Source organism: Butyrivibrio sp. AD3002, from assembly GCF_000420905.1.
Taxonomy (GTDB): Bacteria; Bacillota; Clostridia; order Lachnospirales; family Lachnospiraceae; genus Butyrivibrio.
Genome location: NZ_ATVV01000020.1, coordinates 1 through 57,671, shown reverse-complemented (window position 1 = coordinate 57,671; position 57,671 = coordinate 1). Strand labels below are relative to the sequence as shown.

General features: G+C 43.6%; 47 protein-coding genes, 1 tRNA gene and 2 pseudogenes (1 of these 50 running past the window's edge). 8 read left to right on the top strand and 42 right to left on the bottom strand.

The window, feature by feature from the left end:
• On the bottom strand, nucleotides 1-544 hold the beginning of the coding sequence (locus tag G596_RS0113975; RefSeq protein ID WP_022762458.1) for a sensor histidine kinase. The gene continues 1,019 nt to the left of window position 1, outside the view; the window shows 544 of its 1,563 coding nt (coding positions 1-544); it begins with the start codon at nucleotides 542-544; its stop codon lies off the left edge, out of view.
• Between the two features lie 178 nt (nucleotides 545-722).
• On the opposite strand from G596_RS0113975, the gene G596_RS0113970 reads away from it, so the two are divergent.
• On the top strand, nucleotides 723-3,203 hold the full coding sequence (locus tag G596_RS0113970) for a methyl-accepting chemotaxis protein (RefSeq protein ID WP_022762457.1): 2,481 nt from the start codon (nucleotides 723-725) through the stop codon (nucleotides 3,201-3,203).
• Between the two features lie 80 nt (nucleotides 3,204-3,283).
• Here G596_RS0113970 and G596_RS0113965 read toward each other — a convergent pair whose 3' ends face one another.
• The 11 genes from G596_RS0113965 to acpP form a co-directional block, all read right to left on the bottom strand.
• Nucleotides 3,284-4,345 (bottom strand): NAD(P)H-dependent flavin oxidoreductase, encoded by a 1,062-nt coding sequence (locus tag G596_RS0113965; RefSeq protein WP_022762456.1) that lies wholly within the window; start codon nucleotides 4,343-4,345, stop codon nucleotides 3,284-3,286.
• A 1-nt stretch (nucleotide 4,346) separates the two neighbouring features.
• The gene (locus G596_RS0113960; RefSeq protein WP_022762455.1) at nucleotides 4,347-4,811 is read right to left on the bottom strand and encodes a MarR family winged helix-turn-helix transcriptional regulator; all 465 of its coding nucleotides are present in this window, start codon (nucleotides 4,809-4,811) and stop codon (nucleotides 4,347-4,349) included.
• Between the two features lie 36 nt (nucleotides 4,812-4,847).
• Nucleotides 4,848-5,303 (bottom strand): 3-hydroxyacyl-ACP dehydratase FabZ, encoded by a 456-nt coding sequence (gene fabZ / locus G596_RS0113955; protein WP_044928720.1) that lies wholly within the window; start codon nucleotides 5,301-5,303, stop codon nucleotides 4,848-4,850.
• A gap of 83 nt (nucleotides 5,304-5,386) precedes the next feature.
• A complete protein-coding gene (gene fabF, locus G596_RS0113950; RefSeq protein WP_022762453.1) occupies nucleotides 5,387-6,661 on the bottom strand; it encodes a beta-ketoacyl-ACP synthase II in 1,275 nt (424 codons plus the stop codon).
• 29 nt (nucleotides 6,662-6,690) lie between these two features.
• Complete coding sequence (gene fabG / locus G596_RS0113945; RefSeq protein WP_022762452.1) at nucleotides 6,691-7,428, bottom strand: 3-oxoacyl-[acyl-carrier-protein] reductase; 738 nt, start codon at nucleotides 7,426-7,428, stop codon at nucleotides 6,691-6,693.
• A gap of 29 nt (nucleotides 7,429-7,457) precedes the next feature.
• Nucleotides 7,458-8,411 carry an ACP S-malonyltransferase gene (gene fabD, locus G596_RS0113940; protein WP_022762451.1) on the bottom strand — a complete coding sequence of 318 codons (954 nt, stop codon included), beginning with the start codon at nucleotides 8,409-8,411 and terminating at the stop codon, nucleotides 7,458-7,460.
• A complete protein-coding gene (locus G596_RS0113935; protein ID WP_022762450.1) occupies nucleotides 8,408-9,307 on the bottom strand; it encodes a DUF561 domain-containing protein in 900 nt (299 codons plus the stop codon). The genes fabD and G596_RS0113935 overlap by 4 nt, the downstream gene beginning before the upstream one ends.
• A gap of 26 nt (nucleotides 9,308-9,333) precedes the next feature.
• The gene (locus G596_RS0113930) at nucleotides 9,334-10,302 is read right to left on the bottom strand and encodes a beta-ketoacyl-ACP synthase III (protein WP_026671349.1); all 969 of its coding nucleotides are present in this window, start codon (nucleotides 10,300-10,302) and stop codon (nucleotides 9,334-9,336) included.
• Nucleotides 10,303-10,306: 4 nt separating this feature from the next.
• On the bottom strand, nucleotides 10,307-11,311 hold the full coding sequence (locus G596_RS0113925) for an acetyl-CoA carboxylase carboxyltransferase subunit alpha (RefSeq protein ID WP_022762448.1): 1,005 nt from the start codon (nucleotides 11,309-11,311) through the stop codon (nucleotides 10,307-10,309).
• 72 nt (nucleotides 11,312-11,383) lie between these two features.
• Complete coding sequence (accD, locus tag G596_RS0113920) at nucleotides 11,384-12,232, bottom strand: acetyl-CoA carboxylase, carboxyltransferase subunit beta (protein WP_022762447.1); 849 nt, start codon at nucleotides 12,230-12,232, stop codon at nucleotides 11,384-11,386.
• Between the two features lie 13 nt (nucleotides 12,233-12,245).
• Nucleotides 12,246-12,473, bottom strand: coding sequence for an acyl carrier protein (gene acpP / locus G596_RS0113915; RefSeq protein ID WP_026499145.1), 228 nt, complete (start codon nucleotides 12,471-12,473; stop codon nucleotides 12,246-12,248).
• 378 nt (nucleotides 12,474-12,851) lie between these two features.
• Here acpP and G596_RS24945 point away from each other — a divergent pair, with 378 nt between their 5' ends.
• Complete coding sequence (locus G596_RS24945) at nucleotides 12,852-13,016, top strand: hypothetical protein (protein ID WP_022762445.1); 165 nt, start codon at nucleotides 12,852-12,854, stop codon at nucleotides 13,014-13,016.
• 127 nt (nucleotides 13,017-13,143) lie between these two features.
• Here the strand turns inward: G596_RS24945 and G596_RS23945 are convergent, their stop codons facing one another.
• The 11 genes and pseudogenes from G596_RS23945 to G596_RS0113855 all read right to left on the bottom strand — a co-directional run bounded on the left by G596_RS23945 (nucleotide 13,144) and on the right by G596_RS0113855 (nucleotide 25,438).
• Nucleotides 13,144-14,427 carry a putative bifunctional diguanylate cyclase/phosphodiesterase gene (locus G596_RS23945; RefSeq protein WP_022762444.1) on the bottom strand — a complete coding sequence of 428 codons (1,284 nt, stop codon included), beginning with the start codon at nucleotides 14,425-14,427 and terminating at the stop codon, nucleotides 13,144-13,146.
• A 28-nt stretch (nucleotides 14,428-14,455) separates the two neighbouring features.
• Entirely contained in the window at nucleotides 14,456-15,772 is a 1,317-nt protein-coding gene (locus G596_RS0113900) for a GGDEF domain-containing response regulator (protein WP_022762443.1), read from the bottom strand.
• A 161-nt stretch (nucleotides 15,773-15,933) separates the two neighbouring features.
• Nucleotides 15,934-16,761: a hypothetical protein gene (locus tag G596_RS0113895; protein ID WP_022762442.1), complete on the bottom strand. Its 828-nt coding sequence runs from the start codon at nucleotides 16,759-16,761 to the stop codon at nucleotides 15,934-15,936.
• 28 nt (nucleotides 16,762-16,789) lie between these two features.
• Nucleotides 16,790-17,893 carry a hypothetical protein gene (locus G596_RS0113890; RefSeq protein WP_022762441.1) on the bottom strand — a complete coding sequence of 368 codons (1,104 nt, stop codon included), beginning with the start codon at nucleotides 17,891-17,893 and terminating at the stop codon, nucleotides 16,790-16,792.
• Between the two features lie 218 nt (nucleotides 17,894-18,111).
• Complete coding sequence (locus G596_RS0113885; RefSeq protein WP_022762440.1) at nucleotides 18,112-18,486, bottom strand: YccF domain-containing protein; 375 nt, start codon at nucleotides 18,484-18,486, stop codon at nucleotides 18,112-18,114.
• 377 nt (nucleotides 18,487-18,863) lie between these two features.
• The gene (locus tag G596_RS0113880; protein ID WP_022762439.1) at nucleotides 18,864-20,126 is read right to left on the bottom strand and encodes a hypothetical protein; all 1,263 of its coding nucleotides are present in this window, start codon (nucleotides 20,124-20,126) and stop codon (nucleotides 18,864-18,866) included.
• Between the two features lie 160 nt (nucleotides 20,127-20,286).
• Nucleotides 20,287-20,427: pseudogene (locus G596_RS24485) on the bottom strand (hemolysin III family protein); the annotation flags it as partial.
• A 23-nt stretch (nucleotides 20,428-20,450) separates the two neighbouring features.
• The gene (locus G596_RS0113870) at nucleotides 20,451-21,947 is read right to left on the bottom strand and encodes an ATP-binding protein (protein ID WP_022762437.1); all 1,497 of its coding nucleotides are present in this window, start codon (nucleotides 21,945-21,947) and stop codon (nucleotides 20,451-20,453) included.
• A gap of 62 nt (nucleotides 21,948-22,009) precedes the next feature.
• Entirely contained in the window at nucleotides 22,010-23,386 is a 1,377-nt protein-coding gene (locus G596_RS0113865) for a vWA domain-containing protein (RefSeq protein ID WP_155829294.1), read from the bottom strand.
• 138 nt (nucleotides 23,387-23,524) lie between these two features.
• A complete protein-coding gene (locus G596_RS22265; RefSeq protein WP_022762435.1) occupies nucleotides 23,525-24,526 on the bottom strand; it encodes a leucine-rich repeat protein in 1,002 nt (333 codons plus the stop codon).
• Nucleotides 24,527-24,538: 12 nt separating this feature from the next.
• Complete coding sequence (locus tag G596_RS0113855; RefSeq protein ID WP_022762434.1) at nucleotides 24,539-25,438, bottom strand: Uma2 family endonuclease; 900 nt, start codon at nucleotides 25,436-25,438, stop codon at nucleotides 24,539-24,541.
• A gap of 328 nt (nucleotides 25,439-25,766) precedes the next feature.
• On the opposite strand from G596_RS0113855, the gene G596_RS0113850 reads away from it, so the two are divergent.
• Nucleotides 25,767-26,612, top strand: a complete 846-nt coding sequence (locus G596_RS0113850) for a hypothetical protein (protein ID WP_022762433.1) — start codon at nucleotides 25,767-25,769, stop codon at nucleotides 26,610-26,612.
• A gap of 111 nt (nucleotides 26,613-26,723) precedes the next feature.
• Here G596_RS0113850 and G596_RS0113845 read toward each other — a convergent pair whose 3' ends face one another.
• The 7 genes from G596_RS0113845 to G596_RS0113815 all read right to left on the bottom strand — a co-directional run bounded on the left by G596_RS0113845 (nucleotide 26,724) and on the right by G596_RS0113815 (nucleotide 34,875).
• Entirely contained in the window at nucleotides 26,724-27,515 is a 792-nt protein-coding gene (locus G596_RS0113845; protein ID WP_022762432.1) for an ABC transporter ATP-binding protein, read from the bottom strand.
• Nucleotides 27,516-27,548: 33 nt separating this feature from the next.
• Nucleotides 27,549-28,430 carry an ABC transporter permease gene (locus tag G596_RS0113840; RefSeq protein ID WP_022762431.1) on the bottom strand — a complete coding sequence of 294 codons (882 nt, stop codon included), beginning with the start codon at nucleotides 28,428-28,430 and terminating at the stop codon, nucleotides 27,549-27,551.
• A 217-nt stretch (nucleotides 28,431-28,647) separates the two neighbouring features.
• Nucleotides 28,648-29,781 carry an ABC transporter substrate-binding protein gene (locus tag G596_RS0113835; RefSeq protein ID WP_022762430.1) on the bottom strand — a complete coding sequence of 378 codons (1,134 nt, stop codon included), beginning with the start codon at nucleotides 29,779-29,781 and terminating at the stop codon, nucleotides 28,648-28,650.
• Nucleotides 29,782-29,970: 189 nt separating this feature from the next.
• Nucleotides 29,971-32,040 carry a glycogen debranching protein GlgX gene (glgX, locus tag G596_RS22260; protein ID WP_022762429.1) on the bottom strand — a complete coding sequence of 690 codons (2,070 nt, stop codon included), beginning with the start codon at nucleotides 32,038-32,040 and terminating at the stop codon, nucleotides 29,971-29,973.
• A 174-nt stretch (nucleotides 32,041-32,214) separates the two neighbouring features.
• Nucleotides 32,215-32,703 (bottom strand): dihydrofolate reductase, encoded by a 489-nt coding sequence (locus G596_RS0113825; protein WP_022762428.1) that lies wholly within the window; start codon nucleotides 32,701-32,703, stop codon nucleotides 32,215-32,217.
• Nucleotides 32,704-32,715: 12 nt separating this feature from the next.
• Complete coding sequence (thyA, locus tag G596_RS0113820; RefSeq protein WP_022762427.1) at nucleotides 32,716-33,567, bottom strand: thymidylate synthase; 852 nt, start codon at nucleotides 33,565-33,567, stop codon at nucleotides 32,716-32,718.
• A 24-nt stretch (nucleotides 33,568-33,591) separates the two neighbouring features.
• Entirely contained in the window at nucleotides 33,592-34,875 is a 1,284-nt protein-coding gene (locus G596_RS0113815; RefSeq protein WP_022762426.1) for a leucine-rich repeat protein, read from the bottom strand.
• A gap of 314 nt (nucleotides 34,876-35,189) precedes the next feature.
• Between G596_RS0113815 and G596_RS0113810 the strand changes: the two genes are divergently transcribed.
• The gene (locus G596_RS0113810; RefSeq protein ID WP_022762425.1) at nucleotides 35,190-36,278 is read left to right on the top strand and encodes a hypothetical protein; all 1,089 of its coding nucleotides are present in this window, start codon (nucleotides 35,190-35,192) and stop codon (nucleotides 36,276-36,278) included.
• A gap of 77 nt (nucleotides 36,279-36,355) precedes the next feature.
• Here G596_RS0113810 and G596_RS0113805 read toward each other — a convergent pair whose 3' ends face one another.
• The 5 genes from G596_RS0113805 to G596_RS0113785 all read right to left on the bottom strand — a co-directional run bounded on the left by G596_RS0113805 (nucleotide 36,356) and on the right by G596_RS0113785 (nucleotide 41,580).
• Nucleotides 36,356-37,957 carry an MBL fold metallo-hydrolase RNA specificity domain-containing protein gene (locus G596_RS0113805; protein ID WP_022762424.1) on the bottom strand — a complete coding sequence of 534 codons (1,602 nt, stop codon included), beginning with the start codon at nucleotides 37,955-37,957 and terminating at the stop codon, nucleotides 36,356-36,358.
• A 166-nt stretch (nucleotides 37,958-38,123) separates the two neighbouring features.
• Complete coding sequence (locus G596_RS0113800) at nucleotides 38,124-38,963, bottom strand: hypothetical protein (protein ID WP_022762423.1); 840 nt, start codon at nucleotides 38,961-38,963, stop codon at nucleotides 38,124-38,126.
• A 129-nt stretch (nucleotides 38,964-39,092) separates the two neighbouring features.
• The gene (locus G596_RS0113795; RefSeq protein WP_022762422.1) at nucleotides 39,093-40,466 is read right to left on the bottom strand and encodes a sodium-dependent transporter; all 1,374 of its coding nucleotides are present in this window, start codon (nucleotides 40,464-40,466) and stop codon (nucleotides 39,093-39,095) included.
• Between the two features lie 165 nt (nucleotides 40,467-40,631).
• Nucleotides 40,632-40,713: transfer RNA gene (locus G596_RS0113790), tRNA-Leu, on the bottom strand.
• Nucleotides 40,714-40,761: 48 nt separating this feature from the next.
• Complete coding sequence (locus G596_RS0113785) at nucleotides 40,762-41,580, bottom strand: hypothetical protein (protein ID WP_022762421.1); 819 nt, start codon at nucleotides 41,578-41,580, stop codon at nucleotides 40,762-40,764.
• A 196-nt stretch (nucleotides 41,581-41,776) separates the two neighbouring features.
• Between G596_RS0113785 and G596_RS0113780 the strand changes: the two genes are divergently transcribed.
• Entirely contained in the window at nucleotides 41,777-43,243 is a 1,467-nt protein-coding gene (locus tag G596_RS0113780) for a CAP domain-containing protein (RefSeq protein ID WP_022762420.1), read from the top strand.
• Nucleotides 43,244-43,455: 212 nt separating this feature from the next.
• Nucleotides 43,456-43,914, top strand: a complete 459-nt coding sequence (locus G596_RS0113775) for a hypothetical protein (protein ID WP_155829290.1) — start codon at nucleotides 43,456-43,458, stop codon at nucleotides 43,912-43,914.
• Between the two features lie 66 nt (nucleotides 43,915-43,980).
• Here G596_RS0113775 and G596_RS0113770 read toward each other — a convergent pair whose 3' ends face one another.
• The 4 genes from G596_RS0113770 to G596_RS0113755 form a co-directional block, all read right to left on the bottom strand.
• Entirely contained in the window at nucleotides 43,981-44,796 is an 816-nt protein-coding gene (locus tag G596_RS0113770) for a response regulator (RefSeq protein ID WP_026671347.1), read from the bottom strand.
• Entirely contained in the window at nucleotides 44,793-46,070 is a 1,278-nt protein-coding gene (locus G596_RS23940) for a sensor histidine kinase (protein ID WP_026498918.1), read from the bottom strand. Before G596_RS23940 ends, G596_RS0113770 begins: the two co-directional genes overlap by 4 nt.
• Nucleotides 46,071-46,780: 710 nt before the next feature.
• The gene (locus G596_RS23935) at nucleotides 46,781-48,829 is read right to left on the bottom strand and encodes a M56 family metallopeptidase (protein ID WP_022762417.1); all 2,049 of its coding nucleotides are present in this window, start codon (nucleotides 48,827-48,829) and stop codon (nucleotides 46,781-46,783) included.
• 57 nt (nucleotides 48,830-48,886) lie between these two features.
• The gene (locus G596_RS0113755; RefSeq protein WP_091822932.1) at nucleotides 48,887-49,246 is read right to left on the bottom strand and encodes a BlaI/MecI/CopY family transcriptional regulator; all 360 of its coding nucleotides are present in this window, start codon (nucleotides 49,244-49,246) and stop codon (nucleotides 48,887-48,889) included.
• 182 nt (nucleotides 49,247-49,428) lie between these two features.
• Between G596_RS0113755 and G596_RS23930 the strand changes: the two genes are divergently transcribed.
• Nucleotides 49,429-52,371, top strand: coding sequence for an amino acid permease (locus G596_RS23930; RefSeq protein ID WP_081646752.1), 2,943 nt, complete (start codon nucleotides 49,429-49,431; stop codon nucleotides 52,369-52,371).
• A gap of 660 nt (nucleotides 52,372-53,031) precedes the next feature.
• Here the strand turns inward: G596_RS23930 and G596_RS23925 are convergent.
• Nucleotides 53,032-55,917 carry a response regulator gene (locus G596_RS23925; protein WP_022762412.1) on the bottom strand — a complete coding sequence of 962 codons (2,886 nt, stop codon included), beginning with the start codon at nucleotides 55,915-55,917 and terminating at the stop codon, nucleotides 53,032-53,034.
• Between the two features lie 239 nt (nucleotides 55,918-56,156).
• Between G596_RS23925 and G596_RS0113730 the strand changes: the two genes are divergently transcribed.
• Nucleotides 56,157-56,366 (top strand): hypothetical protein, encoded by a 210-nt coding sequence (locus G596_RS0113730; RefSeq protein WP_170832591.1) that lies wholly within the window; start codon nucleotides 56,157-56,159, stop codon nucleotides 56,364-56,366.
• Between the two features lie 16 nt (nucleotides 56,367-56,382).
• On the opposite strand, the gene G596_RS0113725 is transcribed toward G596_RS0113730, so the two are convergent.
• A complete protein-coding gene (locus G596_RS0113725) occupies nucleotides 56,383-57,249 on the bottom strand; it encodes a TraX family protein (RefSeq protein WP_022762410.1) in 867 nt (288 codons plus the stop codon).
• Nucleotides 57,250-57,361: 112 nt separating this feature from the next.
• Nucleotides 57,362-57,671 (bottom strand): annotated as a pseudogene (locus tag G596_RS25270) (RNA-guided endonuclease InsQ/TnpB family protein); the annotation flags it as partial.

The window sequence follows — 57,671 nt, the reverse complement described above, 5'->3', positions numbered from 1 at the left end:
GGTTCCTGGATCTGTGATCGTACATATCCAGTATCTCATAGAAATAAACTCTTCTCTCATCCTCCCTGACGCTGGTGATCGCTCCGCCATAGTCAAACATGAGTCCGAGCTTTCTGCCGCTCGCCATTATATATTCATACCAGCTTTGCCCCTCGGCTGTCTCCAGTCTCTGGAACTGCGCTCCGTTAATAATACTGTCATTGTCCACATAGAATGTGTAGGATATATTGTTTGCCCCATCCACCATGTCGATAAGAGTATCCTCGAAAAATGAGTAATACGCTTCATAGTATTCAAGTCCCGACTGGTAATGGCGGTCGATGAAATCATAGATGTATTTATTTGTATAAACACTCTGAGTCAACTTATCCGCGCTATCCAGCTCATTCGCCAGCGTGTACTGGATTGCGCTTGCGGCATTTTCCATCTCATGAATTCTTTCTCTCTTTTCAGATCTCACGATGGCTCCGAGAGCCGCCACGTCCATGATCAGCAGCGGTATTATAGCCACGATTATGTATAAAAATAGAACTCTGTTTTTCATTGTATTCCCTGCAGATATTGATTTTTGATTTATTTTTTACAGTACTTCACTTAACAAATTCTTTAGAAAACTTTTAGCTTTCCATACGTTGTTAACTTTTATATTAATAGCATACAATTAATTATCAATTCTTTATTATATGCACTCACTTCTCAATATTATACGGGGGTATATTACTATGAGCAAGGTTCGAAACACAAACAAAAAAACGGGCAGTAAAGGAAATTTCTTTCAATCGGTAAAAGGTAAGATACTTTTCATGGGTGTCCTTGGAATAGCGGCAGCTCTTATAATCGGTGTTGTCGGTGCTACATCAATAAATAAGAACGCTCAGAATAGTGAAATTGTATCTCTTGTGGATGAAGTAAACGTACTTCAGGCGCAGAATCTGGCTAATGATGCGCTTTACCAATATTATGTTGATGAAAATTACCTGGATGCCACTCTCACCAATCTTGATGAAATGGGTCAAAAAAGCGGAAAACTGCAAACTATAGCAGGTCCCGGGTATCAGGAATCCATCTCAGCCATTATCAGCAATGTAGATAAGAGTAAATCTAACTATAACGAATTAAAGAAGATCCATTCCTCCCGCGGCTATGAATCTTCAGCGGGAAAATATCAGGAATATACAAAATCCAGCCAGGACCTTGCGGACAGTTTTACAAGTCTTGTCAACAACAACGACTGGATTGAAATACACTGGATTGATGCCACTTTCGGTGAAGGCGGAAGCTCTGTGTCAGTCGACGGTAAAAACTATACCAAAATGATTTACAAGTATGCTCTGCCTGAGGCAGGAAAGCGTAACAATCTGATTTTCCGTGTCGGTGGAACCTTTACATATAAAGGCGCTTACTATATCAAAAGCATCAAGCTTATGAACGGCTCCGAGGAGCTCCCTCTTGATCTGTCACAGATGGAGATTGCTGAGATGTCGGGGGATGGTCTTGAAAGCGCAGAACTCGCTGATTTCGGCGGTGAAACAGCAATTAAGGTAAACGCTAAATACGATGAAGCAAATGCTACCTGGGAAGAAGTTTCAACAGCTATTTCCGTCGTCGACTATGATATGGAAAACTACCCCGACCTTTATTATGAGCTTTACATCGATCCTTCCATAATTACTCCCGGTGTCGCCTACAAATACGGCGGCGCTATTTCAGGCGTCTATGGCTTTGCTTCCGAGCTTGAAAACCTCGACAGCATGGTGGCTACTTACAGTAAGCTTGTAGTTGAGGGAAAAGATGTTTCCGGAAATCTTTCGGATATCGAAGCTCTTATGGCAGAGATAGAGGAAAATATTCCGAAATATACGACAGATCCTTCTCTGGCGGAAATATCTCAAGGATTTCTTAATTCGAAAAAGGCTCTGTTCGAGGAGCTAAAGACAACCGACCAACAGACACTTGCCCTTAAGACCGACAATCTTGCGATAAACACTGCTCTTTCAGAATTATCGGAAAGTGTTCAGGGGCAAGCAGTAAATGATATGAATTCTGTCAGATCCAGTGTGACGGTCATTATTCTCGTCGTTTTGATAATAAGTGTGGTTGTGCTGCTGATCATACTTGGCCGCATCAGCCTTGGAATAAATAAGAGTGTTAAATCTTTCCAGTCCGCTATTGAAGAGATTGCCTCCGGAAAAATCTCCTCAAGAGCAAATGACTCAGGAAAAGACGAATTTGCCGATTTTGCCTCAAGTCTCAATAACTTCCTGGATACACTTGAGGGTACAATCGATAAAGTCAAGGAAGTAAGTGATATCCTCGCCGATACAGGACTCAACCTGGAGGAAAGTGCTTCAAAGACCAAACAGGTTGCAGGTGAAATCAGTGAGACAATAAGTGAAATCTCAAAGGGCGCAGGAGAACAGGCAAAGGATATCGAGACTTCATCTCAGAAGGTTGTTGATATCAGAAGCAATATCCAGCAGATTCTTGACAGTGTATCCAATCTCTCCGATAAATCTGAGAGCATGAGTACCAGCGGAAAAGAAGCCAATAGCAACATGACTAATCTGACACGTTCCAGTGATTCAACCACCGATGCCTTTACAAGGATTGTTTCACAGGTTCACAAGACCGATGAGTCCGTTGGAAAAATTCAGGAAGCTGTATCCCTTATTGCATCTGTTGCTGACCAGATTAACCTTTTGTCTTTAAATGCCAGCATAGAAGCAGCAAGAGCAGGTGATGCGGGACGCGGCTTTGCGGTAGTTGCAAGCGAAATCTCAAATCTGGCTGATCAGACCAATCAGTCTACTAAGATAATAGAAGATATAATTCATAACCTTTCCGAGGAGTCTAATAAGACCGTCGCTACTATCAATGAAGTGACAGAGCTTATTGACGAACAGAAAACCAGTATTGATGAAACCAGCAACATATTCGAAGACGTAAGTATCGGCATCGATTTCACCAAGGAATCTGTTGTGGATGTACTTGATCAGGCCAAATCCTGTGAGACCTCCGGAGAGACAGTCGTTGATCTTATGACGAATCTGTCCGCGATATCTCAGGAAAATGCCGCCTCCGCAGAAACAACCTCAAGCTCCATGGCAGAACTCAACAAAGAAACAGCAAGACTTGCGGATGCTTCCGTAGAACTTAAGCGGCTTGCAGATGAACTAAAAGAAGATCTTGAGTTCTTTAAATAATTATTGAACAGACAATTTTCATTATTATCTTCTCCATAAAACGTGCTGACAGCGCACGTAAAAGCAGCCACTGTAGTTTTTTACAGTGGCTGCACGCATGTCAGTTCATCAATCAATTCTTTTACAGTTACTATGTCCTTTACTCTGGGAGCGTTCTCCCCGCAGAAAAAGAGGCCTTCTTCCTTATTTCCGTGGGCAGCAGCGATGAGTGCTCTGCTTATGCAATAGGGGATGTTGTCGCCCTTGGGACAAGCTGTTAAGCAGCTGTTGCACTTCTTTGCAAGGAAGGATTTTCCCTCATCAAGTTTTTGTAAGAGAGGTGTGTAAATCGCTCTGGCAGGCATTCCCACAGGGCTTTTTATGATGCGGATATCTTCCTCTTTGGAATCGACAATCACCTGCTTGAAGGCTTCGTCCACATCACATTCCTTTGTGGCAATGAAGCGGGTTCCTATCTGAACTCCGTCGGCGCCTGCTTCAGTAGCTTCCTTTACATCTTTACTGTCAAAAATTCCACCGCCGAGAAAGACGTAAATCTTCTCTTTAAACTCCTCCTCAAAGGGTTTTATCGCTTCCTTAACCTCTTTTAATATCTGGAGATTGGGCTGACAGGTGCCACTTTTTAAATCGTCAGCGGAAAAACCGAGATGTCCGCCGGCCTGATGGCCTTCTATAACAAGAAAATCAGGGAGAATTCCGGCCTTTTTAACAAAACTTTTGCAAAGGAGCATTGCCGCTCTCTTGCTGGATACGATAGGTGCAAAGAGTGTATCGCTTCCCTTAACAAGTTCAGCCAGCTTAAGGGGAAGGCCTGCACCGGATATGATCGCATCAGCTCCGGCTTCTATGGCTGCCTTCACGGTCTCCTCATAGTGGCTTACCGCAACCATGATATTTACACCTATAAGGCCGTTGCCTTTGGATATCTCCTTAGCTTTTTTGATGTGCTCCTTAAGTGCACGAATATTTGCCTCAAACGGATTTTCCATAAAATCCGGCTCATTAAAGCCGATGTTCACAGAGCTTATCACTCCCATGCAGCCTTCCTTTGCGACACTACCCGCAAGTGATGACAGGGATACTCCAACCCCCATTCCGCCCTGAATGATTCCATGGGCGAGCTCTTTACCACGTATGTTCATTTTAATTTCCCCACTGTTTTTTAAACTCCTCTATGTCAAGCTCCGGCATCAGTTCATTGTTGATGATATCCAGCATCTCGTTGAGCTTCGCAAAGTCCTCCTTGGAAAAGCGCTTTTCGCATCTTTTCATGATGATCTTGAGATAGTCCTCATTGATTTTGCAGAAGTCCAAATACTTCTTAGTGGGACGAAGGTGGAATTCTCTTCCGTCCTCCGGGGACTGAACCTTCTCAACATAGCCTTTATTTACAAGACACTTGACTCTGTGCGCAGCATTCGGAGATGAGATATCAAGCATCTTAGCAAACTGAGCAACCGTAGGCTCCTCCATCGCCATGATGACCTCCATACTGAAGGTCTCAACTGCTGAGAGTGTCGCCTCGCGATTTTCAAAACGTGAATATATCTTCATGTACAAATGAAGACGGAGCTTGTCATAAATATGACTTATTGCATAATCAAACATGGGCAGAAATCCTTTGAATATTTTTTCTCAATTATATCACACAATCGAGAAGGTAATTTCTGCCTTCGTTACTGTAACACCGTCCACGAGTGCCTCGGCCTCCGCTACACCCACAGGGCCTTTGCATCTGACCATTTCACAGCGAAGTTCAAGCACATCTCCCGGGGTAACGGGCCTTTTAAAGCGCGCATTTTTTATGCCGCCGAAAAGTGCAAGCTTTCCTCTGTTCTCCGGAAGTGCAAGAGCTGCTACGGCTCCTGTCTGGGCAAGTGCCTCAATTATGAGGACTCCAGGCATGATGGGCTTTCCCGGGAAATGTCCCTGGAAGAAGGGCTCATCCATGCTTACGCACTTTCTGCCGATGGCCCACACTCCGGGCTCGTGATCTATGATTCTATCCACCAGGGCGAAGGGATAGCGGTGCGGTAATATCTGTGCTATCTCTTCGGCGGTGAGTGAATTTTTGGTTTCGCGTATTTCTAATTTTTCCATGGGCTTCCCCTCATCCGTCAGCTCCGCTGACACCTTCCCCCCTAGGGGAAGGCTCTTATTATCTCTTCCCCAAGGGGAAGGCTTCATTGTTCATACTTTTTAAAAATCAGGCAGGCGTTGTGGCCGCCAAATCCCAAGCTGTTGCTAAGTACGTAGTTAAGTTCTTTCTCGATTCCTTTGCCGGGAACGTAGTTGAGATCCATCTCGGGATCTGTCTCTTTGAGACTCGCTGTTGGCGGAACAAAACTGTCTTCAAGGGCTTTTACGCAAAATACCGCTTCAACTCCGCCGGCACCTCCGAGAAGGTGACCTGTCATTGACTTGGTACTAGATACGTAGAGGTCCTTAGCTTTTTCACCAAACACGGTCTTAATCGCAGCTGTCTCATATTTGTCGTTTAGGCTGGTGGAGGTACCGTGTGCATTGATGTAATCGATGTCGCTTTCTGTGATGCCAGCATCCTTTATTGCAAGCTTCATGCAGGCAGCGCCGCCCTCTCCGCCGGGTGCGGGAGATGTGATGTGATAAGCGTCGCAGTTACTACCGTAGCCAACGATTTCCGCATAGATATGAGCTCCGCGGCTCTTCGCATGCTCATATTCCTCGAGCACGAGAATTCCGCTTCCCTCACCCATTACAAATCCGTTTCTGTCCTTGTCGAAAGGAATGCTTGCACGGGCGGGATCTGTAGTCTCTGAAAGAGCCTTCATGTTCTGGAATCCTGCGATTCCAAGAGGCGTTATTGAACTCTCGGTACCTCCACAGATCATGGCATCCTCGTAGCCATCCCTGATTCTGAAGAAAGCATCTCCGATTGCGTTACTGCCACCTGCGCAGGCTGTTACGGGACAGGTACACATACCTTTAAAGCCGTGAGCAATCGCTATGCGGGCAGCTGCCATATTTGTAATGGACATGGGCACAAAGAAAGGACTTACAAATCCGTTGCCCTTATCGAGTGACTTGCTGTGATTCTTTTCAATCTCATCAAGACCGCCGATTCCGCTTGAAATGATGACTCCGCATCTGTCAGCTGCAATCTCCGATACCGGTGTATCGTAGCTGTAGTCGCCTTCCGCGCTTTTACAAAGTCCCGAATCTTTTATGGCTTCTTCAGCCGCACACTGTGCAAGGAGTGTAAATCTTGCGGTGTGGCGAAGTTCTCTCTTATCAACTTTTCCTGTCGGATCAAAATCCTTGACCTCTGCGGCCACCTTCACCTTATAGCCCTCGGTATCAAAGCAGGTAATCTCTCCGATTCCGATCTTTCCGTTTTTAATGCTGTCCCAGCTCTCCGCAACGCTGTTTCCCGTGGGATTAACGGTGCCGATGCCGGTTACTACAACTCGTCTTTTCATCTTTACCTCTTTCTAAGGAAGTTCTGCTCCTACGCACCCATTCCTCCGTCTACTCCGAGCACCTGCCCTGTGATGTAACTGCTGTTTTCATCAGCAAGGAAAACAACCGCATTTGCAATGTCCTTTGGCTCGCCCATTCTCTTCGCAGGAATCTGCGCGTTTATGTTCTCTTTCTGAGCATCGCTTAGTGCACCTGTCATGTCGGTCGCGATCATTCCCGGCGCCACTGCATTGACTGTGATATTTCTGGAAGCAAGCTCTTTTGCCACGCTCTTGGTCATTCCGATAAGTCCGGCCTTACTTGCGCAGTAGTTGGCCTGTCCGGGATTTCCGTGAACTCCGACTACGCTGGAGATGTTTATTATTCTTCCGTAACGATTTTTCATCATGGGCTTCGTAACAAATCTGCTCATCAAAAATGCACCGCGGAGGTTTGTGGAAATAACCTTGTCAAAATCCTCCGTGCTCATTCTTGCAATAAGTCCGTCTCTGGTTATTCCCGCATTGTTGACAAGAACGTCCACCTGTCCGTACTTTTCAAGCGTCTCCTTCACGAGATTCTCAGCCACATTTTCATCGGAGATATCCCCCTTGAAAAGGGTTACATCCAAAGCTCCGCATTCTCTGCAGAAGCTCTCGGCCTTTTTTGCGGCTTCGTCATTACCGGCATAGCTGATAACAACATTGTAATTTTTTTTTGAAAATTCCAGCGCAATCTCACGTCCTATTCCGCGACTCGCGCCGGTAACTATTACTGTTCTTGCCATATCCTGTCCTCTGTCTCTAAGCCTTCGCCTCACGCCATCTCAAGGAAATTCTTTATATCTTCGGAGGTTTCAAGTGTGATGCATTCGATATCATCTACCTGCATTTCCTTGGCTGTGCGCTTAACAAAGCCTGTGAGTGCCTTTCCGGGGCCGATCTCGACGAAGCGTCTTACGCCCTTATCCAAAAGGTACTTGATTGTCTGTGTCATCTTAACGCCGCTCTGAACCTGCTTTACAAGCAAGTCTTCGACGGTTTCCGCCTCTGATTTCTCACGTCCTGTAACGTTGAAAACCACAGGAATCTGCTCTTTTCCGAATTCAATATCACTGAAATATTTCTTTAGTGCATCGCCGGCGCTGCTCATATATTTTGTGTGAAAAGGTCCGCTGACATTAAGCGGAATGCATCTTTTGGCGCCGCATTCCTTTGCAAGCTCAGTTGCTCTCTCAACTGCCTTCTTCTCGCCGCCTATAACAATCTGTCCGGGGCAGTTGTCGTTGCAGATGGAAACAAGTCCGTCGTTGCCATTCGAGCTTTCCTCTGATGCCTTGTCGACACAGGCCTGCAGTTCCTCTTCGGAAAGTCCCATAACCGCTGTCATAGCTGACTCAACACCCTCTGCAGCCTTGGTCATGGCTTCGCCTCTGAAAGCAGCAAGGCTTATGGCTTTTCCTGAATCCCAGACGCCTGCTGCCTGAAGAGCTGAGTACTCACCGAGGGAGAGTCCCGCAAGATAGTCGGGCTTTTTGCCATATTTATTTAAAATTGCGGTAACTCCGGATGCAAAGGCAACCATGCAGGGCTGTGTGTAGCCTGTCTTTGAGAGGTTTCCGTCCGGATCTTCGAAACACATCTTTTTAAGATCAAAAGAGGTCTTTGCATTGTCATAAACTCCTCTGAATTCTTCGAAATCGCGGTAGAGATCCTCGCCCATTCCTTTGTGCTGGCTCCCCTGGCCCGCATATAAAAATGCAGTTTTCATTCTTCCATCAGCTCCTCTAAAATTTTCTTAACCGGTTTGATTTCCTTAACCTGTCCGCAGGTCTGACCCGCCATGAGACTTCCCGTATCGGTATCGCCTTCAAAAACGGCTCTGCGAAGGCTTCCAAGAGTGAATTTTTCCAGGGTGAGCATATCTGCTCCCGCCTTCTCCTGCTTGATGTATTCGCGAGTCATCTTGTTCTTGAGAACTCTGACCGGTGTCCCGCCGATTCTTCCTGTCACAACCGCATCTGTGCCCTTGGCTTTGATAACGGCATTCTTGTAGTTTTCATGTATAGGACATTCATCGCTTGCAAGAAGACATGTCCCCACCTGGATTCCGCTGGCTCCGAGTGCAAAGGCTGCCTTGACCTGTCTCTTGTCGGCGATTCCGCCGGCTGCGATAACAGGGATATTAACCGCGTCAACGGTCTGAGGGACCAGTGTCATTGTGGTCATCTCCCCCACGTGGCCGCCGCTCTCACAGCCCTCTGCGATGATCATGTCCGCACCTGCTTTTTCCAGGTGCTTTGCAAGGATAGGAGCCGCCACAACGGGGATAACCGTTATGCCCGCAGCCTTCCATTTTTCCATGTACTTGCTGGGATTGCCGGCGCCGGTAGTCACTACCTTGACGCCCTCCTCCACCACGATATCAGCAAATTCGTCCGCATCGGGATGCATCAGCATTATGTTCACGCCAAACGGCTTGTCTGTCTTACTCTTGCAAATTCTTATCTCTTCCCTGAGCATCTTGGGATTCATCCCACCGACGCCGATAAGTCCGAGGGCTCCGGCATTTGAGCAGGCTGCAGCAAAAGAGCCTGTTGCGATGTTCGCCATGCCGCCCTGGATTATGGGGAACTCCGTGCCCAGGATTTCATTGATTTTTTTCATAAAGGTTCTCCTCCCCTCATCCGGCGCTACGCGCCACCTTCCCCCCTAGGGGAAGGCATATATCGAATCACTGCTCCGGCCCAGGTGAGGCCTGCGCCAAAGCCAACCATCATCAGCATGTCTCCGGCCTTGATGTCTCCTTTTTCCACAAGCTCGTCGAGTGCGATCGGCACCGAAGCCGCGCTTGTATTGCCGAAGCGGTCCATGTTTTTGTAAAACTTGTCGGGATCTGCCTTCATCCTTCTGACAACAGAATCGATAATCCTTTCGTTAGCCTGATGGCAAACCACTCTGCTTACATCCTCCACCGAAAGGCCGCTCTTTTCCTGAAGCTGCCTGATGCAAACCGGTATGATCGATGTTGCGAACTTGAAAACTTCCTGTCCCTGCATGTGGATGTGGCTGGTACCGTGTCCCGCGCCTTCGACATTTATCTCAAAGCCGCCTCTTGCTCCAAGCGTCGATGCGTAAGTCGCATCCTCCGAGAGTCTTACGATCGCAGCCCCCGAGCCGTCTCCGAAGAGGACGCAGGTACTTCTGTCCGTCATATCAAGAAGCTTTGAGAGCTGTTCACAGCCGACAACAAGTGCATACTTTTCACCGCAGCCATTCAGCAGTCCCCTTGCAACCTCGATTCCGTATAAAAAGCCGCTGCAGGCAGCATTCACATCAAGTGTGGGTATAGGCTCCCTTAAGCCGAGCTCTCTTTGAACCAAACATGCCATGCTTGGAGTGGCATAGTCACCGGAAATTGTGGCGCAGATGCATGCCCCGATATCGGATGGTGCAAGCTGCGAAGCTTCAAGAGCTTTTCTTGCCGCCTCCACTGCGAGAGTGGTCGCACTTTCTTCCTCGCCGCAAAAGCGTCTCTCACGAATCCCGGTTCTGGTGCTTATCCACTCATCGTTGGTGTCCACGATTTTCGCAAGATCATCGTTGGTAACGACCTTCGAGGGCACAGCCCTTCCGGTAGATATTATTTCAATATTTTTCATAACCTCATCCGATCTTCCTGTATTTCTCAAGTCTTTGTCTCTTGCAGCCGGATGGCGACAGTGTCATCAGCTCCTTCAGGGTTGAATAGAGGACGCGGTCCAGATTTTTGAAAACTTCACCATAATTTCTCTGCGCTCCCCCCACAGGTTCCTTTACAATCTCATCGGCAACTCCTGCCTCATAGAGGTCGTCTGCCGTGAGCTTCATGAGCTTGCAGGCTTCCTTGTGTCTCTCAGCATCCTTCCACAGAATGCTGGCAAACCCTTCGGGACTCAAAATGGAATAAACCGCATTTTCAAGCATCAAAACCTTGTTTGCAACGCCTATTGCAAGGGCTCCGCCTGAATTGCCCTCACCTGTAACGACTGAAATTACCGGAACATGGTACTGGCTCATCTTCGCAAGATTCATTGCGATGGCTTCGCCCTGTCCGTGCTCCTCAGCCTCAAGTCCGGGATAAGCTCCGGGCGTATCAATAAAAGTAATGATCGGTCTTCCGAATTTTTCAGCCTGGTTCATTATTCTAAGAGCCTTGCGATATCCTTCGGGGCAAGGCATTCCGAAGTTGTACTCCATGTTTTCCTCCATGGTGTGTCCCTTCATATGCCCCACTACCGTCACGGGTATTCCGTGGAATCTGGCAATTCCTCCGTAAATACTCTTGTCCTCATCAAAGAGATGATCGCCCTTTTGCTCGAAGAAATCCGTAAAAAGTCCGCCGATGAAATCATCAATATGCGGTCTCTTAGGATGTCTTGCAAGAAAGACCTTTTCATCAGGTGTGAGATTCTCACATTCGCTAAGGAAGTGATCGCGCATGTCCTTGAGCTTATCAAGCTCATCTTCACTCTCGGACCAGGCTTCGTAATCTTCCCTGGTGTCTCTAAGGACATCGGGCGCTTTTAAGGACTCCTTTACAAGCGCTTTTGTCGCGCCGATTGCCCTCTGTTCAAGGGAAGAGATTTTTGCGTCGAGTTTGTCTATTTTGGTTAGAACTTTTTGTATCATGGGTTACCCCCTCATCCGTCGCTTCGCGCCACCTTTCCCCCCCCAGGGGGAAGGCATTTATTGTTGCTGTCTTTAGGCATGCAGTTCGATCAGCTGCAGGAGCGTATCTCTCATCTCGCTTCTGGGAACGATTCTGTCCACAAAACCGTGTGCCTCAAGGTATTCGCTTCGCTGGAAGCCCTTGGGCAGCTTTTTGTGGATAGTCTGCTCAATTACTCTTGGCCCCGCAAATCCGATGAGTGCGCCGGGCTCGGCCAGGGTGATATCACCGAGGGATGCAAAGCTCGCCGTAACGCCGCCGGTTGTGGGATGTGTAAGAAAGCTTATGTAAAGTCCTCCCGCTGCGTTAAACTCCTCAATTGCCGCTGCGGTCTTTGCCATCTGCATAAGGCTATAGATACCCTCCTGCATTCTGGCACCGCCGCTGGCTGAAAAGATGATTAGCGGAAGCTTTTTTTCAGTGGCATACTCAATTGCCCTTGTCACCTTCTCACCCACAGTACTGCTCATACTTCCCATAAAGAAGCGGCTGTCCAAAACTGCGCACACTACCTTATGGCCACCGATTTTCCCTGTCGCTGTAACAGCTGCTTCGGGAAGTCCGGTCTTCTGCATCTGACCCTTAAGCTTATCCTTGTACTCCGGAAAGCCCATCGGATCCTTCGCCGTCATGTCCTCGTTGAGTTCCCTGAAGGTTCCCTTGTCGAGGATGAGTGAGAGTCTGTAGTAAGCCCCTATCGGTCTGTAATTGCCACACACAGGGCATACATAGAAGTTCTCCTGCCAGTCCCTCTTAAGGGCACGTCTGTTGCAGGATTTGCAGGTTATGAAAACCGGCTCCTTATCTTTTTTCAGGAAAACCTCTCCAATATCCTTCCTGACTCTTGCAGGAAAAGATAACGTATCAAGAAAAGTCCCCATCGCAGACCTCCTATTATTTGTGTGCTTCGATTGCAGTCAGCACGTCCTGAACAGTCTTAAGATTTGCAACTTCCTCATCGGGAATCTTCACGCCAAGTCTCTCCTCGATTTCCATGTGAAGTTCCACAACGCTGAGTGAATCAGCTCCAAGATCGTCGATGAGCTTTGAGTCCTTTGTGATCTTGTCCTCATCTACTGCAAGAATTTCTGCTATAAGTTCCTTGATTTCCTCGAATGTCATTTTTGTTTTCTCCATTTTAACTAAATTCTTTTTAACTAAATTACTTTGAAATAATAGCGTGCAAGTTTCCGTTTGTCAATATGTTTTCGGTGTCATTTTTTCAAAATCCCAAAAACGTTTCTCATTGCATCAAAAAAGAACCTGTACTTCTTTATTGCATGAAGTACAGGTTCTTTTGCATTTCTCGACCTATCAAGACACCCTCCTCCGAATATAATTTTCAACTGAAATCGCCCTAAAATGAAAGTTAAAAACATTTGTTCTAGCTATAAACTTTTCATATTCCCATATCGATAATATTAGTGAACAACAAAAAACATGCACAAACGGCCGAACGCATGAAACAAATCACAAGAGTTTTACGGAGGTAAATGACTTATGTATATGTACGAATTGTTTCTTGCAAAAGATGTAAATGGAAAAAGTATTCACTTCATAGAGACAGCACACAAGGTAGACGACCTGGAGAAATGGCTTAAGAAACTCGTAAAAGACAACACAATCACAGAAGACGTAGCAGAAGCAGTTACTTTCGTTTGGTAATTAAAAAGAATATAACAAATCCGGAGCTCGGCAGTCAGAGAACAATAAGATCAGTCCACAGAGCGCAGGGAAATTTAAAATAAACAAGAACCTGTACCCCCGCGAAGTACAGGTTCTTTTATTATGTTCATTCCTTCTTGGGATAAACCTTATTCTTCAGTCTCTCCTCAAATTCCTCCACCGGCAGTGGTCTGTCGTAGAAGAATCCCTGAATAACAAAGCATCCAACCTTGTTTATAAATTCGAGCTGATCAGATCTCTCGACACCCTCGGTGACGACGTTCATTCCCAGCCCCAAAGCCATGTGGATGATATCCTTTAGAATTACCTCATCCTTCCATGAAAATTCATCGGTATTGATAAATGAACGGTCGATTTTCAGAGTGTGCACCTGGAATTCACGAAGTGTTGCAAGAGAAGAATATCCTGCTCCAAAGTCGTCAATTGCGGTCATAATTCCGCGGTCATACAGATCTTTGATGAACTTGGATAGTTCACCGTGCTCCTGTTCGTCCACAGTCTCTGTAACCTCAACCTCGATGAACTTCTTATCAATTCCGGAGTTTGTAATGATCCTGTCTATATTCTCTGCCAGATCAACGTCCAGCAGGTCTTTTCTTGAAAAATTGACCGAGATAGGTACGGGTGTGAGCCCCTCTTCTACCCATCTTTTAATATCCTCGCAGGCGCGGCGAAGCACATAGTAATCAAGCAGCACTATCTCGCCGTTCTCTTCAAGCGGTGGGATGAAAACACCGGGTGAAACCATCTCTCCGCCATGCTTCCATCTGACAAGTCCCTCTGCACCAACAAGCGTGTTGGTCCTGGAATCCACCTTCGGCTGATAGAAAACAAGAAACTCTCTGTTTTCAAGCGCACTCTGGTATTTTTCCAAAACCTCCTTATTGCTGGCAACCTTTTTGAGCATCGCATCGGTCACCTTTACGACAGGCACGTGCAGCACATGTTTTGCATGCTGAAGCGCTACGGATGGTCTGCCGATGGCATCTCCGGGATCATCGAAAGTCTCCTCGATATCCCAAAGTCCTATTGTCGATTGGATTTTCAGCTTGATATCATTTTCCAGATAAACTTCTATTCCGTTCAAAAGGCGGCAGAATTTTTCCTTCCTCTCCTTATTTATGAGCGCGACAAAATTATCTCCTCCCAGATGTCCCAATATCTCATCATCCAAAAGAAAATCCTTCACTTTTTCAGTAAACTGGACTAAAACCTTATTGCCGCACTCCATTCCGTATCTGCCATTGATGTTGCCAAAACCCTTCAGATTGAAATAGAAAGCTGTGTAATTTGTGATAGTCCCCTGATTGATGCGCTCTGCAATTTCCCTGATATATCCCCCTGCATTTGGGAGCCCCGTCAGGTAATGCATCATCTGCTCATCTCTCATACTTTTACCCCCGTTCGTCGACATGTGGCTATCCCTTTACCATTTCCATCTCGTAGGTAATAACGTACTTGCTTTCCGGATCCTTAGCCTTCCAATTTTTAATAATTCGCTTTATAACCATGTCAGTGTTCACATCCTCTGACTCCAGTAAAAGCAATCTCACATGGTTCTTCCCGTTCTGCGATACTACATCGCTCCCTCTTAAGGAATCTTTCACCACCTCAAAAAAGGCATCACCGATTTCCTGTGGAATCTTTGTCTCTCCCTCTTTTTCGGGGCTTATGGTAAACACTATGAAATGATTGCCAACCTGATAATTCTCCTGTACTCTGCATAAAAATCGATAAATGAGCTTGAACTGATCACCGTCAAGTGAATAAGCGCCTTTTCCTTTGTTACGCTCCCCGAGAATCATCATTTCCTGAGCAATATCCGAAGTGACTGATACCTGCTCTTCCTCTTTTTTACCGGAATCCACAAACATGCTGTGTCCGTGCTTTCCATTCTGCTTAACTGCGTAAAGAGCTTTATCAGCCTTTTTATATAAGGTGAGAAAATCAGTGCCCTCCTCGGGAGCAAGAACCGCTCCAACCGAAGCTCCAAGCGGAATATTCATATTCTCCCCCATAAACTCCTTAGCGGATTTGAGGAGTTCTTCATTGATAAATCTGGTCTTTTCGGCGATGATTTTTTCATCCAGGATATTCTGACAGAAAGCTATAAACTCATCACCGCCCATTCTGCCCGCGATATCGTTGGTTCTGATCGCTGCTCTTATTATCTCCGCAAATCTGATGAGGATCTTGTCTCCCATGCTGTGGCCGTAGAGGTCATTTACAAGCTTGAAGCTGTCCAGGTCGATCATCATAAGAACGCCGCGTGTGGTTCTGCACATGGCGCCAATCTCGGTCTGCGAAGATGCTTTATTAAGGAGTCCTGTCATGGGATCTGTCTCGGCTGCTGCCTTAAGTCCCTGAATCTGCTCCACATGGTTCAAGATGTTTTCTACACGCTTAAGCAGTACATCTGCCCTAAACGGTTTTCTGATAAAGTCAACCGCACCCTGCTCAAAGCCTTTTCCTTCCGTCTCCTCGTCGGCATCAGCAGTCATAAACATAACCGGAATATGTTCGGCATACTGGTCCTGAAGTGTATTCTGAAGCTCAAAGCCGCTCATTCCGGGCATATGAAGATCCGTGAGGATCATGTCAGGTCTCTCACGTTTGTATGCCTCAATGGCCTCACTTCCTGATGTCACACAAATTGTGTCATATTGAGAAGCGAGTATATGCTGCGTCATTCGCAGTGTAATTCTTTCATCATCTACGATCAGGATTTTTTTCATAAAAACCTCGCGTATAAATCATACCTAATATCATTATACGCGACTAATTGCTAAAAATGCGGCGATATACGAATTTTTTATGATTGTTTATCGTTTATTAATATAAGATTAGCGACGGAAGCAAGATATATCTGATATATCTTAGTTCACGTCGCTATTTTTTATCTATTGAATCCCCATCTATATGGCGTGGTATTATTTGAATTATTACCACTAGTCGACTGAGCCTGTTTCGGTTTCTTGATATTTATAAAATGCGAAAGCTGAGAGGTCTTCTTCTTACTTCCAAGCTTAACATGGGTTGTATCGGATAATACCGTATATCCCTCGATAAATCCCTCATTCCAGTCTGTCATCTTTTCATAATCGCCGACGTGTGTTCCGCATATTCCAACACAAGTTTTTGTATAGTTGGATGGAAACTTTATAACAATTGTCTTGACGTAAGAAACATAATACTGATAAACAGTTCCGTCCGACCAGGACATTTTCTGTGGCTTCAAACCTTTCCATTCAGTCTCAGTAACATTTACTGCATGATAATTTGTTCCTTCTTCAGACGTTTCTGCAGTATTTAAATTCTCTCCGGTACTTTTGTCCACAACCACAACATCAAGATAGTCTATAAAATCATGTCCTGAATTTATCAGCTTTTTAGCCATCTTCTTCGAAGGCTTTTTGGGATTCTGCACCTGTATTGTCATTATCACTGTCATAGTCGAATCCGTAGACTGAGAAGATGAGCTTGAAGTCCCGGAAGATGAGGGATATTCACTCATTCGAAACTTGGTAATCTTTGCATAAAACTTGGAAAGTCCTTTTTTCCCCGGTACTTGCGAATACACCGTTATCCAGGAGCCCTTTGTGAAATTAAAGCTACATCCGCTCTTCTTCAGATCATTAAAAGCAGCATTTGAGTTTAATGCAGAACAGTTGAACAATACTATAACCAAAAGAATTATTATGAAATTACGAAGTCGTCTTTTCATTCCCCCTCCATTCCTGGCAGTATTTACCTCACTTACATTTCTTTTTATAATTGAACTCTTTATATCGTTTCTTGGTTGCTGTGACTATTACTACATCACCGGGTTTTAAATTTCTTGTTAACGTGTATGTTTGAGTTTCTTTTTTCTGAGTAAGTGAAATCTTAGTCTTTTTCTTCTTTTTGTATCTTATTTTGATCTTTTTATTTTTTGATCCCTTTTTTACGATAATACTGATTTTTGCGCCTTTTAGTGTATTAACGGTAATATATCTGCTTCCTGTACTTGCTGAAACGCTTGTCCATAGTCCCAGCTGTGAATCGTCATTATTTATATCAACACTTATTTTGTATTGTGTACCGCCTTTTCCGGATAAAAAGAAATATCGCCGGATTTGGTAGCCTGACATCGTATATTCAGCTGTTCCGTTGTCTCTTAATACCCTCAGGCTATTGCTGTCGATTGTATAATCATTGTCATCAGCTATCCTGGTATCCATCTTTTTAGTAGCTACAATAGTTACCTTATAACTCATATTATTGGGAACTTCAAAATAAAAACTGTCTATGTCATCGTCGCGTTCAAGCATTCCGACTGTTTGTGTCGCCCCTGCCGTTAACGGTGTTGCCATATCAAAATCACCATAAAAATCATCTGCATAGCTATTTAGGTTCAACGTATATGTCCCGGTACCGCTTATTCGAATATAGTAATTCTTTTCCTCCAGAAGCTTAGGCATGTATGTATCTTTACTGCCAACTCCCTGGAATTCCATCCTACACACAATCTCTGCAAGATGGTTTCCTGTATGTGTATAACTTGACTTAACCACATTTAACTGCTCATCCAGAATATCCATCTGCATTACACCTGCTGTCTGAGAGCCTGTCAGCCTTGCTATCACCCATACATTTCCGGTAGGCGCCTGAAAGCTATACCAGTATTCTGTTCCAAGTGTTGCACTTCCTGTTTCGTTTGACCCATTGACCGAAATATTCGTTGCATTCTGTGGATTGATGTTACTGCTTGAAGCAGCCTTAACGAAGAGATTAAAACGACATAAAAAGAATGCCATCAGTAATACTAACAGCACCAAAATATAACAGAAATACCTTTTTATAGATATTCTCGTCATTAAGTATCCCCCGTAATCAAGTGTTATGTTTACAACTCCATAAAATTATAAATTACGATAATCCGTACATAAAATGCACATAACTTCACTTATCAATTATATCGTCATAAAAATATAAAAAATAAGAGTGCACCACCTTAGTGCACTCTTTTTTAGGGAAATTTAACATTTCAAGACTGATTTATTATTCTTTCCATCTCGTATGCTTTTTTCAATAATTAAGCAAAATGTACTCTTTGAACCTCAGTTCCAAAGGGAGCAAGTGAAAGTGCTGCCAGCTTAAAGAACTGTTTTCCAAAAGGTATTCCTATGATTGTGATGCAAAGGAGTACTCCGATAATGAAATTTGCCAATGCAAGCTCCATGCCGCCAAAGAAGAACCACCATACGTTCAGAAGGAATGAAACCGGCCCGCCCTCACTTTTTATTTCCTGCCCAAAAGGATTAAGTGTAAGTCCTGCTATCTTGAAGCACTGTACTCCGATCGGGATTCCAATCAATGTAATGCAATAAAGACACCCAACTACAAACCAAAGTATTGCACTAAAAAGTCCACCACATAACATCCATAATATATTTCCAAAAATTCTCATAACCATTTCTTCCTTTCTGTGAAACACACCTTTGTTTTATCTGAGATGATATTATCAGGTCTTCTATCACAGAATTATCACATTATGAAAAATGGGCTGATTTTATAATTCAATCACATAGTAAAAGCCGGCATGAATCTACTTCACGCCGGCTCTTCTCACTATAAAAATGATTTAGTTGCTCAATACCTTTTTTGCTTCTTCAAAAGCTTCTTTTTCAGTCATTTCAGGGTTTGTTTTTTGGAAAAAATCAGCCCCGCAGCATACGCTGCGGGGCGATATGATCTATATCAAGCACATGAACAAACTTTGTCACGAGACCATTTTCTGTATGATTGATAAAAGTAAATGATGTACCTGATATAAAGCTTGACTAATTATTGTTTGCTGGTTCTAAGTGTAATAGTAATTTCCTCATTAACGAATTCCTTAGTAAGCTTATCCTGGCAAACAAGTATTACTGTTGTGTAAGCCATATTACCATTAGCAGTTTCCTTTTCTGTTGTTGTATACTGTCCCGTTTCACCATAGGTTCTAACTGTAGTTCTGTCTTCTTTGTAAGGAACGGTATTAAGAGAAATCTTGCTATTATTCTTAACTTTCACAAAGCTACAATTCTTATACTCTTCATCCTTCTCTCTAATGCCATCTATTGTATCCTCATAATCGCCATCTCCGTTAAGGTCAATGCCATATGAATACTGTCTGGTAGCATATGTAGTTGTAGACTTGTTAACATAAGTAGAAGTACTGTCATCACTTGTCTGAGTCTTTGTTGTATATGCGTTAGGCTTAATTACATATGCTGCGATAAATTTATAATTCTTGCCCATTGTAACTTTAAGCTTGCCGGATTTCTTAGTTACATAAAAATTACCGCTCTTAGCTGCACTCTGGCATGCATAGTAATTATTATTATTGGCGCCCTTGTTATAATTCATCTTCAAGTTCTTGCCGGCATAAGTAATCTGTGTGATACGTCTTTCATCTTCAGAAACAGAAACCTTCACTTTAGTTGTTGTTGTAGCACCTGCTGCATCTTTTACGGTTATGGCTACAACAGACTCACCTTTCTTCTTTCCCCATACTCTGTATTCATATGAGTTCTGCATACGTTTCACAGCTTCCCACTCAGCGGTTGTAGAATCATCCGTAAGTGTAAGTTCTTCCTTGTCACCATTTACTTTTCTATAGTAGTACTTCTTTGTCTCACTATCTCTATAGATCTCCGCTTCCTCAGACCTAAATTCCGACTGCTTTACATTAATATTTCCTTTTCCTTTTGTAACCTTTATCTTTGTTACTTCAGCACCGGGATCAAGTGTAAACCTAATATCATTATAGTCATTAATTCCCACTACAAGGCCTTTTCTAATGCCGTTATCGTAATGCATAGCCTTGTATAAGTCGCCTGATGTCTGCCCGGTAGCATAATCAAATGTATAAGATTCATTAGTTACCTTATTGGTATAAGTAGATGACTTTGTTTTAGTATCGATGATCTCACCTTCAGCATTTCTGGTATACTCAGCACTTGCATTATAATCATAATACGTAGCGTTAACCTTTACAGGTACCGCAAAAGTAATAGTCAATGCAGCTGCAAGCGCTATTGTGCCAAATTGTTTAAAACCCTTCATAAGGAACCCTCCTTCAATAAAATGTACGGTTTTTCGCAACCGTTTACTGTGACTATTACCATTTTACCGCCCCTAAAAGCGACTGTCAATCGAGTATTCATGCACTTTTACGGATTTTATTGTAGTTTATAAAAAGTTTATAATATTTCGTTTTTATTTTTCACATCAAAAACTGATTCATAAAGATAAAATGGCAAAAGCTCCCGCCCATCACAAATAGATGGAAAACCTCGTGTGAACCAAAATAAGGATGCTCTTCATTGAATTTGGAGAGCTTCAGGGCGTAGAGGACGCCTCCTACCGGCTGATAGAAAGCGAGTTTCCTCACACTTCCAGAACCTGCGCTACAATCTCTTTTCTCCTGTCACGAAGGAGCAGGAGCTTATTATACTTGTAATATTCCTCCGAGCCCTCATTCTGGATGAAGTTCAGACTATAGTGACCTGAATCCAGCCTTGTAAGGAACAGAACCATCTCCTGCTCCTCGCCGTAAATCTGCTGAAGGAATGAGAAACAGTTCGAAAGGTGCTTTCCGGTATTCTCGGCACTCTCCCTACGGGTGAGCTCTCTCTCGGAAAACCATGCCTTGATAATATCCTTATTATCCTCAGTCTCAGAGCTGGCAAGCTTTCTCTCAAGATTCTCAAGCGCCTGGATCTCCTTCTTAAGCGTGATCTCGGATGACTTATCCATCAGATGTTCACCGGCCTTCTGCTCGTATTCTGCACGCATTTCCTTTATACGAAGCTGAAGCCTTTTATATATCGAAGGTTCTTCCGCGAAAGCAGTACCCTTAACAATGTCAGTAATCTCCTTCTGGAGCTTTTTCTGCACTCCAAACTCACCGTCATATGCCTTGAATTCCTGATTAAGTCTGTCTATAAGAAGATTTATTATGCTGAGTTTTTCATCAAAAGGAGCCTTGCGCAGCTTATCTCTCTCAGCGGGAACACTCCCCTCGAGGATCTCATCGACGTTGTAAACATCCTCGTACTTATGATAAAGCGCATAATACATGGCAAAATCCCTGGCAACCTCAGGCTCCTGAAGGTACTGCGAAGTCACCTTCTCATCGACCTCAATGCCAAGCTTTTCATAGGCTCTGATCAGCTGTGACAAATCTTCCCATCCTCTGGCTGTCACGAAGCGCTTGCCCTGGATATCATTTTTAATTCTGTAAAAATTGTCCTTGTGAATATCGAGGTAAGCCAGGATTGATCCGTGAATTCCGTTGATATCTGCGTAGCTCTTGAAAGCCTCGAGATCCTCCTCGATGTCGATTCTCTTCACACGGTCAAGGGTAACTATATCAAAATCCCTGACAGCCTTGTTGTACTGCGGCGGATTACCTGCTGTAACAATAATGAAGCCATCCGGTACCTTGTGCGCACCAAAGGTCTTATACTGCAAAAACTGCAGCATGGTGGGAACCAATGTCTCGGATACACAGTTTATCTCGTCAAGGAAAAGGATTCCTTCCTTAACGCCGGTCTGATTTATTTTGTCATAGACGGAGGCGATGATCTCACTCATTGTGTACTCGGTGACGGAGGTCTCTTTTCCCCCATATTCCTTCTTCGATATAAAAGGAAGTCCGATCGCACTCTGCCTGGTGTGATGAGTTATGGTATAGGAAACGAGGTTGACCGAGAGTTCCTCCGCAACCTGCTCCATGATGGCTGTCTTACCGATTCCCGGAGGTCCGATAAGAAGAATCGGGCGCTGCTTCTGCACGGGGATGAGGTAGTTCCCCATCTCGTCCTTTTCGCGGTATGCCTTTATGGTGTTGATGATTTCCTGCTTCGCCTGTTGTATGTTCATATTCGTCCTTTCTCCCCTCATCCGGCAGCTATGCTGCCACCTTCCCCCCAAGGGGAAGGCCTTTAGATGTATAATTGAATCGCCCAGTTTGGCATTTTGTCGGCGCCGGTCTCCTTGTCCGACGGAAAAACGAAGGCGGTATCGTAGTCCGTGGGTTTCTCGGGATAGTCCCCAAAGCCATCAGTGAAGTACATGAGACCTCGAAGATGCTTCAACTCTCCTTTTTTCCTAAGGTCGTCCACATAGGAAAATACCGGTCTGAAGTCTGTTCCATATCCGCCTGAAATCTCAAATCTGTCGGCGTAGTGCTCCATCTCCTCGGGATGATTGATAGTCAGGTCATTTTGGACTCTGTTGTCGCACTCAATGATGTGGACGTGTATCTCCCGGAAAAAATTCTCGCTGCTACGCAAAATCCCGGCAGTTTCATTAAGAAATGTCTGTACGAGTTCTTCGGAACATGAGGCTGACGTGTCGATTGCTATTACCAATTCGTCGACCTTGTGTGTCTCGCTGTACTCATTCTCTTCTATAAGAGGCATATTGCCGTAGATCTCCATGCCGTAATTATACAGTCCGTAATCGAAGGAATCCGGATCTATGCGAATTTCCTCCCTTACAACCGCTATCTGGTTAAGAAAATCGGTGTAGTAGGTCTTATCCTGGGTGTCCGCTTTCAGATAGAATTTAAGGCTCCCCGTCTCGGTGCTCTTCTCATCGCCGAGACTTGCAATATCGCTCTTTATGCGATTCGCAGTATTCTTCCAGGCATCCTCGACTTCCTTTTTATTGGCCCTTCTGAGCCTCATCTGCATCTGCATGTCGATGTCGGGCTTATCTTCCTTACGGGGCTCTTCTTCCTTATTATCAAGCCTGTCCCAGAAGCTGTGGTCGTCCAGCTTGAACTCACGGACAAGGCGGTTCCAGGTGTCTTCCGTAATCAGATTCTCGTTATCAGAACCTGAGTCCCTACTGTTCCATTCAACATTTTTCTCCAGAAAACTGTATATCTTCTCCGCTGTCAGAACCTTAAGTTCCTCAGTTAGCTTCCCATACCACCGCTCCCTGAGATCGGAGCTGACTCTGTAAATGCACTGATAATCCATGGAATCAAGGATGCTCTCCACGGCAATGTCGCAGGCAAGATCCCACAACTCAGCATCCGGGTACTCCGAAGCCCTGTACATATGCCTGAACATGCAATGCATCAGCATATGAAGGTAGGTCCTGTTTAGTTTATTCGGATCCTCGACATAGGTTTTAAAAACATAATTAGGATTATACAGCACGCTGACCGCGTCAGTCCCTACCGATGTGGTGGACATATCACGCCGGATTTCGAGCATAGAAAGAGCCGGAGCCATGAATCGCATGGATAAAAGAAGCTCCGTTTTGACGCTGGTCCATATTTTGTTGGCAAGGTTATCTGTTTGGTTCAAAATGTACCCCTCATCCGGCACTTCGTGCCACCTGTCTCCGCTCCGCTCCGGTCCGCGCAAAGCCGACGTCCCCCGGACGTCGTGCGCCCCCCAAGGGGAAGGCTTTTATTATTCTGTATTCCCCAAGGGGAAGGCGTGTTAGAAATCCAATTCAAGAATGTTGTCATCTTTTCTATTTGTGACACCTTCGTCACCACTTTTCTCCACATCATTGTCAGTTTCTGCGTAGTCCATAAGCATACTAACTATTGCGGTGATACCTCTGTCAGCAGCTATATGTGCTAATTTACAGGCATCGGCCTTCGTTATAAGCTTTCGTTCAAGATAGAAGGCGGTGTGTTCCTGAGTATCACGAAGATAATCATCAAAAGTTCCTATATTAGCTACGGTATTTGTCCCTGCCTTACCTTTTGAGACAGTTCCTGCATTATCGACCGCTATGGTCAAACTCTTCAAAGCATGCTCCAGGAGCCACTTCTCATAGGCAATACGGGCATCTTCAGATAGTTCATAGGGTGCAAGGATTCTCGCCATCGCGATCATCTCTGCCGTGCCCTTATCATCCGCCGAAACTTTTGAAAAGAGGTTATCGTACTCTCTAAAGCCTATCTGGTCACTTTTTACGCACTCTCTGTAAGCATAACCGGTTCCCTCAATGGCAAACTGAATAGTTCTCGCCATCGTATTTTCCACAAAATCATAGTTGAACCCGGGGAACACCAGTAACGCATCCCCATCCGGCATATGAACCCTGAAGGTCAATCGTCTGTCATTGTCCTCAAGGATTCTTCGTATAATGTAGTTGTTCCCATTTTCCAGGAAAACCTCGATTTCTTCAAGGCTCTCACACTGTCTCGTACCACCGTCAAGGTACTCCGTGACCGAATCGGTCAACGATATTTTCTTGAGATTCCCGCAGTTATGAAAAGCAAATCCAAGAATAGTGTGTACAGAATTCGGAATTGCAACCTCTACAAGGTCATCTCTTGAGGAAAAGGCATGATTACCGATAATCCTCACCGGAACAAGATTACTGTCGGACTCCGGTATAACCAGCTGTCTGCACGAGTCTTCACAACCCTTTATTATGAGATACTTTCCATTTTTTTCATCAGTGGTTTCTTCAAATTTATAATTCATTTTTCATAAATCCTATTCTACCGGTCCGCAAATCGAATCCACATACTCTGCGATATCTGCGAAATCAATCTGCATTTTTCCGTCATATAACCCTATCGGAATCTTATCTCCAAACCCATAGATAGTTATATCATCATTATCCTCATCGTCAAAGCTATACACAAGCACATTCCTCTTCTTTGGATCCACAAGCCAGAACTCCTTAACACCGGCATACTTATATTTTTTAGCCTTGATAAACCTGTCTTTCCTCGCTGTTGATGGCGATATGATCTCAACAACAAAATCAGGATTTCCATATATTCTCTTCTCAGTAATCTTAGATGGGTCACAAACAATAAATACGTCAGGTTGAAGTATGGTTTTATTATCCCTGTCCAACTGAACATCAGTAGGTGCTATAAATGGTATGCAGCCACCCTTGTTTTTTCTTATAAAATTATGAATCTGTACATGTATCTCCCCACCAATAAGCTGATGTCTCGTCGACGGTACATCCATATAAAAGAAATAACCGTCTATCAGCTCAACTCGCACATCATTCGGAAGAGCCTCGTAATCCTCGATTGTATACTCTCCCTGCTTCTTCCCATTAAAATGTTCAAGATCAACACGTTTCCCGCTTCCATAAATAATTGCAGGCTCTTCCCTCAGATTTTCAGAGCGTTCCCCCTCCGCGCTATAATTATAGTCCTTATTATCACCATAGGATTTATTCTTATAGCTTTCCTTCGCAGCACTATCCGGCTCCAATACCTTCTGTAACATCACGATAGTATCATGCCTCGGTGACTTCGTCTCTCCGTTAAAAATCTTCTGTATTGTACCCAGCGGCACCCCGGATAACTCCGAAAGCTTTTTATAGGAGTATCCAAATTCACGTCTTCTCTCCTTCATTTCATCTATTGTCATGAGTACACCTCCGGAGCATAATAAAAGCATAAATAAATAGCCGTTTACGGGCGTTTTTGTTTATTATCATTTACTATCATATCATAATTATATCCGAGTTTAAACCGTTTTCGGTATTATTAAGGATGCTTTATCATGGGAATATTTTTCATCAATATAGTTGTAATATTTTATTGTATTGATACGTTTATTTCCCATAAATAAACATTATTATAATTGTATTAAATAAACCTCCATTCTATTGAAGTGCATACCACACGCGCTTATACTCAAAATCATAGGAATACTGCATTCTTATGCACTTTTTCTTATGAATAGGAGGGTTTTCATGAAAGTATTTGAGAGATTTAGAAGAAGATTTGCAATAACCATGGCAGGTGTTTTATCAGCCACCACATTAGCCGCACCCATTGCACCAGCTATTGTTGCGCATGCAGAGCTCCCTGCCAAGGCAGGCGCAACCCAGTTGAAGACTTTCAAGGATGTAAGGGATAATCTTCAAAAGGATGCCATAGAAGTAATTAGTGAGGAAGAGTACTGCAAGTCAGATACCATAACAGGAAGAAAAGAAGGTGACACAGCACCTGACAAAAATGATTGTACCTGTTTCAAATTCCATGCAGGGGTTGATGGAAAAATCACCTTCAGCATTTTTGGCGACGGGAAAGTTTATGTTGATTTCTGGAAGGCAGATGCCGAAAAGCCTGAGCTCGAAAAAGAACTTACACTCGTAAAGGATGTAGAAAATAAAACTGATTTTGGTAATATCAAATTGACAGCTGGTGACTATTACATCTCATTCCTCAACATGGATACAAAAGATATTAAAGTTGATATTGCCTGCGTATTTGAATCTAAGGCTGCAACCTCCAAACTCGTCAAGGTCGAGTCTCCTTCCAAGAAGGCTCTCAAAGTAACATTCAAGAAAGTTAAGGATGCTGATGGCTATGAGGTTATTTGTGCCACAGATAAGTATTTCGAAAAAAATCGTGTACAAAAAGCATTTGCAAATAAGAAGGTAAAGTTCGATAAGAAGAACGGTACAGTAACCATCAAGAAGCTTAAGAAGGGAAAGAAATACTATGTTGGCGTAAGAACTTATGTTGTAAAAGACGGCAAGAAGTATTTCTCCGGATGGTCAGAATACACCCGCAAACCCATTAAGGTTAAGTAAACCAAAAATGCAGCTTTAATCGCTCATAAGATGAAATAAATAAACGCCCTCCGTAACCTGCTATTCTTCCAAGAGAATCATGCAGATTACAGAGGGCTTATTTTTTATCCTTTATGAAAGCACCATAGCATCATTGACCTCATCATTTCCGGCCTCTTCGAATTTCTGAAGAAGATCGGCAACCTTGAGGTTCTTCTTCTCCTCACCCGATACATCATAGATGATCTTACCTTCACTCATCATGATAAGACGATTTCCATGAGCGATGGCATCCTTCATGTTATGTGTAACCATGAGGGCTGTAAGACCGTGCTCCTTGATGATGTTTTCGGAGATCTCAAGCACCTTCTTTGCGGTCTTGGGATCAAGGGCTGCTGTGTGCTCGTCGAGAAGGAGCAGATCGGGCTTTTTAAGTGAAGCCATAAGAAGAGTCACTGCCTGTCTCTGACCACCGGATAAAAGTCCGACCTTACTGGTAAGACGATCCTCGAGTCCGAGATCAAGTGACTTCAAAAGCTCTTTGTACCTTGCTCTCTCGTTATTATTGATTCCGCTCTTAAGACCTCTGCTCTGTCCACGTCTTGCAGCAAGTGCAAGATTCTCTTCAATCTGCATTGTAGCAGCGGTTCCCATCATGGGATCCTGGAAAACGCGTCCGATGTACTGCGCTCTCTTATATTCAGGAAGCTTTGTGATATCATGTCCGTTCAGGACTATGCTTCCCTCATCGATCGGCCACACGCCTGCAACAGCGTTAAGGATGGTCGATTTTCCCGCACCGTTACCACCGATAACAGTTACGAAGTCTCCGTCGTTCAATGTGAGATCAACGCCGTTAAGAGCGACTCTCTCGTTGATTGTTCCTTTATTGAATATCTTTACAAGATTCTTGATTTCTAACATAGTTTCTTTTCCTCTGCTTATGCTCTTTTTACTTTATCTCTGTTTCACCTTGATTCCAAGATATCCCTGAATAGCCGGGATTCCAAGGAATACCGCAACGAGTACTGCACTTAAGAGCTTAAGGTATGTTGAAGGAAGTCCGAGCTGAAGAACAACTGCGATTACGATGTAGTAAATGATCGCGCCTACAACAGATACTCCCATTCTCACTGCGAAATTATGTCTTGATCCGAAAATAACCTCACCGATGATAACCGCAGCAAGTCCGATAACGATAGCACCACGACCTGCGTTGACATCGGCATTTCCCTGATACTGTGCATAAAGTCCGCCGGCAAAAGCTGTAAGACCGTTACTTACAACAAGTCCGATTCTGATGCAGCGACCGGTATTGATACCCTGTGCTCTTGCCATGTTCTGGTTACATCCGGTAGCACGAATAGCTGATCCGATCTCACTTCCGAAGAACATGTACAGAAGGAAAATGATTATAGCAACTATGATCACACTCATGATGATCGAATAATTGATAAATCTGAGGCTGACAATAAGAGCATACTGATCTACGCTTATCGCTTGGTTCGATTTTCCCATAATGGCTAGGTTCACCGAATATAAACCGAGCTGTGTAAGGATTCCGGAAAGTATCGGCGGAATTTTCAACATTGTATGCAGAAGTCCGGTAACATAGCCGGCACACATTCCTGCAAGAAATGAACAAATGAGAGCTACATATACGCTCTGTCCTGAGAGCATAAGCATTACGCAGGTAGCTCCTCCGGTACAGAAGGATCCGTCAACAGTCATGTCGGCGTAGTCAAGTACCTTGAATGTGAGAAAAACGCTGATTGCCAGAATTCCCCAGATAAGTCCCTGGGCAACAGAACCCGGCAGTGCATGTAATAGCGAGATCATAAATATTACTCCTTTGTAAAATAATATACAACGCATAGAAATAGAATTTCGCTTGCGAAATTCTTGCGCGCGAGCAGATTGCGTGAGCAATAACTACCTTTCTGCGAGCTGCGCATCCCGCGGAGCGCTTATCTTGTTTTGAAAAAACAAGATAAGAAGGTGCTCGCGTGATATGAGCACCTTCGCCTGTTTTTTAATTAAAATGTATTCCGATAGATTACTCTGACATATCGATTGCTGTAAGGCCGTCAAGAAGAGCATCGTCAAACTCGATAGCTTCAGCAGTCTCAGGATTGTACTCGTTTGTGATACCTTCAGATACATACTCGATAGGCATCTCTGCAGGGTTCTTGCCGTTTACAAGAATCTCGAAAGCCTGCTTACCTGCTGTAACGCCAAGGTCATAGTAGCTGATGGAAAGTGTTGCAAGACCGCCGTTTTTGCACATGTTCTCCTCACCGCAGATGATGGGAAGTTTTGCAGGCCATGCTGCATTCTTAACGATAGACATGTTATCGGCGATTGTGTTGTCTGTAGGGATGTACAGGCAGTCGCTGTTAGCGATAGCATTTGTAACAACTGACTGAATCTCATTAGAATCAGCAACTGTGTACTCCTTGTAACCGATACCTGCTGCATCAAGAGCTGCAGCAGCAAGGTCAACCTGGAACTTGGAGTTAGCCTCTGATGAGCAGTAAAGAATACCAACCTGCTTAGCATCGGGAACGAGCTTCTGAAGAAGTGCGATCTGCTCGTCTACGGGAGCAAGGTCGGAAGCACCTGTAACGTTTGTGCCGGGTGCATTGTTATCATTGATTACGCCTGCTGACTTGTAGTCTGTGATTGATGTTCCGACTACCGGGATATCACCTGTAGCAGCTGCAACTGCCTGAAGTGCAGGTGTTGCGTTTGCCATGATAAGATCATCTTTGTCATTTACGAATTTTGTAGCGATGGTAGCACAGTTAGCCTGCTCGCCCTGAGCGTTCTGATAATCGAACTCTACTGAATAGCCTGCCTCACCAAGTGCCTCCTCAAGGCCTTCCTCGAAGCCCTTTGTAGCAGCATCAAGTGCGGGATGCTCAACCAGCTGGATAACACCTACGTGGAAAGTCTTACCGCCTTCGGGATCCTCTGCATCCTCAGAAGCTGCCTCTTCGGTCACCTCCTCTGCAGCATCCTCAGCCTCTGCTGTATCATCAGCAGCTTCTGCTTCAGTTGTATCTGCCTCTGCAGTCTCCTCTGTCTTTGCAGGCTCAGAAGTAGTGTTGCCGCCTGCTGTACGAGCGCAGCCTGTCATACTGAAAATCATAGCTGTGCTAAGAACCATAGCAAGAATCTTCTTTTTCATACGTTTCCTCCTCGTTTTTTCGGACTTGTTTTACTGATGCGCTCAATAATTCCAAGCATTCTTCAGTAGTCCGGTGATTTTTTAATCCTTTAACATTTTGACACTTTAAACTGTCAAAGTAAACAAATATTATATTATCTCAAACTACCCCTTAGGTCAAGGAAAAAGGATATATTTTATCATCCAATATCAATTTGCCTTAAGTATTGCCGTGGATCTGTTCTTTAAACATATTCTTCCCGAACCGTCATAGCCATAACCTCCTGATTCGAGTACAAGCTCCCATTTATACCCTTCAGGCAAAATAGGCAGTTCAAAATCGTGATCCTCCCAGTGCGCATTTACAGCTACATAAATGAATGTATTATTTTTAAGGCCATACTTTTGGCCATCCTCAGCATACATGTACGCAAAGGCCAGCCCCGGTGAATTCGTATCAATATCCCAAGCCCTGCATCCATGAAATGACAGTTCCGGATATCCCGTACCGTTATATTCACCGTCCGCAGAACCCGTATACATAACAGGATGCCTTTTTCTGAAGGCTATTAGCGTTTTTACATAGTCATACAGGTGCTTATTCTTATCAAGAAGCGACCAGTCCAGCCAGGAAATCTCATCATCATGACAATACGCGTTGTTGTTGCCAAACTGTGTATTCCCAAATTCGTCCCCGGAAAGCAGCATAGGCATTCCGCGGCTTGTAAGAAGTATGGTCATCAGATTTTTCATCTGTCTGAACCGCAAATCTAAGATGTCAGGATTATCCGTGTCGCCCTCGAAGCCACAGTTCCAGCTGTCGTTGTCATTGCATCCATCTTGGTTACCCTCGCCGTTAGCCTCGTTGTGCTTGTCGTTGTAGGATACAAGATCATAGAGTGTAAAACCGTCATGACAGCATACAAAATTAACCGAGGATTCGAAACCTCCCTCCCCGTAGAGATCCTTGGAACCGCTTATTCTCCTTATTATTTCGGGAGCCTGTTCCTCACCGCCCTTGATGAATTTGCGGATGCAGTCTCTGTATTTTCCGTTCCACTCAGCCCAGCGCTCTCCCCAATGATGGAAATTGCCAACCTGATAGAGCCCGCCCGCATCCCAGGCTTCAGCAATCAGCAGTGATTTTCCAAGTACCACATCATTGGCTATGTTGTTCAAAAGCGGTGGGTTCATCATCGGAGCCCCATCCTTATCTCTTGACAAAATCGATGCAAGATCGAATCTGAAGCCGTCAACATGATAAGCCGTCACCCAATATCTGAGGCAGTCCAGAACCATGTGCCTCACAATGGGATTATTGCAGTTCATGGTATTGCCACAGCCGCTGAAATTGTAGTAATATCCCTCGGGTGTAAGGAGATAATAGGTCCTGTTATCGATTCCGCGATATGAAATGTAAGGCCCGTTCTCATTTCCTTCAGCAGTATGATTGAAAACCACATCCAGTACTACTTCTATTCCATTCTTGTGGAATTCCTTGATCATGTGTTTGAATTCGTAACCTTCCATTCCAAGAGGAGCAGAAGCTGCATACCCGGCCTTCGGCGCAAAGAAGCCCACCGTGGAATACCCCCAGTAGTTATAAAGTCTTTTTCCACCGACCTCCCTCGAATTTTCAAACTCATCGAATTCAAAAACAGGCATGAGTTCAACACAGTTTATGCCAAGCTCCTTAAGGTACGGGATTTTTTCCATAACTCCGGCATAAGTCCCTCTGTGCCTGACATTGCTGTTCTTATTTTGTGTAAAAGAGCGAACGTGCATCTCATAGATAACCAGCTTCTCTACCGGAATTTCAAGGGGTTTGTCCCCGCCCCATGTAAAGTCCTCATCCACAATCTGCCCTCTATGAACAAACTGCTCATCTTCACGATGTTTCTTCCCCCATACGGTCCTGCCGGAAATCGATTTTGCATAAGGATCCAGCAGCACTCTGTTCTTGTCATATAAAAGCCCTTTTTCAGGCTCATAGGGGCCATCAAAAATATATCCGTATTCGGTGGTCTCGGAATTTATACCATAAACGAGCATAGTGTACACATTTCCGATTCTGTACTCTTCAGGAAACGGTATTTTTATCCACGGCTTTTTCTGGCCGTGGTGAAACAAAACCAAGGTACAACCTGTGGCCTCCTTCGAGTAAACGCTGAAATTTACACTATCGTCTTCCCGGAGCGTTGCCCCAAAAGGGAACACTTTCCCGGCTCTATACCTTAATGGTCCGATTTTATTGGTAGGAATATCATCAATCAGCAGCATTCGTGTACCTCCGGACTTAGAAAAATACCTATATATAAAAATTATAAAATACACCTATACACTACAGATGTTACTTTTTTTCATACTTTATAAAAGTTGTATAAACAAAAACTCCCACGAATTACATTACAAATTCGTGGGAGTCCTTATCATTATAATATGCTCTTTTAAATATTACTTCCGCTTGTAGGTTCTGAAGGTGTAGGTCGTATCGAAATACGCCTGTTCCTCGCTCTCCTCGACAAGTTCCCATTCCTCCGATTCATCAAGATTCGGGAAGAAACGGTCAGCCTCAAAGGTCCTGTCAATCTTGGTAACAATGCAGGTATCTGTCATCGGAAGAAGTTCTTCGTATACCTTCGCTCCGCCGATGCAATACACGATGTCCGTGTCATACTCTGCAAGTGCATCCTTCAGTTCATCAAGATCATGAACTACTGTAGCATTTTTTACTTCGTAATTGGGATTGGTTGAAAGAATAATATTCTTTCTTCCTTCAAGCGGCTGCTGCCCCGGGAAGGTCTCAAGTGTCTTTCTTCCGTAAACCAGTACCTTGCCCATGGTTTCTGCTCTGAAGTTCTTCATGTCGTTTGGAATTCTGATAAGGAGCTGGCCCTTGTTGCCGATTCCCCAATGCTCGTCGGCAGATAGAATCATTTTCATGTATTTTTCCTCTTAAATCGCTATCGGTATATTCGTGATCTGCTCGCCCGCCACCTCGTAGTTCTCAAGCGAGACATCATTTCTTGTGAACTCATAAAAATCGTGAACATCGGGGTTCAGCTTGAAAGTCGGAGCAGGCTTCGGCTCTCTTTTTATTAGTTCCTTGATAATATCTACATGTCTGTCATAGATGTGAGCATCAGCGATCACGTGCACAAGCTCACCTACCTTCATATCGCAGACCTGCGCAAGCATATGAACCAGAACCGAGTACTGAACAACATTCCAGTTATTTGCTGCCAGCACATCCTGAGAGCGCTGATTCAGAATCGCATTCAGGGTGAGCTTATCGTCGCCCTTTTTCTGAGTGACATTGAAGGTCATGCTGTAGGCACAGGGATATAGGTTCATCTCTGACAGATCCTGGTGCACATAGATATTGGTCATAATTCTTCTGGAAAAAGGATTGTTCTTAAGGTCATAGATAACCCTGTCAACCTGATCAAACATTCCCTCTTTATACTTGTGCTTAACGCTCATCTGATAGCCGTAGGCCTTACCGATTGAGCCGTTTTCATCAGCCCACTCATCCCAGATGTGGCTGTGCAGATCGTTTACATTGTTGGACTTCTGCTGCCAGATCCAGAGCATCTCATCCGTTGCACTCTTGAGCGCGGTCTTGCGAAGAGTCATTATCGGGAACTCCTCTGCAAGATTGTAGCGGTTAACCACGCCAAACTTCTTTATCGTATATGCAGGCGTTCCATCCTCCCAGTGAGGGCGAACCTTCTCGCCCTCGGTACTGGTACCATTCTCAAGGATGTCCTTGCACATATTTATGAAAATCTCATCAGCTTTACTCATTGAATCCTCCGAACAAAACAGTTCTTAGATAATCTTGTACTTAACGCCGCCGACGATCTTCTTTTTAAGAAGCTTCTTGTATTTCTTTCTAAGCTTTGAATCGGGGCTGAGTACTGTAGTCTTCTTGCTTATGTTGGTAAATGCATTTTTGCCGACTGAACTGAGATTTCTTGTTCTGAAGGTAATCTTCTTAAGGCTTGTACAGCTGTCAAATGCCTTTGTTCCGATCTTGGTCACATTATCGCCGATCTCTGCAGTTTTAATCTTCTTATTACCGGCAAATGCCTTTTCATCTATTTCGGTGATTTTATATGTAGTACCATCAATATTTACAGTCGCGCCAATCTTCACATTCTTGATGTTGTTATTTGCCTTTGTGAAACCAAGAAGCTTAACTGTTCCTGATCCGTCACCGGCAACTCTTGTAATTTCATACTTATAATCTGAGACTGCTGATGCTGTCTTCTTCTTAACTACTTCCGTAACAAATACGGTGTTGGAATAAACACAATTAGTTGTAGTAACTGTATGCTCAAGAGCAGAACGATACTTCTGAATGCAGCCAAGTCTTATACGAACGCCCTTTGCCGGATATCCGAGACTTAAAAGATCGGGATCTGTTGTGGAAAGTGAATATGATGTAGCACCGCCGTTTCCGATTTCCTTGATCTTGGTTACATTATCTGCATAAAGTTCAAGACAGAAACCGTCAAAAGAACTAAGTGTGCTGTAGTTATTTGCCTTCTGAACGTTACTCCAGCTAAAGTTCAGCTTGTTGCCTTCATGCTTCATGGTAAATCCCTCAGCAGGAAGGAAAGAAACAAATTTAACACAAAGTCTGTTGGTAATCGGATAGCTTGCACTTGCGTTGCCATCATTTGCGCTGAGGCAAATATAATACCATTCATTCTTAGCAAGTCCGTTGAGCGGGAACATGATATCAAGTGCTCTTCCGCCGGCATCATTTCTGTATGCCGCACCTGCTCCGCCAACTGTCTGCTGAGAAATAACGCTTCCATATCTGTCAAGGATCTTAGCCGTGAACTGACCGCTGGCTGTGCTGTTCTCAACAACGGACTCAAGGCTCACCAGACTAACTCCGTCCTGAGCTCCTGTGTTGAACTTGTAGTAATATCCCTTATCCTCAATGATGGCTTCTTCAAAATAAGCCTCACCATTTGTCAGAGGAGTAGCATTTTCCTGATTGTCGTATCCCCTGATGGGAGTTCCCGTCCAGGCCTTTGCCGTAAGCGGAACTGCCGTAATAAACAGAGCGCATGCAAGCGCTGCAATTATCCCTTTTTTCATACCTTTCACCTCACATAAAAATCTTGCAATCTCATGGATTGCATATATTTCATAGAAGAAATCTATGAATTTACAATAAAACTCCTCATATATTCTACCACAAATACTAGAATTAGACTATTAATCTTTGAAAATCACTATATTTAGCGTTTGACTAAAAATAAAAAGCAGAATAAAATGATAACAAACAATAAACAATAATAACATATAACAATAAATAATAACAAATGATAACAAATAATAAAATTTAGTAACAATTCATAACATGCAACAAGATTTAATCAAAAACAAATATTGAAAGTAGGTGGAGTATCATGAACAAGAAAATTGATCCTTTCACAAGAACCCCCGGAATTGCCGGAAAGGCTTATATTGACAATGGTATAGCTGATGAAATAATAGAGAATTTCAGAAGTGATGACTCCGCCAAATATGTATATAAGATTACAGGACTGCGCGGTTCAGGCAAGTCAGTAGAATATAGCAAGGTAATTCGCACACTTAAAGAGGATAAGGGATGGCTGGTATATCCGTTGTCATCTTCAGGTGATGCCGTTTCGACGCTTATTTCAAAGCTCAGCATGGAAAAATTTATCAATTCCAAGAATATAACAACAGCTGTTAGTTCATCCACATCTGCAAAAGGTAATATCGCAGTAGTATCAGGAGAAGAATCCATTAATGTTTCGAGATCATATACAGAGAATGAGCATTTTTATTCTGAGGAAGCGACACTTACAAAAATGATTACCATTGCGAACGAAAAAAAATATAAGGTTCTCGTTGGAATCGATGATATTTCAAAAACCCCTGAAATGGTCCGTCTTTTGTCAATGATTGGTTCAATGCAGTTGGAGGGACTACAGATATACCTGATAGTTACAGGATTATCAGAAAACATTGAAGACTTTTCATCAGAAAAGAATCTTACATTTTTTAAGAGAGCTGATTCACGAGAAATAAAAGGCCTGAACAAATTTGATATCGCCTATATGTATGAAAAACTGTTGGGAATTGATTCAGAAGAAGCCAGAAGAATAGAATCCGTTTCAGGTGAATATGCTTATGCATATCAGGTATTAGGTTCTCTATATTTTAGCAAGAAAGATGATGAAACACTTGATGACCTCATACCTGATTATGAACGCATTTTGTTCAAAGATTCATATGACCTGATTTGGCAATCACTGACAGATGGTGAAAAAGAAGTAGTCAGGTGTTTATACAAAACCAAAGACGGAAAAGCCGAAGACATCAAATCCCAAATGAAAAATGCGGCATCATATCCTGTATTCAGAAACAGATTGATAAACAAACACTTAGTCGATGGGGATTCAAGAGGCAGATTAAAAATCCGATTGCCCAGATTTGATAAATTTATAGAAATATGGGGCGATGACTAAGCATTCCTTGTATAAAGAAATAATGATAACAGGCGCACTCCCGTGCGCCTGCTTCTTGTTTAACATATATACTTCTTTCAGTTTTCCCACTTATCACAAAGTGCAAGAATCTGGTCGGCAAACTTGGCCTTGTCCTTGTTGGTCATACCCTCGCTTCTTGCAATAATCGCCGTAAGTCTTGCGCCTGCTGCCTTGAGTCTTGTAAATACGTCAGATACAACCTTGCTGGTCTTCTTGACTGCTGCCTTCGGAACCCCTTCCTTAATTATCTGACCTGAAATAAGGTCGACCTCGGTTCCGCTGTAGGGTGCATAGGTACTAAAGCCGTACTCATCCTTCAGACAATTCGCAAAAGAGGTACATGCCGAATCCTCACCATGGACTATGAATACCTTCTTCGGTTTTTCCGTAAATCCCTGAATCCATCTGATAAGACCGCCCTTGTCCGCGTGTCCGGAGAGACCGGTCATCTTGCAAATTTCCGCCTCGACATCAATAACTTCTCCGAAGAGCTTTACCTCATCCGCGCCGTCAATGATCGCGCGTCCTGTCGTTCCGATTGACTGATAGCCCACAAACAGAATTGTGGATTCCGGTCTCCAGAGATTGTGTTTTAAATGATGTCTGATACGTCCCGCCTCGCACATACCCGACGCTGAGATGATAACCTTTGGTGTCTCCTCCTCATTTATCGCGCGGGATTCCTCTGTTGTAATCGCAAGGTTAAGCCCCGGGAAGGATATGGGATTTATCTTATTTTTCACAAGTGCCATCGCTTCCTCATCATAGCACTCTATTGCATGGTCAGTGAAAACCTCTGTCGCTTCAACAGCCATCGGGGAATCCACATATACCGGAAAGTCAGGCACAACCGTGACAAGTTTTTCTTTTTTTATAATACGAAGGAAATATAACATCTCCTGGGTTCTTCCAACTGCAAAGGAAGGAATGATCACGTTTCCGCCCCTCGCAAAGGTCCTGTTTAATATCTCCGCAAGCTCGCCTACGTAGTCAGGCTTCTCTTCGCCATGATATCTGTCGCCATAAGTCGATTCCATGACAACATAGTCCGCGGTTGATGTGAAAGTAGGATCCTTGATAAGCGGCTGATCATTGTTGCCGATATCTCCTGAAAAGACGATTTTCTTATCGGCGCCCTTTTCAGATAGCCACACCTCGATGCTGGCAGATCCGAGCAAATGACCTATATCTGTGAACCTTATCTGTACACCCTCGCAGACTTCGATCTTCTTATCGTAATCACAAGGAATGATGTGACGCAGCGTGTTGTCTGCATCCTCCATGGTGTACAACGGCTCTATCTGCTTGATTTCTTTATTTCTCTTACCTTTGCGCTTTCTCCACTCAGCCTCCTGCATCTGGATGTGCGCGCAGTCGCGAAGCATGATGCTGCACAGATCCGCTGTGGGCCTTGTCATATATATCTTCCCGCGGAATCCTCTTGCATATAGAAGTGGAAGATTTCCGGAGTGATCAACGTGCGCATGCGTCAGGAAAACATAATCTATCTCTGCCTCACTCACAGGCAGGTCCACATGCTCGAAGGATATTCTCCCCTGCTCCATACCATAATCTACAAGAATATGCTTATCACCAATTTCAAGATAATGACAGCTGCCGGTAACTTCATGGTCTGCACCGATGAAACAAAGCTTCATAGGCCCGTTCCCTCCTTATGTCTTAGTATGGTATTTCCTTATATTTAATTTTAATTCTGTATGTCCCTTAATTCAATTAAGAAAAAATTATATTTCCTACAGAGCTTGAGCGCGAAAATAAATAATGGGCTGCCAAACCGGCAGCCCATTAACTTATCTTACGATATTATCTTTTTACTTTAACCTTGAAGGTCTTCTGATATCTCTTACCGTTGATGTCCTCAAGCATTACTGTATACTTCTTGGACTTCTTCTTTACAGTGAAGGTGAACTGATCGTTCTCGTTGCAATCCAGCACCTTAGTCTTGTCATCACCGTGCCACTTTCCTTCATCCTTCCAAACTCTGTCATTGTAAAGTGACTGGCTGCCAACTCCCTTAGGAACGCACTGCATATACTTGCTGAATCTTCCAAGAGCATTATTTATTGTTACGATTGTCTTCTTGTGCTTCTTCTTCTGTTTAATCTGGAAACAACTTGCAATCGGAACACCGTAACCAATAACATTTACGTTACCTTCAAAATAATCCCAGTTATCACAATGTGCGTAAACATAACCATAATAGGTACCTTTTTTCAGGAATGCTGTATCATTCTTAGCATCTGTAAAGTAAGGATCCTCAAATTCAGCAACCTGATTTGAGAAATTAGGATCTCCATAGATTTTAGTACGGGAACTGAGTGACTGCTTATCACGATCAGAAGATGTTGAGCTGGTGAAATATACCCATGCATCCTGAGCTAATGTAAACTTGAAATAGCCCTTTGCTTCCTTTGCATAACCTCTCTTGTTTTCACCTTCCTCTTCAAGCTTACAAGGCATTGTAAATAATGCCGGTGCACTTGCTCCGTCCTCAGCGTTTGCAAACAGCTGAAGTGTTGTCTCCGTGAAGTTTTCTGCGTGGACATCTGTTCCAAATGCGGGTGATACTACAGCTGCACCTACAACCATAGCAGTTGTGAGAACTGTAGCCACAATTCTCTTGAATAAATTTTCTTTTTTCATACTTCCCTCCATTAGTGTATTATTGTCCCCTCAATAATAGAAAAACGCAAAACCTATTCTAACATAAAACAAGGTATTATGCACAAAAAATTAAATTTTATACGTTCTTTTTGTATTTTTCTTATATTGTCACTTCTTAAAATAACTCATTAGTCCGTACACCGATAAAAACAGAAGCACCATCGGAAGCACTACCACAAAGTACCACTTAAGCTTCTTACTGAGCTTTAAGCCTTTTCCTCCGTTTACTTCATCAATGTAATTGTCGAATCCCCAGCCGAATTTCATAGTACAGAAAAGACAGCAAATAAGGGATCCTATCGGCAAAAGAAGATTACTTACAATGAAATCCTCAAGGTCCATGACAGTGTTTCCTGTCTTAAGCGGCTGGAATGAGCTAAGTACATTGAATCCGAGAGCACACGGAATTGAGCCGATAGTTATAAGCGCTCCCGCGATAAGCGCCGAGTTCTTTCTTTTTATATTGAAAAGATCGATCAAAAAGCTGACATCGTTCTCAAACACTCCGATCATGGTAGACAGTGCCGCAAAGTACATGAACAGGAAGAAAAAGCTGCCTATCACTCTGCCGCCCTTCATCGTAGCAAAGATGTTGGGAAGTGTCAGGAAGATAAGGCTCGGTCCGCTGTCCGGTGAAACACCGTATGCAAAGCAGGCGGGAATCGTGATAAGTCCTGCAACTATAGCCACAAAGGTATCAAGACCTGCAACTATCATTGCTTCTCCCACAAGGCTTCGCTCCTTCTTGATGTAACTTCCGAATATCTCCATGCCTCCGATTCCGAGACTCAGTGTGAAAAAGCTCTGATTTAGCGCTCCGTAAAGCACATTACCGAGACCGGCTTTTTTAACATTCGCAGCATTCGGAAGAAGGTAAAACTTCACGCCCTCATGCGCTCCGGGAAGAGTCAGTGATCTGATTCCAAGAAAAACCATGATTACTATAAGCACAACCATCATGATTTTCGTTATCTTCTCAACTCCGTTTCTAAGTCCCATGGATGCCACGGATACGGTTATGATCATGGTAAGCGCCATGAAAAAGATGAGCGTTTTAGGACTGGACATCATCTGAGAATAAATTGTGTTTATCTCATCAGGTGTCTGTCCGTCAAATTTGCCCATCACCGCAAAAATGAAATATCTCAAAATCCATCCGGACACAACCGAGTAAAACATAAGAAGCAGGTAATTTCCCGCAATTGCAAAGTATCCGTAGATATGCCACTTCGCCCCCTTGGGTTCAAGCTTCTTAAATGCCGGAAGAATACTGAGTCTGCTGGATCTTCCGATGGCATATTCCATTGTCAACACCGGAATACCAAGTGCCAGAAGGAAAAATATGTAAGCGATTACGAAAAGTCCACCGCCATACTCTCCAACCATGTACGGGAAGCGCCACACATTTCCGATTCCGATGGCACAGCCCGCCGAAAGCAGAATAAATCCCATTCTGCTGCCAAGTGATTCACGTTCGTTCATAATATATTAGTTCCCCTTAATTATTTTATCCTTATATTTTTAGGCCGGACTTCTAATATATCATAACTGGAATGGAATTGTTAGTAGAAAAAAGTATATATTGGAGCCCATCTTCTGCAGGAATAAAAAACCACCTCCTCTTTCGAGTCGGTGGCTTTTTATTCCTGCAGAAGATGGGACTTGAACCCACACGCCTTGCGGCACAGGAACCTAAATCCTGCATGTCTGCCAATTCCATCACTTCTGCCAACTGTTTTAATATACAGTTTTTTATACCACACGTCAATGACGTGATTTATTTTATGCCGAGTGCATCTGCCGCGAACTCAGCCTCTTTCTGTGTGTATCTCTGAGAACCTGTAGTCAGCAAATATACTATTTGCTTCTTAGTGTAATCAGGATAGATCTCCAGGAGTTCCTCTGCTGCCAGCATAGCCTGTGTATACCAATCCACGAAGTCATTCTCTTCCATATAGTCAAGAGCATGGCTGGCCTCAGCCTCTGTATACTTCGCATCCTCTCCTTCTGATAAAAGCTCCATCAAAGTGCTTCTGGAAAAGCTGTATAAATTCAGATAAAATCTCGCATCCTCCACTGCCTTGCACTCATTTACCGTGAGGTCGCCGTACTGAGGAACAGATCCGTCCAAAGCCTCAGAAGGTGCAGCTGCCGTAGGTGCTTCCTCCTCTATAATGGTCTCAATGTCCTGATTGGTAGCAACATCAGGAAGCTCTACCGGTTCATCATAATCCAAGTCAGAATCATCCGTTTTATCATAAAAATTACTGATAGTTGCAGGCTCCTGTTTCTTATTGGAAGCAACAAGGCGTTCCTTTGCATAGCTTATTCCGAGAACACTAAGCATAACACCGAGTCCCACAAACAAAATGCCGAGCATTATTACAAGACCAAGTGCAATCTTACTGTTAGTCTCAGCAGATTTTCTTCGCTTTGTTACCTCCGCTTCAATGGTAACGCATTTTAATGGTGTATCGGCCTTAGGGAGCGCACTGACAATTGACCCGCAATAATAGCACTTTGCTATTTGCTCTCCCTCCTCCTGATATACATTCGCATCACACTGAGGACATTTCCCAACAAAAATCTTTGACATAAAATTCCCTCCGTAAAACATACATAAAACAATAGATATCCCCATATATCTACTATGGTTATGATACATTTTCACAGGCAAAAATACAATTATTTCTCTTATACTATCTATACAGTTCAGTCATGAAAAAAGTTGCAAACCTGATGTTGTTATATGCTATACTCTGAGAGACTGATAAAAGCTTATTGGAGGCTATATGAATATAAAATCTGTTTTCACAATTAAATCACTATCTGCCCGGATAATCTCTACAGCAATGGTCACGATGATGGCAGTTTCATCAGCACTGACCTCACCTATACCCGTGCACGCTGAGTCCATCGTGACCTATCAGGTTACGGGAACCTACGAGCAGACGAGTGCTCGTAATATGCTGAAGGCAATCAATGATTTCAGGACCGGTTCCGAGGCATGGGCATGGAACGAAAGTAACACCCAGAAGGTCCGCTACACCGGTCTCTCTAACCTCGTGTATGATTATGATCTTGAGAAAACTGCTATGCAAAGGGCTATGGAGATATCCGTTTTATTTGAGCACACAAGGCCAAATGGTAGTCAATGCTTTTCTGCATACAGCCAATATATGTATGCGGGTGAGAACATAGCCTACGGCTATAGTTCAGCTGATTCAGTATTCCGGGCATGGCAGGAGACAGATGATCCTTACGAAGGACAGGGACACCGCCGAAATATGTTGGGACAAGGATTTACCTGCGTAGCTGTCGGTCATGTCATCCGAAACGGCACCCATTACTGGGTTCAGGAGTTCAGAAGTCCCACAGTATCCACGGCTGCTACCCCCGCTACCAACAGTACACAGGCCGTAAATGTGGATTGCCTTTCATCAAAAATAAAAAGCGGAACTTCCGTCTCACGTATAAGTCTGGACTATGGCGAAACTTACGATCTGTCCAAGGTTCAGGAGGCTGTTTTCTATGAATCGATATATCGTCCCATTCAGACTAAGCCCATCAGCAGCTTTTCCGTTTCAGACAGCTACCTTATTGAAATTGACAAGTCGACTCTTAAAGGAAAAAATGCAGGCTCAGCAACCATAGATGGTTCCCTTTCTAACGGAAGCCGTTTTTCAATACCTGTTACAGTTAATCCCGTGAATATGTACTTTGTCGATAGTGAATCAATTCCTGCGCAAACTGCCACCGGAAGCGCTGTGACACCCGATGTGTCTCTGACCTATAATGGAACACCTTTAGTAAACGGCGTTGACTACACTGTTTCCTACTCGAACAATGTTAAGCCCGGCTATGCCTATGCAATAGTAACCGGAAAGGGCAATTTCACCGGTACCAAACAGTTTATGTTTTATATAATGAAAAGTTCGAAGAATGAAAACTCTGGGAAAGAAAGCTCCGAAAAGGCTCCGAAAAAAGTAGACTCCTTCACCCTTGCCAAGGGCAAACGCAGTTTTTCCATAAGCTGGGACAAGGTATCCGGCGCCAGCAAATATGAAATTCAGTATGCTACAAACAAGAAGTTTTCAGATGCAAAAACGAAAACCTTTGCAGGAAGCAAGAGCTCTGCAAAGATCAAAAAGCTTAAGTCCGGAAAAAAATACTTCGTCCGCATCCGCTGCTATAAAAATATTTATGGCATGAAAGTTTACTCAGGATGGAGCAAGACAAAGAAGATTAAAGTAAAGTAACATCATTATATTGAGAATTCCCAGGGCGCTATGTATGTATCACATAGTGCCCTTATTTACTTTAGATACGCACCCGGCAGTCCGTCATATTCTATGTGCAATATTACTCTCGGAAGAGTTTGCACTTCCACAAAGCCGAAGGAACTTCCTGTTCTCGGCGCTACGGGGACCAGGCAAACGGAAAAGATAATGCCTTAAAAGCAGCAAAGGCTATGATCGGAAAAAAGCAGTATCGCCTGAACGATTACCAGGGCAACTATATGCTGAGAGGTCTTACTCCGAACCATACTTATACCGTTGTAATCGGAGCAAAGATTAGTTATACCGACGAAAAAACCGCTGAGCTGGACTGGACATCCGCACTGCAGCAATTTTTGAATCAGGATGTGCTGAAGGGATATTATCCAAGAAGCAACTCTTATAACTACAATTACCAGACTATGTTTTCAATAGGATATGCTGCTCTTCCTGAGACTTACAGCAAGGACGCGGTGCTTCAAAGTTATAAGGCTGCGTTTAATATGTCAAAAGACTCCAGGAATTATCTGGCTTTGAATGCTGAGGATTCATATAGCAACTACAAGTTATATAAAAACGAAAGGGCGCGGCCTAAGCCGCGCCTCTTCTTTTTCGTAAACATTTTGTACTTTGATCAGCCACCGTGTGTCTGATCGTCGCATTAGAATCTCCCCCTCACCGGAAATCTTAATGTTGTAATAACTATATCACCGACTGTCCTACAAAATGTCGTCAAGATATCCTTCGGTTGCACTCGCCCAGGTATAGGAGTTCATATACTCTCCCCTGAAGCTGTCAATTGCTGCTTTGTCTTTATCCAGAAAACGATACAGGTCGCAGTCGATTTTTTCAGGTACTATTCGCATAAGCCCGGGCTGCGTTTCAAAGATGTCCGATATATTGTACTCCTCTAAAGTGTCCTTGAGACTTCTTATAATTGTGTCAAAGTACTTCTGCTTAGCTCTGTCATAGTCATCATCTTCCCAGAGAATATAGAATAAATCCTTACGGGAGATGAATTGTCCGCGGCGATCGACGAGACATGCAAGGAGCTCTTTTGCCTTCGATCTCTTAAAAACCACCGGTTTATCATCGACCAGAATATTGAAAAATCCGAAAGTCTCAACCTTGATTTTAGAAGGTTTACTCTCGCTGTCTTTAGCGGTCACTCCTGCAGCAGACGGTCCCAGCGCATACTCAATCTCAGAGAGAAGTCTGTCATATCCGATGGGCTTAAGAAGATACCCCGACGCATGCATGGCATACGCATCAACAGCATATTCTGAATATCCCGTCAGAAAAATAATTTTGATATTGGGGCATCTGTCCTTAATATTGGTTGCAAGCTCGAGTCCGCCCATTTCAGGCATATCTATGTCAAGAAGAGCCAAATCAGCATTGTCGGACTCAAGATATTTCAGTGCGTCCAGTGCATTGGAAAAAGCTTCCACATTATCGAATTTTTTTGTTTTTTTAACAAGTGAAACCGTCCTTGAAAGAATCAGCTCCTCATCATCTACACATATTGCTTTCATAAATCTTCCCTTATAATCGGTATCTTTATAGTGACGGATGTTCCTTCGTCGATCACACTGTCAATTACGAAGGTTCCTCCCGTCATATCTATGATACGGTCGCGTACATTTTTTACTCCTATATGATCTCCGTTCATGCTATCCTCAATCATCTTATCCACATCAAATCCCTTACCGTTATCGCGAATAGAGATAACATGAAAATCGTCCTCACGGAAAGTGCTGACGGAAACCCAGCCATGCTTTTTACCTCTTACTCCGTGACGAATAGCATTTTCCACCATCGGCTGAATCGTCAGTGGCGGAACTAAAAAGTCATCATCCTCTATCTCATAATCTATTCTTATGGAAGGGAAACGCACTTCCTCAATGTCTGAATAAATCTTCGTGTGCTCTATTTCTTTTTTCACCTGAATGAGTGATTCCTGATTGAGCGAGTTGATGTTCTGCCTCAGGTACATCGCAAATTCCTCGATGACCTTAGACGCTCTCTCCGGATCAATCTCCGTCAGCGCCTGTATGGTTGAGAGTGTGTTAAATAAAAAGTGCGGCTGTATCTGGGACATCATGATTTTAATTCTCTGTTCAGCTTTAAGAGAATTTTCATGCTCGCGCACAAACTGGAGATGCAGCCAGATATAGAAAAATACGGTGCTCTCAGTCATCGCCACTGTCAAAAAGGATATTTTGGGGCCAAAACCCAGCGAAAGATCCATTGCAACGGCAATTGCAACATTAACGGAAATGATAATCGGTACGATACTCTCTCTGTGCCTAATTCCACGATATCTTATCAGGGTCCCTGCCACGAACCAAAGCACCATAAAGAAACTCACCACAAAAATAATGTAATTCAGCGGTCCTCTGTGCCAATGCCCTGCACTGTCATAGAAGAACACCCAGGGCGCAAAAAGGCTGGATAAGCATAAAGCCGCATTTGCAATAATGAGAATCTTCAGCAGCTTTAATCCTTTTTCATTTCCTGTAAGTTTTATAAAGTGATACAGCACTATTGTGCGCATAATATAACCGGCCGCCGATATCAGTGTATTCCATAGTCCCGGCGCACTCCTATAAAGCACCTCTCCATAAGCCTCGCTGATTTGCGGTTCAACAAGCAAAAAGGTCACAAGCCCTAAGATTGTATAAAGACTGATCCTTTGCTCTCTTTTTATATATGGATCAGCCAGCACCGCAAAAAACACCCCGAGGAGTTGCAATATAAGCGTCATATTGAGCGCCACAATAATCTGTATGTTGGAATCTGTAGTCAAATAGTTGTCCTTCCCAATATATGTATTCGAGTATCGTGCTGATTCTATTTTCTTATTTATTCCAGTATCAGCATCAGTTCTGGGCTTTCATAGTTCTATTATTGATAAACCCTTGATATATCTGGAAACCTTCCAAACACCATTTTACAACACCATATACAGTATCACTAGCTGTCCTACAAAAGGTCGTCACAAATTTTTTATGTTATTGTGATCATGCCATGATATTTGGATTTCCGACTTTTTCTGGGTATTCCCCATTGTTCTCTAAACCAAGATATCTCTATTTTTCACTTTTTCTTGGTATTCCCGAATCTTCCTCATGCCAAGATATTTCCATTTTTAATAATATCTTGGTAATGCCAACTATTTTCCATACCAAGATTTTTCAGTTCTTCAAGTTATCTTGGTAGTATTTTAAAATTTCCGAGCCCAAATATGCTTGATTATCTGAAAATCTTGGCATTCAGGCGTTCTCGATGTACCCATATTATCTTAGTTTTACAAATATCTTGGCATCCCAAACAAATCTCATAAATTTAAATAGGCTCACAACAAACACTGTGATTCTCTGCCGACTTATTGTTGTATGCACGCATTTCAATAAAACTTTCAATAAAAAACAGGACACAATATAGGAATATCAAGATTCCCACTTGCGTCCCGCCATATCTTCATAATAGCTCTTATTCTCTTGAATCTGCCCCACATTACTCACCATCCAGTACGGATTTATTCTCATCTATATATTCAGCAGAATCCACGTCGCCTTCATAAGGCAGATTCACTGTCTCGGCATCAGTATCCTTAGTGTACGGAAGATTCGTCACGCCCTCACCGGCTGAATCGGTATCACCGGCTGAATCCCCATCCTCTTCAGTAAACTCATATCCGGTTTCATCATTATAATTCGGATAGCTCAGCTTACCGTAATTGCTTATCGGAAGATCCATCCTGGGCACATAGATGCCGTCTTCACCAAAGGGCTGTATCATCAGAATGTCCAGAAACTTATTTTCTTTAAAGAACTTGACCGAAACAACTACTCCTTCTCCATTATCAGCACCTGTGCCAACGGTAACAAGCGATTCATCATCCGAGAGATTCAGAAGATATCTCGCAGCTTCTGCCGGATCAAACAGCTTTGCGTAGAGCCCAGCCTTATCTTCCTTCGCATTTTGATTGAGATATTCTCCGAAGCCGTTCTTCACGTAATCGATGTACTCATTATCGACACTGTTCAAATAATAAGCATTTTGGAAGTCCTTGAAGGATGAAATCTCATAGTAGATGTCCATATGCTCTTCGACTACCTTGTAGTCTCCGTTCTCATCTTCCGCAATCTTAATCTTTTCTATCCATACATAAACATGGGGCTCGGAATCTGTCGCCAGATAGTGAAACTCCGCCTCGGTCTTGGAATCATCTGTGAAATAGCATGTGGAAAAAGCACTCTTACCAAGCGTGGAAACCAAAGGCCAGGGACTTGACCAGCCAAAGGTGGCACCATCATCTTCTTTAGAAAGCAGGCCTTCCCTTATTAGTTTTTGCTGAACAGATTCCGATGAAAAGCTGATGATCTTATCTGCGTCTCTTGCAATAAAAGCGTCGGCCCAATTCTTGAGTAATCTGTCCTTCGCATCATTTATAGAATCAAAATCGGCTGTACTCCCTGTCACTGAATCAGCTTCATTTTCGGATTCGGAATTCTCACTTACATCGGCTCCGGTCATAGCGACATCGCTCTCAGCAGCACTTGTCAGAAAGCAAGTCGAAAGCGCTCCGCTAACTACGACCAGAAGAAGAATAAGCCAGAAGGTCGGCTTTTTATAATTGAATATCTGCTTAACTCTCGTGCCAACTCCAACCTCGCCGAAAGCAAGCGGATAAGCAAGCACCATCCTCTGATGCGTACTGCAAAGAAGAAGCGCATTCGCATAGGATTTCTTCTCATCGAGTGACATGCGGCTAATAACCTTCTCATCGCAGGCAAGCTCAATGTCCTTGCAGAACAGAATATAGGAAATCCACACCAGCGGATTGAACCAGTGAATCGCAAGAAGAAGGAATCCAAACTGCTTGCGGAGATGGTCTCCTCTTCTGATATGTGCTCTCTCATGTGCGATAACATTTCTTGTGGTCTCGCCGTCAAGCCCCGAAGGCAGATATATTGCAGGACGAACTATTCCCAATATAAACGGAGTATCGATTTCGTCGCAGATATATGCTCTGTCCACGCCCTCCATTTTTATAGATGCGCTCGTCTTCTTTTTTATAGAAACAAAACTGAACACCGCATAGCCAATAACAAGAAGCATTCCGAACAGCCAGATCATCTGAAGTCTTATGAAAAGCTCATTCCACAAAAGACTCCCCGAAGTGCCTGTGCTTCCTATACTTGTAGTTGTAATTTCCTCAGCCGGAAGATATTCTTTCACAGTTTCCTCAGCCGTGCCTGCAGCATCATCACTGCCAACATCTCCATCAGCCTGAAAAACATGGGTTGTAACTTCTGTCCTATAACTTGTACTCCTTCCGCCATCGGCATAGGACTCAATCACATTACCTATATCCGGTAAAAATCCGATCTTCGACTCAATCTGAAATGGTATAACAAGCCTCAGAGCAACAAGCGCCCAGAGCACTCCCATAAACCATTTCGGCGCCTTCTTAAGCGGAATCCTTATAATAATTACTGCTAGCATCAGAAACACTGCAGCTGCGCTCATCCCTATTATCCTGATAAAAATTGCCCCCATACACACTTCTCCTCTAGCCCAAATCAAATACCGGTCATCAACTTCATTAAGTCACTGTCAGTCCTTCGCCCCATCGATTATCTTCTTTATCTCATCAATCTCTTTTTTAGAAAGCTTCTGTCTCGATGTGAATGCAGCCAGAAACGCAGGGAGCGATCCCCCAAAAGTCTCTTCCACAAACTCCTCGCTCTTTTTCGTATAAAAATCCTCTTTGGAAATCATGGATGTAACAGTGCCATCCACATTTTGAAACAGGCCCTTTTCGCAGAGCTTTTTTAAAACCGTATAGGTTGTGGACTTTTTCCATCCGAATGAATCAGCACACAGCTTCACCAGTTCGCCCGATCCCACGGGCTCTTTCTCCCAGATAAGCTCTGCAAACTGCATTTGAACTTCCCCTAATTCTACCGCCATGATATCCTCCTTTGTGTTAGTCTATCCTAAATCGACCTCATATCTATAGTCTATTCACAATAGACCATTCTGTCAACCATTTTTCGCAAAACTTTTTATCGATATTTAATGCTCAGTTTATCATAGGTTTATCAGCTTGGTGGATAATTATAATATGCAGATATTGTCGAATCTTTTAAAGAAAAATGGTGATCGAAATGAAACCAACCAACAAGAAAAAATCCGCATCAATGCTTCAGAAAAATCTGTCTCCGCTAAATGTGTGGGCCATCTCCTTTGGCTGCGCTGTCGGCTGGGGTGCCTTCATTATGCCGGGGACGACTTTCCTTCCCATAGCCGGGCCACTCGGTACGATAATAAGCATGCTAATCAGCGCTGCAATTATGCTGATAATCGGCGTCAATTATCATTTTATGATAAACCACTCACCTGATGCAGGCGGAGCATTTACCTATGTCCGAACGAATCTTAGTTATGATCACGGATTTCTTTGCTCATGGTTCCTTGCGATTGTTTATATTTCAATCGCCTGGGCAAATGCCACGGCACTCCCACTGATCTTCAGATATTTCATGGGAAAAAAATTTCAATTCGGCTTCCATTATCAGATTGCAGGCTACGATGTATATTTAGGCGAAGCTCTCCTGTCCGTCTTTGCAATACTTCTAATAGGCGGAATTTGCTATGCCGGAAACAGAATTCCCGGTATTGTACAGACCGTCTGCGCCTTAATAATGATTGCGGGAATCACCGTAATTTTCATAGCTGCAATTTTCCATCTTTCAAAAAACGGCTTCAATATAGAGCCTAATTATCCCCCCGGCAAAATACCGCTCCTTGGTATGATGAATATTATTGCGCTATCTCCATGGGCTTTTGTTGGCTTTGAGTCCATCTCACACGCCTCGGAGGAGTTCAATTTTTCAACTAAAAAATGTCTTCCGATTATTATTGTTTCTGTGTTACTCAGTGCCTTTTGTTATATTGCCCTCACACTCGTTGCCGCATCTGCACCCCAAAGGCCATATGGGGACTGGTTTTCATATATAAATAACCTTGGCAGATTCACCGGAGTCAATAGTATTCCTGTTTTTAATTCGGTAGAAACAATCCTTGGAAAAAGTGGTATCAGATTTCTCATTCTTACAATAGTAGGGGCATTGTTCACAGGAATCCTCGGCAACATGTTTGTACTCTCAAGGCTCATGATGTCCATGTACAGACAGAATATGCTCCCCTCCTGGTTCGGACATTCCGACAAAAAACACATTTCCAAGAATATTATTCCGTTTATCGTTCTTATTTCATTACCTATCCCCTTCCTCGGAAGAAGTGTTATCGGTTGGATCGTGGATATAAGCTCAATAGGCGCCTCAATTGCGTATTTTTATATTTCACTGGTAGCTTTCAAAATATCAAAGGATGAGAAAAATTATATAGTTACAGCTACCGGCACAATCGGAAAGCTTTGTTCCGTCTTTTTCTTTATGTACTTCATTATTCCCAGTTTTTCATCAGTATTAACTCTTTCCACGGAGTCCTACCTGATTCTTGTTATCTGGAGCGTCCTTGGTTTCATCTTTTTCCGCTACATCTGTCGAAAGGATGACGAGTGGCGATTCGGTAGTTCCACTGTTGTATGGATAATGTTTCTGTTTCTGATCTTCTTCACCACTTCGGTTTGGACAAGACAGATTACGGACACAGCCACAAATACTGTAGTGGAAAATCTCCAGGACTATCACAACCATGCTTTTGATCAAAACGGAATAAGTCAAACTCCGGAAGAAAAGGCACATCTTGATGCATTTCTTGATGAACAAATGACTATAATTAAAGTTTCACAGATGAAAGAAAGTACGATTGAAAATGGTCTGATTATCATCACGCTTATCATCGTCTTCAGTTTATATGCCGGTTTAATCAACAGGCAGAAAAAGACGGCCGAGAGTCTTGTAAAAACAAAGAACAAATTCCTGTCCCACATGTCACACGAAATTCGAACTCCCGTCAATTCCATCATGGGACTTGATGAGATGATTCTTCGCGAGACCTCTGATGACACTATTCGAAAGCAGGCTTCCGAAATACATGTTGCCGGCAATCTGGTAGTCTCTCTGGTCAATGATCTGCTTGATTTTTCTCTGATTGATTCAGGAAATCTGGAACTTGCAGAGACGGAATATGATTTTCCTCAAATGGTCAACGAAACGATCAAATCCTCGAGACGCCTGGCTAAAGCAAAGGGCCTGGCCTACGAGGTTCGGATAGATCAGGACATGCCGCGCAGGTTGTGCGGTGATGTCGTCAGGCTGCGCCAGGTATATCAGAAACTTTTGTCAAATGCCGTTAAATATACGAACGAAGGAAAAGTCTCTCTGATCATCAATTTTACAAAGTTGGATGATGAAACGATATCCATGATTTCTTCCATAGTAGATACAGGTATCGGTATCTCCGATAATGATAAAAAGCGCATGACGAACTCCTTTGAACACTTAAGTGACAGGAAATCACTGAACATGCAGAACATAGGTCTCGGTATGAACATCATTCGCAATCTTCTTTCCCTGATGAAAGGAAAGCTGGAGATGGAGAGCGAATCCGGACTTGGTTCCAACTTTACTTTTACCGTTAAGCAAAAGGTAATTGATTGGGCTCCCATCGGATCCAACGCGCTCCAGGAAGAAATTCTTCCCTGGACCAAGGAGACCTATCGACCTCTGTTCACCTCCCCTAACGGGCGCATTCTTATCGTGGATGATAACGAGACGAATCTTACTGTTTTCAAGGGATTGTTAAAACAGACTCTCCTCACGGTAGACACCGCATCAGACGGCTACGAAGGCCTTAAAATGTCTTCGAAAAATGAATACGATCTTCTTATCATAGATCATCACATGCCCGGAATGGACGGTGTTGAGATGCTGAACGCCCTCAGAGCTTCTGAGGACAATCCAAACAGAAAAAAGCCCTGCATATCGGTTACCGCTAACGCAGGCGTGACTGCGCGCGACGAATACCTTAAGCTGGGCTTTGATGATTACATGTCAAAACCTGTCCCCGGCAAATTCCTCGAAGAAATGATCATGAAGTACATGCCCCCCGAAAAGATTATCGCCAACTAAAAACTTCACATAATACAATAGAATCCCGCTCAGCCGTTCTCATCAGCGCTGGCGGGATTTCGTTTGTCAAATGCTCCGCCTCCAATGGCCTTGGCCCCCATGCAGCCCGATGGCTCCGGGGCCGAGACCATATGCTCAGATGAACCGTCATCTGGCGAAATTCATCAGGCTCTTGGTTTGTCATCATGCGTGGGACAACATGTTTGAGAAATGTTTGCTTAGAGCCACTTACGTTCTTAAGACTTTTTGCTTCTATATTCACTCGCTTGAATTTTCTAATGCTCACGCAGATTTCTTCTATTGTGCATGCTCGATATAATCGCTTTTTCAAAGCTCGTTATCTCGCATGCACTTAAAATCTGCTATGTGAGCATAAGAAAATTCAAAGCTCAGAATAAATTGCAAAAGAGTCTTAAGGACGTTAGTGGCTTTCGCAAACAGTTTTGAGTTTTGTCCCACGCATGAATTAAAGAAAACAAAGAGCCTGATGAATGTTCTGAGCCAATTGACGGTGAAAATGAGCATATGGTCTCGGCCCCGGAGCCATCGGGCTGCATGGGGGCCAAGGCCATTGGAGGCGGAGCATGCCATGAAATATAAAATCCCGCCAGCGCTGTAAAAAACGGCTAAGGCGGGATTCTTACTTGCTGTGTGAAGTTTTTAATTTTGCGGGTGATCCGTGATGAGGCTTTCGAGGGTTTCGAATATTATGTCGGGTTCAACGGGTTTACTAAGGTGGGCGTTGAGGCCTGCCTGGAGGCTTCGCTGCACGTCCTCGTCAAAGGCGTTGGCGGTCAGGGCGATGATCGGGATCTTCTTGGCATCGTCCCTGTCAAGTGCTCTTATGGCAGCTGCAGCGGTGAGGCCATCCATCTCGGGCATTCTCATGTCCATCAAAATTGCGTCATAGTACCACTCAGGGTGGGATTCAAAGAACTCGACCGCAATTTTACCGTTCTCAGCATAGTCGACTTCAATCTTCCTCATGTCAAGAACCTTCATCATAATCCTGGCATTAACCATTATATCCTCGGCCAGAAGAACCCGTCGTCCCTCAAGCTTAACCTTGTCTATGCGGGCTGAGTTTTCCATATTCTTCTTAACCAGTGCTTCCTTGAACTGATCAAGAATAAAGACTGAATTAAGCGGTTTTGAGATAAAGCTGTCAACGCCTGATTCCAATGCCTCATGAAGTACATCATCCCACTGGAAAGAGGTCAGGATGATTATTGCAGAATCATCACCGATTATCTCCCTTATCTTCTTTGTGGTCTCAATACCGTCCATCTGAGGCATCTTCCAGTCCATAAGAATAAGATTGTACAGTTCTCTCCTTGCATGGCGAAGCCTTACCATCTCCAGTGCTTCCTCTCCTGAGTGTGCAATCTCCGAGGCTATTCCTACCTTCTCAAGCTCAAGCTTTGCATGTTCGCATGCAAAATCGTCATCATCAACAACAAGTACAACCATCTCCTGCGGATTTATCTCATCTCCATCCTCAGCTGTGTCCACTCTGTCGGAGTCCATCAGAGTAACAGAGACAACAAACGTTGTACCTTCTCCCTTTTTGCTTGTAACCTCAATTTTACCGTTCATCATCTCGACGATATTCTTGGTTATTGCCATACCAAGGCCGGTGCTGCCGTACTTGTTGGTACTGGAAGCATCTTCCTGTGCAAAGGGTTCAAAAATCTTCGGAATAAATTCCTCATCCATTCCGATTCCAGTATCCTTCATGGTGAAGGTCAGGGTTGATTTCCCGTCAAACCTTGCCGTTCGCTCGGTTACAAGACTCACCGTACCGTCCTTTTGTGTAAACTTAACCGCGTTGCCAAGGATATTTATGATGACCTGCTTCAGCTTCATGTCATCACCGATATAGTATTTATCAACATCTCCGACTATCTTGCTCTCAAACCTAAGTCCCTTGTCGTTGCACTGACTTCCGATAATCGTATTGATCTGCCCCAATAATTTAATGAATGAAAATTCCTCATTTTTCATCGTCATACGTCCCGACTCGATCCTGGACATATCAAGAATGTCATTTATTATCTTAAGCAGATGATTCGCGGAGCTTTCAATCTGCTCAAGGTAATCCTTGGTTTTTTCAGAGATATCGGGGTCGCTCAGGGCAATCCTGTCGAGCCCTATGATGGCATTCATGGGCGTTCTGATCTCATGACTCATATTTGACAGGAAAACAGTTTTCGCTTTACTTGCTTCCTCAGCAACCTGTAGCGCATCACTAAGAGCCTGGCTCTGATCGAGGGATCTTCTCATCTCCATATCAACGTCGGTAAATCCCACTCCGATAGAATGAACGATGTGATCGTCCCTATCTTCAGCCCTTCGAACACCTGCTATTCTAAGCATCTCGTAGGACTCAACTCCGTTTCTGGAAACCAGATATCTGAAAGCTATTATCGGTTCGCTTTCAAGATTTTTCCTAATAACCTCAGGTGATATAAATTCAAGGAATCCGGGCCTGTAGCTCTCAGCAACATAATCATTCGCATACTTTGTAAAGGTCTCGCTGAAAATAAAGTGCTCTCCTTCACCAAGGCCATTTTTTATATTTGAATGCTCTCTGAAGCAGACGCCTTCATCCTTGTCCAGATTTACATAATAGACACTTCTGTAATCCGCAGCCAGAGCCGTGATCATGCTGTTTGCACGTCTCTGTGCATGATCCATATACTCACTTATATGACCGCGAACCTCGTGGATTTTTTCACTGATTTCCTTGATATCATCGATGGCATCGGTGCTTGCTTTTTTCTTTTCAGGTTCTATCACTACAGGCTCCGAAACTGTCTTATCCGTTTGAGTCTGAAGCTCACGAGTAATGTCATCAATATCGGAAGCAAGATCATTTATCTCAACGCTTAGCTCTCCAAAGCGCTTCCTTACTCTTCCCATGGCAAAGGCAACAAGCGCAATACCGACAATCAATGATGAGACAATATTTATCATGGTGACCCTTGCATATTTTGCAAGCTCGTCATCATACCACTTTGCAGAAAAGTCCACAGCAACTATACAGGCAACTTTTCCCTCCGAATTAAATACCGGACTGTAAGCACTGTAAAAAGTGCCCCATTCATCGGTATATGGTTCTTCATCTACCATAGGGGTTCCTAGACTTGCCTCGTATAGAGCATCGGTGTATACAACCTCCGCTCCGAAAGGCGCAGGATCAAGAATTGTGGGATCTATTGAAAACGTGAATTTGCCGTTTCCATCGTCATTGATGCAATAGATATATTTGAGCTCGATGCTGTCTCTGAAGGCACTCAGCCTTTCCATCTGGCTGTTGTACTCTTCAGTTCCTGTATCCGCCGGACTAATCGATTCCATGATATCTCCGTCGAGCAGTGCCGCAGCACTATTGGCGATGTCCAGCATTCTCTCATTCAGGATCGTCTTAATCGATTCCCGGGATTGCCTCATCATAACATAACCCATCAGAGCATCTCCAATGAGCAAAATAGCTGCCACTATTAGTATAAGTTGCATTGTGAGGGTAATCTTTTTTTGTTTCATCGACACTCCTCTGCCCGCATAGTTACGACATCATAGTTTTATGATAATTCGATTTTATGGTATCACAATAACAATGACAATTCTATTAACTAGGTATAAAAAATGGCTTAAAAAAGGGATTTATGGATTCTATTTGACTATGTTTTGGTGTTAAAATGAAATTGAGAAAATGTTTCTGATATTTATATTTTTTTGATAAAAATTTTTGAAGGAATTTGCCGATGATCCCAGTTCCGTTTATGGCTTCAATAGCCCTCATGTCCGTCATTTTTGACGCAATAATTGTTATAGCCGAGCTGCTCTTCTTTCTTGTGCTTGTCAGATTTTTATTCTTCAGCGGAGATTTCAGGCAGTTCAGTATCTTCGCCAAGATAATCGAAATCATCTTCGTTATCATGGTGCTTCTTATTCTTGTTGCCCTTTTCCTGACGATGGCAAGGTTTGAATAGGATTGGAAGTACATTCTCAAGGCATCAGTTTTCCCATATAGCATCTGACAAGATATATCAGGCACAGATGAAGCGGATAGAATGCATAGAAAGCATACTTGAAGCGTCTTGTTATTGTGCCCGGACGGCCGCTGTATAGCATGATCAAAAGAAAAGCCGGAAGGCTCCACGCCTCTCCTCCCATATTCATAAAAAACAGATATCCGATGATACAGGATATTTTCCTGCTTCTTCTAAAGACATAGAAAATTCCGATGAGGCAAACTCCCCACCACCTGTAATCCGACTGTATTACCTGAGTCAGAATGCAGCCTGCTGCCAAGGGCGCCAGGTACAGAAGTACATGGAAAGGACTTGCCGCAGAAACTCCAAAGGGTGAAGTCGGATCTTCTTCAAAAATCATATCTTCCACGTATTTCATCATCCAAATCGAAATCAGCCCGACAAGAAGTGTAAAAAACACATTACACTTGGTAAGAATTATCTCTCTGTTTGCGTTAAAAACCGCTACAAGATCAAGTGAAAAAACATCCTGTTTTATCTTCACTGCATAATCGAAAAACGGCTCAGAAATGATTCCGAATATAGCAAGATTACGCAGATATTTCGGCACACTCCTGGTGTGAGCAAGTCCCTGCGTGAGCATAAAACAATAGATGGGAAAAGCCTGCCTTCCCACATGTCTTATCCAGTAATATATCTCCGCGTTATGATCAAAATCACCGCCAAAAGGGTAGAATCCACCCTTAATAAGATACAGTAAAATTCCGGCTCCAATGTGATCTATAAGCATTGTGATAACCGCTACAATTTTCAGAGTACTCGCATCAAACCTGGGAAGCGCTTCTGCAAGCTTCTCCAGTCTGTTATATAATTCATCCATTGATTATTATTTCCCCCGGGCAAAACCTTTATATCCATCTATTATATCAGAACTGCTGCCCTCCCTCAGAAATGAACTATCTCCACCGACTCTGCGTCGGAAGAGGTTTCTGTTATGCCGCAGAGCGGCATGAACCTTTGGGATGCTTAGTGCATCCCAAAGAACAGGGCATGTCCACTATGCCTCTATCCCATTGAGTTACCTTTGGGAATACTTTTCTTAAGATATTTGCAGCTCCGTTTATGTCTGCATTTGTTATTGTCCCATCGTAGTGCCTGTAGAGTCCACGCTTTATCCTTTTTCCCGAAAAAACATAGTCAGACTTCCTGCCCTTTTTATACACAGGGATCTCATCCATCGCAAGGAAATCCGCTTTGGATGTATAGCTCTCTTCCGTAAGTGCAAACCTTATCCCGTATTCA

Bases quoted from the DNA above. Each gene is read 5' to 3' on its own strand.
- G596_RS0113970 (WP_022762457.1), top strand. From the start codon at position 723: ATGAGCAAGGTTCGAAACACAAACAAAAAAACGGGCAGTAAAGGAAAT.
- G596_RS0113965 (WP_022762456.1), bottom strand. From the start codon at position 4,345: ATGAACATACGTGGTAAAGAGCTCGCCCATGGAATCATTCAGGGCGGA.
- G596_RS0113960 (WP_022762455.1), bottom strand. From the start codon at position 4,811: ATGTTTGATTATGCAATAAGTCATATTTATGACAAGCTCCGTCTTCAT.
- fabZ (WP_044928720.1), bottom strand. From the start codon at position 5,303: ATGGAAAAATTAGAAATACGCGAAACCAAAAATTCACTCACCGCCGAA.
- fabF (WP_022762453.1), bottom strand. From the start codon at position 6,661: ATGAAAAGACGAGTTGTAGTAACCGGCATCGGCACCGTTAATCCCACG.
- fabG (WP_022762452.1), bottom strand. From the start codon at position 7,428: ATGGCAAGAACAGTAATAGTTACCGGCGCGAGTCGCGGAATAGGACGT.
- fabD (WP_022762451.1), bottom strand. From the start codon at position 8,411: ATGAAAACTGCATTTTTATATGCGGGCCAGGGGAGCCAGCACAAAGGA.
- G596_RS0113935 (WP_022762450.1), bottom strand. From the start codon at position 9,307: ATGAAAAAAATCAATGAAATCCTGGGCACGGAGTTCCCCATAATCCAG.
- G596_RS0113930 (WP_026671349.1), bottom strand. From the start codon at position 10,302: ATGAAAAATATTGAAATAATATCTACCGGAAGGGCTGTGCCCTCGAAG.
- G596_RS0113925 (WP_022762448.1), bottom strand. From the start codon at position 11,311: ATGATACAAAAAGTTCTAACCAAAATAGACAAACTCGACGCAAAAATC.
- accD (WP_022762447.1), bottom strand. From the start codon at position 12,232: ATGGGGACTTTTCTTGATACGTTATCTTTTCCTGCAAGAGTCAGGAAG.
- acpP (WP_026499145.1), bottom strand. From the start codon at position 12,473: ATGACATTCGAGGAAATCAAGGAACTTATAGCAGAAATTCTTGCAGTA.
- G596_RS24945 (WP_022762445.1), top strand. From the start codon at position 12,852: ATGTATATGTACGAATTGTTTCTTGCAAAAGATGTAAATGGAAAAAGT.
- G596_RS23945 (WP_022762444.1), bottom strand. From the start codon at position 14,427: ATGAGAGATGAGCAGATGATGCATTACCTGACGGGGCTCCCAAATGCA.
- G596_RS0113900 (WP_022762443.1), bottom strand. From the start codon at position 15,772: ATGAAAAAAATCCTGATCGTAGATGATGAAAGAATTACACTGCGAATG.
- G596_RS0113895 (WP_022762442.1), bottom strand. From the start codon at position 16,761: ATGAAAAGACGACTTCGTAATTTCATAATAATTCTTTTGGTTATAGTA.
- G596_RS0113890 (WP_022762441.1), bottom strand. From the start codon at position 17,893: ATGACGAGAATATCTATAAAAAGGTATTTCTGTTATATTTTGGTGCTG.
- G596_RS0113885 (WP_022762440.1), bottom strand. From the start codon at position 18,486: ATGAGAATTTTTGGAAATATATTATGGATGTTATGTGGTGGACTTTTT.
- G596_RS0113880 (WP_022762439.1), bottom strand. From the start codon at position 20,126: ATGAAGGGTTTTAAACAATTTGGCACAATAGCGCTTGCAGCTGCATTG.
- G596_RS0113870 (WP_022762437.1), bottom strand. From the start codon at position 21,947: ATGAACATACAACAGGCGAAGCAGGAAATCATCAACACCATAAAGGCA.
- G596_RS22265 (WP_022762435.1), bottom strand. From the start codon at position 24,526: ATGAATTATAAATTTGAAGAAACCACTGATGAAAAAAATGGAAAGTAT.
- G596_RS0113855 (WP_022762434.1), bottom strand. From the start codon at position 25,438: ATGACAATAGATGAAATGAAGGAGAGAAGACGTGAATTTGGATACTCC.
- G596_RS0113850 (WP_022762433.1), top strand. From the start codon at position 25,767: ATGAAAGTATTTGAGAGATTTAGAAGAAGATTTGCAATAACCATGGCA.
- G596_RS0113845 (WP_022762432.1), bottom strand. From the start codon at position 27,515: ATGTTAGAAATCAAGAATCTTGTAAAGATATTCAATAAAGGAACAATC.
- G596_RS0113840 (WP_022762431.1), bottom strand. From the start codon at position 28,430: ATGATCTCGCTATTACATGCACTGCCGGGTTCTGTTGCCCAGGGACTT.
- G596_RS0113835 (WP_022762430.1), bottom strand. From the start codon at position 29,781: ATGAAAAAGAAGATTCTTGCTATGGTTCTTAGCACAGCTATGATTTTC.
- glgX (WP_022762429.1), bottom strand. From the start codon at position 32,040: ATGCTGCTGATTGATGATATTCCTACCAATAAAATCGGACCATTAAGG.
- G596_RS0113825 (WP_022762428.1), bottom strand. From the start codon at position 32,703: ATGAAAATGATTCTATCTGCCGACGAGCATTGGGGAATCGGCAACAAG.
- thyA (WP_022762427.1), bottom strand. From the start codon at position 33,567: ATGAGTAAAGCTGATGAGATTTTCATAAATATGTGCAAGGACATCCTT.
- G596_RS0113815 (WP_022762426.1), bottom strand. From the start codon at position 34,875: ATGAAAAAAGGGATAATTGCAGCGCTTGCATGCGCTCTGTTTATTACG.
- G596_RS0113810 (WP_022762425.1), top strand. From the start codon at position 35,190: ATGAACAAGAAAATTGATCCTTTCACAAGAACCCCCGGAATTGCCGGA.
- G596_RS0113805 (WP_022762424.1), bottom strand. From the start codon at position 37,957: ATGAAGCTTTGTTTCATCGGTGCAGACCATGAAGTTACCGGCAGCTGT.
- G596_RS0113800 (WP_022762423.1), bottom strand. From the start codon at position 38,963: ATGAAAAAAGAAAATTTATTCAAGAGAATTGTGGCTACAGTTCTCACA.
- G596_RS0113795 (WP_022762422.1), bottom strand. From the start codon at position 40,466: ATGAACGAACGTGAATCACTTGGCAGCAGAATGGGATTTATTCTGCTT.
- G596_RS0113785 (WP_022762421.1), bottom strand. From the start codon at position 41,580: ATGTCAAAGATTTTTGTTGGGAAATGTCCTCAGTGTGATGCGAATGTA.
- G596_RS0113780 (WP_022762420.1), top strand. From the start codon at position 41,777: ATGAATATAAAATCTGTTTTCACAATTAAATCACTATCTGCCCGGATA.
- G596_RS0113775 (WP_155829290.1), top strand. From the start codon at position 43,456: ATGATCGGAAAAAAGCAGTATCGCCTGAACGATTACCAGGGCAACTAT.
- G596_RS0113770 (WP_026671347.1), bottom strand. From the start codon at position 44,796: ATGAAAGCAATATGTGTAGATGATGAGGAGCTGATTCTTTCAAGGACG.
- G596_RS23935 (WP_022762417.1), bottom strand. From the start codon at position 48,829: ATGGGGGCAATTTTTATCAGGATAATAGGGATGAGCGCAGCTGCAGTG.
- G596_RS23930 (WP_081646752.1), top strand. From the start codon at position 49,429: ATGGTGATCGAAATGAAACCAACCAACAAGAAAAAATCCGCATCAATG.
- G596_RS23925 (WP_022762412.1), bottom strand. From the start codon at position 55,917: ATGAAACAAAAAAAGATTACCCTCACAATGCAACTTATACTAATAGTG.
- G596_RS0113730 (WP_170832591.1), top strand. From the start codon at position 56,157: ATGGCTTCAATAGCCCTCATGTCCGTCATTTTTGACGCAATAATTGTT.
- G596_RS0113725 (WP_022762410.1), bottom strand. From the start codon at position 57,249: ATGGATGAATTATATAACAGACTGGAGAAGCTTGCAGAAGCGCTTCCC.